Source organism: Microcoleus sp. CAWBG58 (assembly GCF_020883045.1).
Lineage (GTDB): Bacteria > Cyanobacteriota > Cyanobacteriia > Cyanobacteriales > Microcoleaceae > Microcoleus.
The window spans coordinates 1-45,182 of sequence record NZ_JAHRFA010000053.1 but is presented as its reverse complement, the minus strand read 5'-3'; the positions used below and the strand labels follow the sequence as shown (position 1 = coordinate 45,182).

48 protein-coding genes, 33 tRNA genes and 1 other annotated feature are annotated in these 45,182 nt (G+C 43.9%); of the genes, 18 read left to right on the top strand and 63 right to left on the bottom strand.

Going from position 1 to position 45,182, the window contains the following annotated elements:
* Positions 1 to 517 precede the first annotated feature (517 nt).
* Entirely contained in the window at positions 518 to 859 is a 342-nt protein-coding gene (locus QZ918_RS21880; protein WP_293150273.1) for a hypothetical protein, read from the bottom strand.
* Positions 860 to 1,188: 329 nt separating this feature from the next.
* Here QZ918_RS21880 and QZ918_RS21875 point away from each other — a divergent pair, with 329 nt between their 5' ends.
* Positions 1,189 to 1,485 carry a DUF433 domain-containing protein gene (locus QZ918_RS21875; protein ID WP_293338316.1) on the top strand — a complete coding sequence of 99 codons (297 nt, stop codon included), beginning with the start codon at positions 1,189 to 1,191 and terminating at the stop codon, positions 1,483 to 1,485.
* Positions 1,486 to 1,533: 48 nt separating this feature from the next.
* Here the strand turns inward: QZ918_RS21875 and QZ918_RS21870 are convergent, their stop codons facing one another.
* The 10 genes from QZ918_RS21870 to QZ918_RS21825 all read right to left on the bottom strand — a co-directional run bounded on the left by QZ918_RS21870 (position 1,534) and on the right by QZ918_RS21825 (position 9,338).
* Positions 1,534 to 2,184 (bottom strand): DUF1287 domain-containing protein, encoded by a 651-nt coding sequence (locus QZ918_RS21870; protein ID WP_293338314.1) that lies wholly within the window; start codon positions 2,182 to 2,184, stop codon positions 1,534 to 1,536.
* A 209-nt stretch (positions 2,185 to 2,393) separates the two neighbouring features.
* Entirely contained in the window at positions 2,394 to 2,711 is a 318-nt protein-coding gene (locus tag QZ918_RS21865) for a type II toxin-antitoxin system Phd/YefM family antitoxin (RefSeq protein WP_293338312.1), read from the bottom strand.
* A 441-nt stretch (positions 2,712 to 3,152) separates the two neighbouring features.
* Entirely contained in the window at positions 3,153 to 4,604 is a 1,452-nt protein-coding gene (locus QZ918_RS21860; RefSeq protein ID WP_293338310.1) for a vWA domain-containing protein, read from the bottom strand.
* Between the two features lie 357 nt (positions 4,605 to 4,961).
* Complete coding sequence (locus QZ918_RS21855; protein WP_293338308.1) at positions 4,962 to 5,426, bottom strand: hypothetical protein; 465 nt, start codon at positions 5,424 to 5,426, stop codon at positions 4,962 to 4,964.
* Positions 5,427 to 5,481: 55 nt separating this feature from the next.
* Positions 5,482 to 6,153 carry a hypothetical protein gene (locus tag QZ918_RS21850; protein WP_293338306.1) on the bottom strand — a complete coding sequence of 224 codons (672 nt, stop codon included), beginning with the start codon at positions 6,151 to 6,153 and terminating at the stop codon, positions 5,482 to 5,484.
* A gap of 681 nt (positions 6,154 to 6,834) precedes the next feature.
* Positions 6,835 to 6,902: transfer RNA gene (locus QZ918_RS21845), tRNA-Lys, on the bottom strand.
* Between the two features lie 499 nt (positions 6,903 to 7,401).
* Entirely contained in the window at positions 7,402 to 7,602 is a 201-nt protein-coding gene (locus QZ918_RS21840; RefSeq protein ID WP_293150288.1) for a hypothetical protein, read from the bottom strand.
* Positions 7,603 to 7,739: 137 nt separating this feature from the next.
* Positions 7,740 to 7,940 carry a radical SAM protein gene (locus tag QZ918_RS21835; protein ID WP_293338304.1) on the bottom strand — a complete coding sequence of 67 codons (201 nt, stop codon included), beginning with the start codon at positions 7,938 to 7,940 and terminating at the stop codon, positions 7,740 to 7,742.
* Between the two features lie 325 nt (positions 7,941 to 8,265).
* A complete protein-coding gene (locus tag QZ918_RS21830) occupies positions 8,266 to 9,228 on the bottom strand; it encodes a GNAT family N-acetyltransferase (RefSeq protein ID WP_293338302.1) in 963 nt (320 codons plus the stop codon).
* On the bottom strand, positions 9,180 to 9,338 hold the full coding sequence (locus QZ918_RS21825; RefSeq protein ID WP_293338300.1) for a hypothetical protein: 159 nt from the start codon (positions 9,336 to 9,338) through the stop codon (positions 9,180 to 9,182). The genes QZ918_RS21830 and QZ918_RS21825 overlap by 49 nt, the downstream gene beginning before the upstream one ends.
* Before the next feature lie 239 nt (positions 9,339 to 9,577).
* Between QZ918_RS21825 and cpeB the strand changes: the two genes are divergently transcribed.
* The 9 genes from cpeB to QZ918_RS21780 all read left to right on the top strand — a co-directional run bounded on the left by cpeB (position 9,578) and on the right by QZ918_RS21780 (position 15,955).
* Entirely contained in the window at positions 9,578 to 10,132 is a 555-nt protein-coding gene (gene cpeB / locus QZ918_RS21820) for a phycoerythrin subunit beta (protein ID WP_293150294.1), read from the top strand.
* 76 nt (positions 10,133 to 10,208) lie between these two features.
* Positions 10,209 to 10,703, top strand: a complete 495-nt coding sequence (cpeA, locus tag QZ918_RS21815; protein ID WP_293150296.1) for a C-phycoerythrin subunit alpha — start codon at positions 10,209 to 10,211, stop codon at positions 10,701 to 10,703.
* 191 nt (positions 10,704 to 10,894) lie between these two features.
* A complete protein-coding gene (locus tag QZ918_RS21810; protein WP_293338298.1) occupies positions 10,895 to 11,074 on the top strand; it encodes a hypothetical protein in 180 nt (59 codons plus the stop codon).
* A gap of 64 nt (positions 11,075 to 11,138) precedes the next feature.
* Positions 11,139 to 12,413: a C-phycoerythrin alpha-cysteine-82 phycoerythrobilin lyase CpeY gene (gene cpeY, locus QZ918_RS21805; RefSeq protein WP_293338296.1), complete on the top strand. Its 1,275-nt coding sequence runs from the start codon at positions 11,139 to 11,141 to the stop codon at positions 12,411 to 12,413.
* 94 nt (positions 12,414 to 12,507) lie between these two features.
* Positions 12,508 to 13,119 (top strand): HEAT repeat domain-containing protein, encoded by a 612-nt coding sequence (locus tag QZ918_RS21800; protein WP_293338294.1) that lies wholly within the window; start codon positions 12,508 to 12,510, stop codon positions 13,117 to 13,119.
* Positions 13,120 to 13,180: 61 nt separating this feature from the next.
* Entirely contained in the window at positions 13,181 to 14,551 is a 1,371-nt protein-coding gene (locus QZ918_RS21795; RefSeq protein WP_293338292.1) for an AAA family ATPase, read from the top strand.
* A complete protein-coding gene (locus QZ918_RS21790; RefSeq protein ID WP_293338291.1) occupies positions 14,551 to 15,132 on the top strand; it encodes a hypothetical protein in 582 nt (193 codons plus the stop codon). Before QZ918_RS21795 ends, QZ918_RS21790 begins: the two co-directional genes overlap by 1 nt.
* Positions 15,133 to 15,320: 188 nt before the next feature.
* A complete protein-coding gene (locus QZ918_RS21785) occupies positions 15,321 to 15,596 on the top strand; it encodes a ribbon-helix-helix domain-containing protein (protein ID WP_293150304.1) in 276 nt (91 codons plus the stop codon).
* On the top strand, positions 15,593 to 15,955 hold the full coding sequence (locus QZ918_RS21780) for a type II toxin-antitoxin system PemK/MazF family toxin (RefSeq protein ID WP_293338289.1): 363 nt from the start codon (positions 15,593 to 15,595) through the stop codon (positions 15,953 to 15,955). Before QZ918_RS21785 ends, QZ918_RS21780 begins: the two co-directional genes overlap by 4 nt.
* Before the next feature lie 96 nt (positions 15,956 to 16,051).
* Here the strand turns inward: QZ918_RS21780 and QZ918_RS21775 are convergent, their stop codons facing one another.
* The 4 genes from QZ918_RS21775 to QZ918_RS21760 all read right to left on the bottom strand — a co-directional run bounded on the left by QZ918_RS21775 (position 16,052) and on the right by QZ918_RS21760 (position 18,545).
* Positions 16,052 to 16,525, bottom strand: a complete 474-nt coding sequence (locus tag QZ918_RS21775; RefSeq protein ID WP_293338287.1) for a DUF2656 domain-containing protein — start codon at positions 16,523 to 16,525, stop codon at positions 16,052 to 16,054.
* Positions 16,526 to 16,533: 8 nt separating this feature from the next.
* The gene (locus tag QZ918_RS21770) at positions 16,534 to 17,418 is read right to left on the bottom strand and encodes a HEAT repeat domain-containing protein (RefSeq protein WP_293338285.1); all 885 of its coding nucleotides are present in this window, start codon (positions 17,416 to 17,418) and stop codon (positions 16,534 to 16,536) included.
* Between the two features lie 5 nt (positions 17,419 to 17,423).
* Positions 17,424 to 17,702, bottom strand: coding sequence for a DUF8630 family protein (locus tag QZ918_RS21765; protein WP_293338283.1), 279 nt, complete (start codon positions 17,700 to 17,702; stop codon positions 17,424 to 17,426).
* 234 nt (positions 17,703 to 17,936) lie between these two features.
* Complete coding sequence (locus QZ918_RS21760; RefSeq protein ID WP_293338281.1) at positions 17,937 to 18,545, bottom strand: phycobiliprotein lyase; 609 nt, start codon at positions 18,543 to 18,545, stop codon at positions 17,937 to 17,939.
* Between the two features lie 181 nt (positions 18,546 to 18,726).
* Here QZ918_RS21760 and QZ918_RS21755 point away from each other — a divergent pair, with 181 nt between their 5' ends.
* Entirely contained in the window at positions 18,727 to 19,548 is an 822-nt protein-coding gene (locus QZ918_RS21755) for a pentapeptide repeat-containing protein (RefSeq protein WP_293338279.1), read from the top strand.
* A gap of 108 nt (positions 19,549 to 19,656) precedes the next feature.
* Here QZ918_RS21755 and QZ918_RS21750 read toward each other — a convergent pair whose 3' ends face one another.
* Both QZ918_RS21750 and QZ918_RS21745 read right to left on the bottom strand, forming a co-directional pair.
* Positions 19,657 to 20,388: a phycoerythrobilin:ferredoxin oxidoreductase gene (locus tag QZ918_RS21750; RefSeq protein WP_293338277.1), complete on the bottom strand. Its 732-nt coding sequence runs from the start codon at positions 20,386 to 20,388 to the stop codon at positions 19,657 to 19,659.
* 7 nt (positions 20,389 to 20,395) lie between these two features.
* Positions 20,396 to 21,130 (bottom strand): 15,16-dihydrobiliverdin:ferredoxin oxidoreductase, encoded by a 735-nt coding sequence (locus QZ918_RS21745; RefSeq protein WP_293338275.1) that lies wholly within the window; start codon positions 21,128 to 21,130, stop codon positions 20,396 to 20,398.
* Between the two features lie 259 nt (positions 21,131 to 21,389).
* Here QZ918_RS21745 and QZ918_RS21740 point away from each other — a divergent pair, with 259 nt between their 5' ends.
* Positions 21,390 to 21,968: a bilin-binding protein gene (locus tag QZ918_RS21740; protein ID WP_293338273.1), complete on the top strand. Its 579-nt coding sequence runs from the start codon at positions 21,390 to 21,392 to the stop codon at positions 21,966 to 21,968.
* Positions 21,969 to 22,209: 241 nt separating this feature from the next.
* On the opposite strand, the gene QZ918_RS21735 is transcribed toward QZ918_RS21740, so the two are convergent.
* The 12 genes from QZ918_RS21735 to QZ918_RS21680 all read right to left on the bottom strand — a co-directional run bounded on the left by QZ918_RS21735 (position 22,210) and on the right by QZ918_RS21680 (position 34,378).
* Positions 22,210 to 22,875: a HEAT repeat domain-containing protein gene (locus QZ918_RS21735; RefSeq protein WP_293338271.1), complete on the bottom strand. Its 666-nt coding sequence runs from the start codon at positions 22,873 to 22,875 to the stop codon at positions 22,210 to 22,212.
* 821 nt (positions 22,876 to 23,696) lie between these two features.
* Entirely contained in the window at positions 23,697 to 24,464 is a 768-nt protein-coding gene (locus QZ918_RS21730; protein WP_293150326.1) for a phycobilisome rod-core linker polypeptide, read from the bottom strand.
* Between the two features lie 112 nt (positions 24,465 to 24,576).
* Positions 24,577 to 25,452 carry a phycobilisome linker polypeptide gene (locus tag QZ918_RS21725; RefSeq protein ID WP_293338269.1) on the bottom strand — a complete coding sequence of 292 codons (876 nt, stop codon included), beginning with the start codon at positions 25,450 to 25,452 and terminating at the stop codon, positions 24,577 to 24,579.
* 203 nt (positions 25,453 to 25,655) lie between these two features.
* Positions 25,656 to 26,261 (bottom strand): chromophore lyase CpcT/CpeT, encoded by a 606-nt coding sequence (locus tag QZ918_RS21720; protein WP_293338267.1) that lies wholly within the window; start codon positions 26,259 to 26,261, stop codon positions 25,656 to 25,658.
* Between the two features lie 350 nt (positions 26,262 to 26,611).
* Positions 26,612 to 27,145, bottom strand: coding sequence for a phycobiliprotein lyase (locus QZ918_RS21715; RefSeq protein WP_293183817.1), 534 nt, complete (start codon positions 27,143 to 27,145; stop codon positions 26,612 to 26,614).
* Between the two features lie 341 nt (positions 27,146 to 27,486).
* Positions 27,487 to 27,560, bottom strand: a tRNA-Lys gene (locus QZ918_RS21710).
* 359 nt (positions 27,561 to 27,919) lie between these two features.
* Positions 27,920 to 29,944, bottom strand: a complete 2,025-nt coding sequence (locus QZ918_RS21705) for a CHAT domain-containing protein (RefSeq protein ID WP_293338265.1) — start codon at positions 29,942 to 29,944, stop codon at positions 27,920 to 27,922.
* A 221-nt stretch (positions 29,945 to 30,165) separates the two neighbouring features.
* Positions 30,166 to 31,395, bottom strand: a complete 1,230-nt coding sequence (gene tuf, locus QZ918_RS21700; RefSeq protein WP_293338263.1) for an elongation factor Tu — start codon at positions 31,393 to 31,395, stop codon at positions 30,166 to 30,168.
* 563 nt (positions 31,396 to 31,958) lie between these two features.
* Complete coding sequence (locus QZ918_RS21695; protein WP_293338261.1) at positions 31,959 to 32,528, bottom strand: 3'-5' exonuclease; 570 nt, start codon at positions 32,526 to 32,528, stop codon at positions 31,959 to 31,961.
* A gap of 274 nt (positions 32,529 to 32,802) precedes the next feature.
* Entirely contained in the window at positions 32,803 to 33,378 is a 576-nt protein-coding gene (locus QZ918_RS21690) for a 3'-5' exonuclease (protein WP_293150364.1), read from the bottom strand.
* A 118-nt stretch (positions 33,379 to 33,496) separates the two neighbouring features.
* Positions 33,497 to 33,703, bottom strand: a complete 207-nt coding sequence (locus tag QZ918_RS21685) for a hypothetical protein (protein ID WP_293338259.1) — start codon at positions 33,701 to 33,703, stop codon at positions 33,497 to 33,499.
* A gap of 99 nt (positions 33,704 to 33,802) precedes the next feature.
* On the bottom strand, positions 33,803 to 34,378 hold the full coding sequence (locus QZ918_RS21680; RefSeq protein WP_293338257.1) for a dihydrofolate reductase family protein: 576 nt from the start codon (positions 34,376 to 34,378) through the stop codon (positions 33,803 to 33,805).
* Positions 34,379 to 34,548: 170 nt separating this feature from the next.
* Here QZ918_RS21680 and QZ918_RS21675 point away from each other — a divergent pair, with 170 nt between their 5' ends.
* The 3 genes from QZ918_RS21675 (at position 34,549) to QZ918_RS21665 (ending at position 35,531) form a co-directional block, all read left to right on the top strand.
* Positions 34,549 to 34,713, top strand: a complete 165-nt coding sequence (locus QZ918_RS21675) for a ribbon-helix-helix domain-containing protein (protein ID WP_293338255.1) — start codon at positions 34,549 to 34,551, stop codon at positions 34,711 to 34,713.
* Positions 34,714 to 34,791: 78 nt separating this feature from the next.
* Positions 34,792 to 35,022 carry a hypothetical protein gene (locus tag QZ918_RS21670; protein WP_293150372.1) on the top strand — a complete coding sequence of 77 codons (231 nt, stop codon included), beginning with the start codon at positions 34,792 to 34,794 and terminating at the stop codon, positions 35,020 to 35,022.
* 167 nt (positions 35,023 to 35,189) lie between these two features.
* Positions 35,190 to 35,531 (top strand): hypothetical protein, encoded by a 342-nt coding sequence (locus tag QZ918_RS21665; RefSeq protein WP_293150374.1) that lies wholly within the window; start codon positions 35,190 to 35,192, stop codon positions 35,529 to 35,531.
* A 395-nt stretch (positions 35,532 to 35,926) separates the two neighbouring features.
* Here the strand turns inward: QZ918_RS21665 and QZ918_RS21660 are convergent.
* The 7 genes from QZ918_RS21660 to QZ918_RS21630 all read right to left on the bottom strand — a co-directional run bounded on the left by QZ918_RS21660 (position 35,927) and on the right by QZ918_RS21630 (position 36,731).
* Positions 35,927 to 36,012 (bottom strand) — tRNA-Ser (locus QZ918_RS21660).
* Between the two features lie 215 nt (positions 36,013 to 36,227).
* Positions 36,228 to 36,310, bottom strand: a tRNA-OTHER gene (locus QZ918_RS21655).
* 4 nt (positions 36,311 to 36,314) lie between these two features.
* A tRNA-His gene (locus QZ918_RS21650) sits at positions 36,315 to 36,389 on the bottom strand.
* Between the two features lie 4 nt (positions 36,390 to 36,393).
* Positions 36,394 to 36,488: transfer RNA gene (locus QZ918_RS21645), tRNA-Ala, on the bottom strand.
* Between the two features lie 4 nt (positions 36,489 to 36,492).
* Positions 36,493 to 36,569: transfer RNA gene (locus tag QZ918_RS21640), tRNA-Ala, on the bottom strand.
* A gap of 5 nt (positions 36,570 to 36,574) precedes the next feature.
* A tRNA-Ala gene (locus QZ918_RS21635) sits at positions 36,575 to 36,651 on the bottom strand.
* A gap of 6 nt (positions 36,652 to 36,657) precedes the next feature.
* Positions 36,658 to 36,731 (bottom strand) — tRNA-Arg (locus tag QZ918_RS21630).
* Between the two features lie 234 nt (positions 36,732 to 36,965).
* Here QZ918_RS21630 and QZ918_RS21625 point away from each other — a divergent pair.
* Complete coding sequence (locus QZ918_RS21625) at positions 36,966 to 37,235, top strand: hypothetical protein (protein ID WP_293338253.1); 270 nt, start codon at positions 36,966 to 36,968, stop codon at positions 37,233 to 37,235.
* 67 nt (positions 37,236 to 37,302) lie between these two features.
* On the opposite strand, the gene QZ918_RS21620 is transcribed toward QZ918_RS21625, so the two are convergent.
* From QZ918_RS21620 to QZ918_RS21600, 5 genes are all read right to left on the bottom strand, one after another.
* Entirely contained in the window at positions 37,303 to 38,589 is a 1,287-nt protein-coding gene (locus QZ918_RS21620; protein WP_293338251.1) for an RNA ligase family protein, read from the bottom strand.
* Between the two features lie 133 nt (positions 38,590 to 38,722).
* Positions 38,723 to 38,778 (bottom strand) — a sequence feature (23S ribosomal RNA rRNA prediction is too short).
* Between the two features lie 196 nt (positions 38,779 to 38,974).
* A tRNA-Arg gene (locus tag QZ918_RS21615) sits at positions 38,975 to 39,047 on the bottom strand.
* Between the two features lie 5 nt (positions 39,048 to 39,052).
* Positions 39,053 to 39,127: transfer RNA gene (locus QZ918_RS21610), tRNA-Val, on the bottom strand.
* Positions 39,128 to 39,387: 260 nt separating this feature from the next.
* A tRNA-Gly gene (locus QZ918_RS21605) sits at positions 39,388 to 39,458 on the bottom strand.
* Between the two features lie 56 nt (positions 39,459 to 39,514).
* Complete coding sequence (locus tag QZ918_RS21600; RefSeq protein ID WP_293338249.1) at positions 39,515 to 40,357, bottom strand: TIGR02452 family protein; 843 nt, start codon at positions 40,355 to 40,357, stop codon at positions 39,515 to 39,517.
* Positions 40,358 to 40,465: 108 nt separating this feature from the next.
* Between QZ918_RS21600 and QZ918_RS21595 the strand changes: the two genes are divergently transcribed.
* Positions 40,466 to 40,624: a hypothetical protein gene (locus QZ918_RS21595; protein ID WP_293338247.1), complete on the top strand. Its 159-nt coding sequence runs from the start codon at positions 40,466 to 40,468 to the stop codon at positions 40,622 to 40,624.
* A gap of 40 nt (positions 40,625 to 40,664) precedes the next feature.
* On the opposite strand, the gene QZ918_RS21590 is transcribed toward QZ918_RS21595, so the two are convergent.
* From QZ918_RS21590 to QZ918_RS21485, 22 genes are all read right to left on the bottom strand, one after another.
* Positions 40,665 to 40,742 (bottom strand) — tRNA-Met (locus QZ918_RS21590).
* Between the two features lie 11 nt (positions 40,743 to 40,753).
* Positions 40,754 to 40,827, bottom strand: a tRNA-Leu gene (locus QZ918_RS21585).
* Between the two features lie 208 nt (positions 40,828 to 41,035).
* Positions 41,036 to 41,109: transfer RNA gene (locus tag QZ918_RS21580), tRNA-Leu, on the bottom strand.
* A 28-nt stretch (positions 41,110 to 41,137) separates the two neighbouring features.
* Positions 41,138 to 41,212: transfer RNA gene (locus QZ918_RS21575), tRNA-Leu, on the bottom strand.
* A 4-nt stretch (positions 41,213 to 41,216) separates the two neighbouring features.
* Positions 41,217 to 41,290, bottom strand: a tRNA-Pro gene (locus QZ918_RS21570).
* 4 nt (positions 41,291 to 41,294) lie between these two features.
* Positions 41,295 to 41,375 (bottom strand) — tRNA-Leu (locus QZ918_RS21565).
* Between the two features lie 22 nt (positions 41,376 to 41,397).
* Positions 41,398 to 41,474, bottom strand: a tRNA-Leu gene (locus tag QZ918_RS21560).
* 25 nt (positions 41,475 to 41,499) lie between these two features.
* Positions 41,500 to 41,573: transfer RNA gene (locus QZ918_RS21555), tRNA-Gln, on the bottom strand.
* A 94-nt stretch (positions 41,574 to 41,667) separates the two neighbouring features.
* Positions 41,668 to 41,742: transfer RNA gene (locus QZ918_RS21550), tRNA-Asn, on the bottom strand.
* Positions 41,743 to 41,748: 6 nt separating this feature from the next.
* A tRNA-Phe gene (locus QZ918_RS21545) sits at positions 41,749 to 41,821 on the bottom strand.
* Between the two features lie 4 nt (positions 41,822 to 41,825).
* Positions 41,826 to 41,912: transfer RNA gene (locus QZ918_RS21540), tRNA-Ser, on the bottom strand.
* Positions 41,913 to 41,920: 8 nt separating this feature from the next.
* A tRNA-Arg gene (locus QZ918_RS21535) sits at positions 41,921 to 41,995 on the bottom strand.
* Between the two features lie 140 nt (positions 41,996 to 42,135).
* A tRNA-Tyr gene (locus QZ918_RS21530) sits at positions 42,136 to 42,217 on the bottom strand.
* Positions 42,218 to 42,230: 13 nt separating this feature from the next.
* Positions 42,231 to 42,305: transfer RNA gene (locus QZ918_RS21525), tRNA-Lys, on the bottom strand.
* Positions 42,306 to 42,310: 5 nt separating this feature from the next.
* A tRNA-Glu gene (locus QZ918_RS21520) sits at positions 42,311 to 42,385 on the bottom strand.
* A 7-nt stretch (positions 42,386 to 42,392) separates the two neighbouring features.
* Positions 42,393 to 42,467: transfer RNA gene (locus tag QZ918_RS21515), tRNA-Trp, on the bottom strand.
* Between the two features lie 3 nt (positions 42,468 to 42,470).
* Positions 42,471 to 42,566, bottom strand: a tRNA-Met gene (locus QZ918_RS21510).
* 18 nt (positions 42,567 to 42,584) lie between these two features.
* Positions 42,585 to 42,656 (bottom strand) — tRNA-Met (locus QZ918_RS21505).
* A 59-nt stretch (positions 42,657 to 42,715) separates the two neighbouring features.
* A tRNA-Cys gene (locus tag QZ918_RS21500) sits at positions 42,716 to 42,789 on the bottom strand.
* A tRNA-Glu gene (locus QZ918_RS21495) sits at positions 42,790 to 42,864 on the bottom strand.
* Between the two features lie 276 nt (positions 42,865 to 43,140).
* A tRNA-Asp gene (locus QZ918_RS21490) sits at positions 43,141 to 43,213 on the bottom strand.
* Positions 43,214 to 43,717: 504 nt separating this feature from the next.
* Positions 43,718 to 43,876 (bottom strand): hypothetical protein, encoded by a 159-nt coding sequence (locus QZ918_RS21485; protein ID WP_293338245.1) that lies wholly within the window; start codon positions 43,874 to 43,876, stop codon positions 43,718 to 43,720.
* A gap of 37 nt (positions 43,877 to 43,913) precedes the next feature.
* Between QZ918_RS21485 and QZ918_RS21480 the strand changes: the two genes are divergently transcribed.
* On the top strand, positions 43,914 to 44,843 hold the full coding sequence (locus tag QZ918_RS21480) for a polysaccharide deacetylase family protein (RefSeq protein ID WP_293338243.1): 930 nt from the start codon (positions 43,914 to 43,916) through the stop codon (positions 44,841 to 44,843).
* Positions 44,844 to 45,182 lie beyond the last annotated feature (339 nt).

Sequence of the window (45,182 nt, the reverse complement as noted above, 5' to 3'; positions counted from 1 at the left end):
CTACAAACCTATTTTCTTATACGGTTTGTAGTGAGGACTTTAGTCCGCAGAAAAAGAAGGACTGAAGTCCTCACTACAAACCTATTTTCTTATACGGTTTGTAGTGAGGACTTTAGTCCGCAGAAAAGAAGGACTGAAGTCCTCACTACAAACCTATTTTCTTATACGGTTTGTAGTGAGGACTTTAGTCCGCAGAAAAAGAAGGACTGAAGTCCTCACTACAAACCTATTTTCTTATACGGTTTGTAGTGAGGACTTTAGTCCGCAGAAAAAGAAGGACTGAAGTCCTCACTACAAACCTATTTTCTTATGCGCTCGTTTTGTGGGGATATGATATCAATGCTTCTGCCCAAAATAGACTATTTTATATGCGGCGTCACTGCGAAAACCACAGTAAAACTATGGTATATCCTAAGCACCGGAGAAAACAAAAGTAAAATTAGGGTGCGCCACAAGCACCGCAAACACCCGAGTACAAGTAGTAAAAGTAGGGTGCGCCGCAGCGCACCTTACCAAATTAATCTCCTACTTCAGAGGTAACTGCATCCGGCGGCAGCAAACTTTCTAATCTATCTTTAGACCAGTATTCAGTAGGATAGGCGAGTGCAATAATATCAGAAAGTCGAATTAACCACGTAACTTGTCCGTAAGCATCGGTATTTTCCCCGTGTTCGTTAGGGGGAACTATCACCAAAAGTTCAGCAAACTCCCCGAACAAATTAATCGGGATGCCGCCGAAACTACTATTATTTGTTTTAATCCAAACTTTACTGCCTCGATCGAGGGCTTCTTGGAGTCGCTGGGACAGCAAAGTGGATTTTTTGACCTGGGATTTTTTGGCTTTCGACTTTTTTCCCATAGTTTTAAGAAGTTAAAGTAGTTGTACTGTGAGTTGCACGGTGGGTTACACAGTGGGTGGAGATCGAAGTGCGATCGCCTTCTAGGGCTTCGCTAACGCGATTTGCTATTGAAACTGACAAAATGAAAAAAGACGATCGCCCGATCGGCACCCTACCAGTCTAGTCTATAAGAAAGTGCCGCACTGCGATCGTCATAACAATTTAATTACAAAATTGGGAAATCACCTGCGATATCAATTTACAGAGAGAGTTAACAGTCCCAGTATTTATACTGGGTCTGAATGCAGTATAATCAGCGAAGTCTTCCCAAATCGTTTAACTTAAAATAATGGACTGGCGAAAGCTCATTCATCCCAACCCGAAAACTTCAACAATTCAACCACCAGCGGCAGAAACTCGATTGTCTGTAGAATTCCTGTTGGGGCTGTTTGCGGCGGGATGGACTGAAGAGCAAGTTTTAGAGAAATATCCTACACTCACTTCTCCCAAGCTGCGCGCTGCTTTGGCTGCTGCGGATTCGCAGTTAGTTTCATCCATCGCGAATCCTGAGTTACTGGAAATTATCGAGAAAATTAGAGAAGAGTTGATAATCGGGAAAAAGTTGCCACTTGAGAAGATTGATTGAGGGAGATGTTTGGGAGTGGAGTAAAGTGCGATCGACTTTCGATGCAATTCAAAAATATCGATAATGGCCGATAATCTTCCAATTGAAGAGCACATCTTCCAATTTAGTCCCTGCACCGATATTGTGAACGATCGCAAATCTTCCCGAGGGCGATCGCACGTTGCTAACTATCCCGATATGAGACTCGCCTCCGCCTAGATTCCATGTTACTACATCCCCCGGTTGATAATTAGCTGCATTGTCAGTAATCGGTAACGATTTACCTTTTCTTTCAAAAAATACCATCAAATTAGGCACTCGGCGATGATCGATATTCGGATCTGTGGCGGTCAAATTCCAATCTTTTGGATAGGCGGCAAAGTTCTGTCGCATATCTTGATGTACCTCTTGTTGCAAATCCACTTTTGCTTGGCGAAATGCGCGAATTATGACATCCGTGCAAACACCTGTAGTCATCGGTACATCGCCACCAGGGTAGGGAATCGCTACATAAGCAGGATCGTAGGAATTGGTGATTTTAGTTTGGGCGATCGCATTATCGAGCACTTGACGAACTATCGGCGAAGTCACCGGAACTGTTTCGGGATTTAACTGGACAGTTGGAACAGAAATTGGCTGGAGGCTTTTTAGCGATTGACACGCAACACAGAGATAACTAATAATTAGAATAAACCAAAGAGTTTGCAAGCGACAGTACATTATTCAATCTCAATTTTTGCCTAAATTTTCTCTAACTCGTTCCCGAAACTCCAACACCGCCTTCAGGGGATTGGGGCGTTGAGGTATGTTGTTGGGCTTGGGCCCTAAGAGTTTAGTAGTTATATAAGCTGTCAGTTATACCTCATCTTTTTGAAAAAGGCTATACATAGTCTGCCAGCGTTGAAGATTGCGATTTGGTCATCAATGGTTTAACTGGCGATCGCTACCTCATTTTCAGTATCGTCATCTTCATCAAGTCCAAATCTTTTGCAAATTTCATCGAGTGTTTGAGGTTGAATGACTCTTGATTTAGCTCGCTTCAGTGCCGTTAACAAGCGAGTTGCATTGGCAGGCGATCGCAGCAAATAAAGCGTTTCTAGCAAGCTTTCTAATTCTGCCTCAGAAATTAAAACCGCATTTTTGCCGTTAGATCTAGTAATAACTATTACTTCCCCAGTTTCAACAGCGCGATCGCAGAGATTTTCTAAATTTGCTTGAGCTTCAATGTATGCAATCTCAGTTGACATAAAATTCTAACTCCCACTCAATTTGCGAGCAGGCCCCGCCAGCTTTACTGACGAGCCATACTCGATTATATCATTTATCAGAATTCATGAGTTTTAAACCCCCGCAGGTTGGTCTATATGGAGAGCATCTCAGCTTTGTATTTATAGTGCCAGCACCTCAAGAGTTCGCGTATTGTACAATACGCGAGTTTTTCAGCTCGCACTCAAAGAAAAAAAGCTTTTTACAAAACTGAGATACTCCCGGTGTAATGTTTTTAGAGTGGGGTGTAATATCATATCCGGTCAATTACCATAACAATCAAAGTTTGTAGTGCGGACTTCAGTCCGCATTATACGGACTGAAGTCCGCACTACGAACCTATTTTATTGCGGTCAACCGACAAAATATGATATAAATCCCCATAGAAAAAACCTCCTACGACCTCTGTCAACTGTCAACTGTCAACTGTCAACTGTCAACTGTTTATCATCCCTGACTGGCAAAGCCACATCCAGAATTTCCATCAACAATTCCAGCCGCGAAGGACGAGACAACATTGGCACTAAGTTGGGCAGCGAGTAATAATCACCCGCAAACGTAAACGTTTCTACCGAAACTTGCTTCTCCTTCAATTGTTTTTCAACATATTCGCAGTAAGCGCCAACTCGCACAATCACCACATCAGGAATTACGCCCAAAGTCTGGCAGTATTTCTGATAAGCATCTGCAAAATAAGGTGAAGCGTTTTCGCCTTCATCTGTTACCATAATGAATTGCTCAACTACCTGCTTCTTAATCCGCATTGCTTCGATCGCGCAACCGCAACTTGTGCCGCCGCCTGCGCGAATGTGCTTGAATGCGCGCTCCCAATCGGTCAATTCGCTGCCGTTTGCTTGCACTGGATACGGCATCGTGTCAAAGGCGTAGACGTACAGCGCAGCCTCGGAAATGCCCGAAATCATGGCAGCGAGACGCTTGCCAACTTCGATCGCACTTTCCATACTTCCCGACTTGTCAACCAACAAACCGGTGGCTTTAACAATCTTGCCGCGCTTCTTCACCTGTTCGTTAGTCACCGCTTCCAGCTTCGCCGCCGTGGCTGCGTCGAACTTCGCGCCCGCACCGGCAACACTCGCTTTGTATGCAGAAACTCGATCGCACTTGGCGGCTTCATCTAACTTCGAGTCAATCAACAGCTTGACATCCGGGTGATCCATCGCACCGCGAGACTGAATCGATTTCAGGTTGTTGATTACTTCCTGCGGCGACATCGAGTTAATCAGGGCTGCTAATACCGTTGGCGTCAGCATTTTGATCGCACCAATCGCGATCGTATAGGGAATCTTGTACTCAACAATCAAATTCGCCTGTTCCGCAGGAGTCGCAGCCTTTGCTAACTGCTTCAAAACAAATGCCAGCGAGTCTTCCGGTGGATTGTCTTTAAACAGAATAGCATTAGCTCGATCGCTCGGCTTGACGTGCAGAGTCGCGTATAAGTGCTTCATCGCCTTGCGGTTGCGGATGGCGGCGCGATCGAAAAACTGGGGATTCTTTTCGCGCGATCGCAGATAGCGAGTGACAGCAGTGCGCGCGCTGCGAGGCAGCTTATTCTGGTGCTGCTTCATAAAGTCCACAATCCTCGAAACCTCGTAGGGTGGGAACTCTTGTAACATCATAAATCCGGCATCTCGGTGCTCTGTGAGCGCCGAAGTCAGCAAGTTTCCGGCAAAAACTTCCTTGTGGTCGCGCACGTCGCCGTGACGTTGATACCACACGGCTAAATGACCGTAAAAAATCGGATCTAATTCGATAATTAACTTGTGAATTTCTGTCACCTTTTCCAGTTGGCGGTGAGGTGTGGTGAGCAGACTGTTAAGCATTTCTAAACGTAAATCGCGCTCTGCTGTATTCATTGGTGCTGCCTCCAGTTGTGGTTTTGGATTGGCGATTTTGGATTTTCAATGATTAGGAATATCCAAAAATCAGCGGTGGCAGTTGTTGCACGCTTGGCAATGAATATCGGAGTCACCGCGCAAGTTTGAGGAGCTTTATTTTTTTAACCTTAATAGGGTTGGTATGTAATACCATTTTTCTGTGAAGCGGCATAGAATCTGATCCCCCCTAACCCCCCTTAATAAGGGGGGGACAAGAGTTACTCAAAGTCCCCCTTCTTAAGGGGGATTTAGGGGGATCCGGATATGTGCAACTTCATATTAAATTGGTATGTAAGCTCTTCGGATTGGGGCGCGGCAACAACTGCTATTTTAAAACTATTTCAGGCAAAATTCTGGGATTTGGATCGCCATTAAATCCGGTTCAACCCAATTATTCCGGGCTTCCCAAGACATCAGGTGTTCGCGGGTGTAGTGGTGAAAGGGTAAAGTGCGATCGCTATATTCTGCAATCAAACCGTTAGCTAAATGTACGATCGAGCGATTCCGGCCTCTATCTGCCAGATACTCGCGCACATTTTGCGCCCAAAACAGGGTTAGCGTTTCGTGATATCCGCTGTTTGGCGTGCTTTCAATGCCATGCACAGAGTTATAACGTTTGATGCCATTGCGAATCGCAGCGATCGCCTCTGAGTCCGATTCGCCCAGCAGAAAATACCATAAAGCAACGGTTAAATGTGCTTCGTGCGTCCACTCGCTGCGCGGGAGGGTGCATTCTTGGAAGCCGTGGAGGAGGGTATCTATCTCGTAGGGCGATCTGTAAATTGGAACTTTTTTGTTCATGGCTAATACCACAGTTCTTTTTGAGGACTAAAGTCCTCACTACAAACCAAGTCTTCTAACTTTTACTGAGTTGTTCGGTGATGAACTTAATTTGCTTCTTGTTGCATTGACGTTTGCTCGTCGTGTACTTCCATGTTTTGACACGGGAGTAATATTTAGTTACCTCCAATTCTTCCATATCTGCCAGCTCAAAAAGATACCAAATGCCATCTATCTTTCGATAATGATGGTAATCATCGATTTTGAGAAAATCATCAGGCTTTTTTGGAGGCAACTTTCGTACCTTATTTGCCAAGCAGAGTATCTGCGTCTCAGGGTGAACGTAAAGTTCCTCCCTCCAAGAACCAAGTTGGCGCCCATATCGGCGATCGTAAACAATTCCATCAATCAACACAGCATCTCTTTCAACATAACCCCAAACATGGGAGAGAATATGTTTTCCAGACAGCGTAGTTATATCAAGAATTTGACACAATTCGTGGTAGACATCATCCCAATCTTGTCCTACTTTGCTCCGCAGCCAGCGAGATAAAGGCCCCAGACAATCAGAAAAATATTTGCTTTTTCTTTTCAGCTTGAGTAGATAAGGGTTAAAGATTCCATCTGTGCAAGCTGCCTCAGTGATTTCTTTCAGATGTCTCCGGTTTCCTGGAACTTTTTTTAAGCTAGATCTCCAGCCACCGCGAGGCCGTTCGATGACGATTCTATCTAATCGATGTTCGCTCATAGCAATTGAAAATTGTAAGTTAAATTATTCTACTCATGGATGAACTTTTGAAAAAAAACAGATTTGTTTACCTAATCTACGGACTATCCCGAATAAAAAGCGTAATAAACCTGGTTTCTAGCCACCCACGAGCAATTCATGTAAAACTTGATAAGATTTAAAACACTTCGCGCAAGTCAAAAAAGCTTTAAACACAGCCGTCATTACCAGTTTTAGCTAGCAGTGGACACGCAAACCTAATCTAGAACGAGAGACTCGGAATGCTTCGCTAATTCGATCGCTCGAATGTCGCTACCTTAGGGCCGTTATATTTACGAAAGTGTGTAAGCTTCATCAGTTAGGGCGCGAAATGTTTCGTTTGTAACAAGGAATTTAGTTATTGAAAAATTGGAAGTTCCGCGCAAGTTTGAAAAAGCGGTTTAACATACCGATTGCTCTACCCCTGAGCTACAGCCTCTTAAACGAGACTGACAGGATTTGAACCTGCGACCAATTGGTTGAATTGTGTGTATGCGCTTCCTATGTTAGGGCGCGGAACTGAAAATACAGGCTTGTAGTGAGGACTTCAGTCCTTCTTCTTCTGCGGACTAAAGTCCTCACTACAAACCTTTTTTACGAAGAAAATGAATCAAAATGTTTTGAGAAAAAAGTCACTTCGCGCAAGTCAAGAAAGCCGTTGTTCATACGCAGGAGTTGAACCCGCAACCTTTTCTTTAAGAGAGAAATGCTCTACCAAGAGCTAGTATGTAAGCTTCCTTTGTGAGGGCGCGAAGTGGAACTTTTAACCGCGTGATAGCATATATGGTAGGGTGCGTCAGATCCGAAATATTCGATAATTGCTTGAGAACTTTGTCTGACGCACCCTACAAATCAACGATTGTGTAACTTCAAGTATGAGAGGTGGCGCACGAGTCAGAGAAGCTTTGTTTTTTAAGCCTCGCGGCAAAGTAAAATTGATTGCTCCAATCCTCTTTCTTCTATATAGAGGTCGGTCTCAAACTGTCAACTGTCAACTGTCAACTGTCAACTGTCAAACAGTTTGTAAGCTTCTTTAGTTGGGGTGCGCCTGACAATTGATGATTTTTTATACCGCGCAAGTTTGAAAAGCTTTTGACAACTTCTAGCGTGTTTACCATTTCACCATAAAAGCCGAAGCCTTCAGCGGGACTTGAACCCGCAATCTTTTCAGAACTAGAACCCTAATGTGTGTATGCTTCTCGAATTAGGGCGCGGAATAAAAGCAAATTCCTAGCCGTAAACTGCCTCTGGGCGAACAATTAAATCACCGCTGGGACGGCGATCGAGGACGTAAGACTCGAAGCGATCGCTCTTGACATCAAAATGATTGGCTAGACGTTCCTGAATTGTTTTGTCGCTCATTCCTGCCGTGATACCCAGTTGGTTTTCTGCCACATCATAGGAACGTCCTTCAAAACGAATGTGAACCATAACTGTTACCTCCTTAAGCGATTTTAGATTTTAGATTTTAGATTTTAGATTTTGAATTAGTAGCTTTCCTACTCTTTAGTTGTGGCGTTAGTCGGTAAAATTTGCCAGCATTCGCATCTGCGCCCGCACGACAGTTTTTACACAAACAAACGCCGCTCTAAATGGTAAGCTTGTTTGAGATGGCGGATTTCTTCAGTCTTTTGGGCCGATCGCACTCGATCGCAACTGTGCTGTTCTGAATCCGCCCCAGATTCGTTGAAATTCGGCTGTTTTGGTACAATATCTGACTCAGGTGGAGTCAGTCTGTAACTGAACAGTCCCGTGAAAAGTAACAACATGACAATTAAGTCTCTATTGCAAGACTTTCAAATTGATGTTCCTTGAAATCTCGAACGCTATTTAGTTGTCAAGGTTCAGATTTGGTACGGAAAATACAGGTTTTTGGCTCTCCTGCCCTTTCCATATGTTTATACTACACGCATACTACAGAAGTGTCAAGGGGGTAGGAAAAGTTTTTTGATTTTGGCTAAAACCCTCTAGAAAAGCACAAATCCGAGGGACACAGGGTACGCAGCCTGTTCCGGAGTAGCTACTAGGTATTAGGTGTGAAGTTTAGGTTTTAGGTGGGGAACTGTCAACTATCAACTGTCAACTGTCAACTGTTTAAACATCCTTAATATAAGAAATGCTATTGCGAATATTGTGGAACCCCGCAGACTCGTAAAGTCTTAATGCACCGGAAGGATTTGCAGCATCCACGCCGAGAATCGCAGTTTCGACACCGGCAGCTTTTAGTCGTTGCAAACCAGCCAGCAACATCGCCCGTCCCAATCCAAGTTTGCGGAAACCGCGCCGCGTACCGAGAACAGCAATCCAGCCTTCATTTCGTCCAGTGCGATCGTTCTCTTCGGGATTAATTTCACAGTAGCAAAAAGCGGCAAAAGTGCCGTCAGCAGCAACTGCGATCAAGTCTAAATCATTTCTGTAATCAGGTTGGGCAAAATGGTATTTGAATTTTTCAACCGTTAAATCGTGGTGATTCCAGTGATCGATAAACGACTGGTTGAACATTTCAACCCAAGCTTCCGCATCCTCTTCGCCGGGGAATTGACGCAACACAAAACCTTCGGGGAATTGCGGTTCTGGAATCGGTTCCGCAAGCGATCGCGCCATGCGGAAAAAATAGCGATCGGCCTTAAAACCGCAACTCGTTAGCAAAGAAATGCGATCGCACTCATCAGCCCGAGTCGAGGATCGAAGCTTTACGGGTGAACCGCGCACAGCAGATACTTCGCGCATCCGCACTTCACCCCAGGCGATCGCACTTGCTTCCACATCACCTCCCCGCATCTGGGGGTGAACGCGAAACCACAGCCAACCGTCTGTTACTTCCGCTGGTTCAGAAATCGACAACTGAGCGAAACCGATTAATTTGCCACTTGCATCTTCCCAAAGGCAGATATCGCGCGCTAAATCTAGGGACGGTTGGTTAAATTCTTGTTGCAATTCCGAGATAGAAATGCCTTCCTCAAGCCGATCGACTGCTTCGCAAGTATTGATTAAATCGGCGATCGCACTTAAATCGCGATCGCCCGCGTAAGAGCGTACCGACAGATTTGTCGCCATAACCTTACCTCTTCCGGATTATTGATAATTTTACGAATAGCTTGGGCGATCGTACTTCCACCGATCGGATCGCCCGAAAGGTCGATCGGTCTTAAACGTCCTCTAACCACGGAAACTCATATTTTTGTCTGTCCTCTGCTTGCCGATCTTATACTACACGTATAATACAAGCCTGTCAAGAGAACCGCAGAAATGTGCTTTTAGCAACCAAAGTAACAAATTGTTACTTTGTTTCTCAGGAATGAGACCTCTGTCTCAGTCCTTAGATATATTCAAGACCATCAAGTTCGTCACCAAGTTGACCAACTGAGATAAAAAATAATTTTTCGTCTAAGTTAAGGAGAACTCAATGCTTGACGCTTTTTCAAGAGCTGTAGTTTCAGCCGATGCCAGCACCTCCACCGTTGGTGATATTGCTGCCCTTAGAGCTTTCGTTGCCAGCGGCAACCGACGCTTGGATGCTGTAAACGCGATCGCCAGCAACGCTAGCTGCATGGTTTCTGACGCTGTTGCCGGTATGATCTGCGAAAACCAAGGCTTGATCCAAGCCGGTGGTAACTGCTACCCTAACCGTCGCATGGCTGCTTGCTTGCGCGATGCAGAAATCATCCTCCGTTATGTCACCTACGCTTTGTTGGCTGGTGATGCTTCAGTTCTTGATGACCGTTGCTTGAATGGTTTGAAAGAAACCTATGCAGCTTTGGGCGTACCCACCACCTCCACCGTGCGTGCAGTTCAAATCATGAAGGCTCAAGCCGCTGCTCACATCCAAGACAACCCCAGCGAAAAATTTGCTGGTGCTAAGTTGCGGAAAATGGGAACAATCGTAGTTGAAGATCGTTGCGCTAGCTTGGTTGCTGAATCTTCCAGCTACTTCGATCGCATCATTTCTGCCCTGAGCTAGTTTATTGCTAATCGCAATTCGCTCAGCAAAATAGAAACTACGCTCACAATCAAAATCAGTTTAGGAGATTTAGGAAATGAAATCAGTTCTCACCACCGCGATTGCTTCTGCTGATGCAGCAGGACGCTTCCCTAGCACCTCAGATTTAGAATCAGTACAAGGTTCTATCCAACGCTCTGCTGCTCGTTTAGAAGCTGCTGAAAAATTGGGCGCCAACCTGGATGCAGTTGCTAAAGAAGCTTATGATGCTTGCATCAAAAAGTATCCTTACTTGAACGAAGCCGGTCAAGCTAACTCCACCGATACTTTCAAAGCAAAATGCCACCGCGACATCAAGCACTACCTGCGCTTGGTTCAATACTGCTTGGTAGTTGGCGGCACAGGCCCTCTTGATGAATGGGGTATTGCTGGTCAACGCGAAGTCTATCGCGCTTTGAGCTTGCCTACTGCTCCTTACGTTGAAGCATTGAGCTTTGCTCGTAACCGCGGTTGCACTCCTCGCGATATGTCTGCTCAAGCTTTGACTGAGTACAATGCTCTTCTTGACTACGCCATCAACTCCCTGTCCTAATTAATTTAGACAGGTTTGTAATGTCGTGACCGGGTAATTTTTACCCCGACAAGTCTAGGAAATCTTGGCTCGTTGCTCTACCGATTTCGGTAAAGTAAGGGTAAAGAATTCCTGGGCTTGTTATTTTGTTTAAATAGAGATATGCTGTTAGATCGAGTCCGATCGATTACCAATAAGAAAAACGGTTTGTAGTGCGGACTTTAGTCCGCAAGATGGAGCGGACTCAAGTCCGCACTACGAACGCTAAGCCGGTTTGTAGTGCGGACTTCAGTCCGCAAGATGGAGCCCGCACTACGAACGCTAAGCCGGTTTGTAGTGCGGACTTCAGTCCGCAAGATGGAGCGGACTCAAGTCCGCACTACGAACGCTAGGAACTTATTATTGCGGTCATTCAAGCGGAATTGATATTACAATTAATCCCAGACGGCTAATTTTATGGATAAAAGATTTCTTAGTTTTTTTAATTTAACAGAAGACCAGGCGATCGCCCTTTTAGATACGCCACAAGACCAAATCGGCGAAGAAGATTCTCGCTACATAGCAGCTTCCCATTTGATAAACTTTCCCACAGAGCGATCGATCGCAGCACTGATGCGAGCAGTAGAGCAAACCGATCCATCCCTAGACAACCGGATTGTGCGCCGCAAGTCAGTGGAAACCTTGGGAAGACTCGAAGCTGTTCAAGCATTACCGGTGATTCGCACCTGTTTGAGCGATGATGATTGTTATACCGTCGAAAATGCCGTTTGGGCGATCGGCGAAATTGGCACTCAAGACAGCGATATTTTAGAAGAAGTAGCTCAATTGCTCGAAAAACCAGGACAAACCTACCGAGTAATCATCCACACCCTGACTAAATTAGATTATCAACCAGCCGAGACCAGAATTCGCAAATTTGTTAACGATCTCGATCCACCGACTGCTAGTGCTGCGATCGCCGCAATTTGCCGCCTCACCAGAGACTTTTCTAAAATGGGACAAGTTGTCGCCATGCTGCAACACAAAAACGTCCTAGGGCGCAGACTATCAATTCAGGATTTGATTGACGCCCACCACTACGAGGCCATTCCCAACATTGCCAAATGCCCCGTATCTTTAGTCTTTCGCCTCAGGGGAATTCGGATGCTAGCAGCAGCCGGAATCGCCGACAAATCCCTTACCTTTGGTACCATTCAACCCTATTTAGAACAAACCTTACGGGATGAACCAAGGGATTTAGATTTAGTCCACAGTTATGAAGAATTACCAGAATTACCTTTTCTGATTAACCAATTATACGAAACAGATTTTGGTCGTTGTTATCTAGCAACTAAAACAATTTTAGAACATTATTCAGAGGAGGCACCCGCTGCACTTTTTGCCACCTTTGCAGAAGAAGCAAACAATGACTATGGAGCGCATTTTCATGTAATAAAATTGTTTGGTTGGCTCAAACACTCTCCCGCCTACGATTTGTTACTGGAAGCTTTGAATAACCCCCAACCCCAGTTTCAGAAATCCCGTGCCGCCGCTGCGATCGCCCTAGGGGAGCTCGGAGAAAAACGTGCTATTCCAGAATTGCAAGCCTGTTTGGCAACAAAAATCTGGGATTTGCAGTATGCTGCCTTAATTGCCCTCGAAAAACTAGGCGATCTCAGCGCTTATCAAACCGATGCGACCAATCTCGATTGGTTAGTGCAAGCTAAAATAGAAGCTCATACTCGACTTTAAACCAAGATAACCTTCCTTCTATCCGTTACATCCGTTACATCCGTTACATCCGTTACAAAATCCGTTGCCGAACTTCCTTCTTCCTTCATAAATCATGACAACAGACGCTTTGTTTGAACAACTAAAACACCCGAATCCTCATATGCGCGATCGGGCGATGTATGAAATAGCCGATTCTCGCGATGAAAATACAATTCCTCGACTGGTGGCCATCTTAGATGACGAAGATGTGGTTTATCGTCGGGCGGCGGTGAAGGTGTTGGGTGCGATCGGCGAAGATGCCGTACCAGCGGTAGTTGACGCCTTATTAAACAGTGAAAACGTGACAGTGCGAGGAAGTGCAGCGAAAGCACTAGCACAAGTTGCGATTAACTATCCAGAGTTGTCTTTCCCGGAAGTCGGTTTGCAGGGATTGAAAAAGGCGATCGATGACGCTAATCCTGTGGTGCATATTGCAGCAGTGATGGCCTTGGGGCAGATGGGTTCGTCTGCCTTTGAGATTTTGGTTGAATCGCTGAATACAACGGATAATGTGGCGGTACAGGTGGCGATCGTGAGTGCGCTGGCTTCTGTGGGCGATCGGCGTTGTGTAGAAGTTCTCACCACATTTGCGAATGATGAAACCGTGGATTCCTACGTGCGGGAATCGGCGACAAGTTCCTTATCGCGGTTGGATTTGGTGATGAATTATAAGCGTGCGGAATAGTTAGGTTTATGGCTGCAAAAAGACTAAACTGAGACACATTGCAAATCTAAGGAAGACACCAATGAAAATCAAAGTCAAAAATCTTGGTGCTCTCAAGCAAGCCGAGTTCACCCTGGGTGAGTTGACAATTATTTGTGGTCGCAACAATACCGGGAAAACCTACGCTACCTATGCACTGTTTGGCTTTTTGTTTACTTGGCGGCAGATTTTGGCGATCGAAATCAACGACAACAAAATCCAGCAACTCCTTGCTGACGGCGTAATCCATCTAGACATACAAGAATATGTCAAACAGGCAGAGCAAATTGTTTTTAAAGCTTGTCAAGTTTATACACAGCAATTGCCTCAGATTTTTGCAGCACAGGCTAAACGATTTAAAAAAACAGAGTTTCAGGTAAACCTAGACATCAAAAATATTACCTTGGCAAGCCAATTTCAGTCAACACTAGGCTCTGCAAATGTCGAACTATTCTCGATGACCAAAAGAGAAGATAGTAGAGAATTAGTTGTCACCTTGCTAGTTGAAAAAGAAAAGGCAAAAATCCCCAATGAAATACTTAAAAAAACCATTGCCGATGCACTAAAACATATTATTTTTGCCGAAATTATTCCTCGTTCTTTTATCGCTAGTGCAGAAAGAACTGGTGCAGCTATTTTTCGCAAAGAGTTGAATTTTGCCCGTAATAGATTGCTTGAACAAATGGGTAAAGGCAACAATAATATCCATCCCATTGAACTCTTATTTAAGGCTTATCAGGACTATGCTTTGCCAATCAAAACAAACGTTGACTTTACGAGGGAACTGGAAACGATTGTCAAAAAAAGCAGTTTTCTTGCCGAGAAACATCCTGATATACTGGCAGATTTTGCTGACATAATCGGTGGTCAATACACTGTTACTCGTAATGATGAACTTTATTATGAGCCGAATGGTAAAAGGCTCAAGCTTTCTATGGATGAAAGTTCTAGTGCTGTGCGTTCTCTATTAGACATCGGTTTTTACCTAAAACATGAGGCTCAAATTGGCGATTTACTGATGATAGATGAACCCGAATTGAATCTACATCCTGAAAACCAGCGCCGCGTCGCACGGCTATTTGCCCGCTTGGTAAATCTGGGTATTAAGGTTTTTATCACTACCCACAGCGATTACATTATTAAAGAATTGAATACATTGATTATGCTTAACCACGACAAACCTCATCTGAAGCGAATTGCTGAAGAAGAAGGTTATCGAGAAGTAGAGCTAATTTCGGCTAACAAAATCAAAGTTTATATTGCGGAAGAGGTAGGGAAGACAACAACAAATAAATTTCAAACCCTGACACCAGCAGATATTGACCCTGAAATGGGTATTGAAGCCCGGAGTTTTGATACAACGATTGAAACAATGAACCGGATTCAGGAAGCGATTGTTTGGGGTGAGGATTGATGTCTGATATTGCGATCCTCAAAGAGATGATTCAAGAAACTGCTACAGTGCCATTGGAAGAACACAAAGGTAAAAAGCAAGTTACACTCAAAGAGCCTCTGCCTGCTGACTATTCTGTCACAATTGATGGAATGCCTGATGATGCTCAAGTTATTGTCATTAAAGCCGATGCTTTCCCAGCACCAAGCAAGATTTTTACCAGCTCAAAAGGTCAGTGCAAACGCGCAGATTTTGTCATCATTGCTGATACTCCCACAGAAAAAATCATCTTTTGTATTGAGATGAAGAAAAAGAAAGACCAGAATGCAAAAATTATCCAGCAACTAACGGGCGCAAAATGCTTTGTTGACTATTGTAAGGAAATCGGCAAAGCATTTTGGCATCAACAAAACTTCCTTGATGCTTATGAATATCGTTTTGTCAGTATCGGTCATATTAGCATTCCCAAAGGAAAAACACGCAATAATCGCTCAACTGAGACTAATGACCGTTTAACTGAGATTCACGATCGTCCGGATAGGATGCTCAAAATTAGTAGACCCAATAAACTTCAGTTCAATCATTTAATCGAGGGGAGATAGATAGTTTGGTAAACTTCAAAATCAGCGCTTCGGGACTGAGCTTTTACTTTCCAAACAACTTTTACCTTTTACCCTTTTCTCCTTTCAACCTTAAAACATCCTCGATCGCCTAATCCATCACTATTTTGAAAAAAAGAGTTAAGATAGATATCTAGAGAACATTCAGGTTTCATTTAGGAGTGATTTTCATGTCTAATCCTACAATTGAAGCAAAAATCAGTCTCCCTGCTAATTTACTAGAAGCGACTGATAAAGCAGTAAACCAGGGAAAAGCCAAGAGTCGTGATGAATTTATTATGCGGGCTATTTGTCGAGAATTAGCAGCGCTGAAACGAGCTGAAATTGATGAAGCACTAGCAGAAATGACAAGCGATCCAGAATATCAAGCTGAAGTTTTACAGATGGAGGCTGAATTTGCTACAGCTTCTTGGGAGGCTTTTAAATTAGCGGAGTCTCAAGAATGAAAAGAGGAGAGGTTTATTTAGCTCGTCTCGATCCTGTGGAAGGTTCTGAACAAGGGGGAAATCGTCCGGTGATTATAGTCAGTCGCGACGTAATTAATGCTAGTAGTCCAGTCGTTTTGGCAGTTCCCTGTACCACTTATCAACAAAACAAGCGCATTTTTCCATCTCAGGTTTTGATTAAAGCTCCTGATGGAGGATTAGAAAGGGATTCAATTGTTAAAGCGGATCAAGTGCGGGTATTGGCAAAAACTAGACTTTTGCAAATGCTGGGAAAGCTTTCAGAGGCAAAAATTGCCGAACTTAATCGCGCTTTAATGATTGCTTTAGATTTACCAGGACAAGATGATGAGGAAAGTTGAAAAATGGCAGACTAAGTATCGAGTGACGTTTGGTTGTTGTTTCAACAGTATCAATCAAAAAGATATCACGGCTGGTTAACTCAGCCTTTTATCCTTTTACCCTTTTCTCCTTTCAACCTTAAAAACATCCTCAATACTTTTCCCAGCCGTTTTGTCCTCCCAGCCGATCGCCATCAAGAAACTCTCAGCCGACTGAGTTTCCACCACATCAACTCCCCATTCTCCGGTTTGCAGCGCTTCAGGATCGTCACTCAATGGCGGAGTCTTCTTAAACCCCGCTAAAATCAAAATATCAGGAAAAGAATCATCAGCTTTCCCTTGACTCATCCGCTTGTTCACCAAAGCTTCAGCGCAAAATTCCCCAACTTTAGGCGGAGAAAAATCAGCAGGAAATAGAACTTCTACCATCCAATGAGCATGATTTAATTGACGACACTTAATCTCAGGATATTGACTTAAACCCTCAAAAAATACCAGAGTTAAATCTTCTCGACTCAAGGCCGGAAAAACATCTTCTGGCATATCAAAGTTATGAGAAAGCAACATCCGCCCGGTTTCAGATTCAGTCATGTTTTTAATTACTTAATTTGAGAAATTGCTAACTTAATTACGCCTTGAATCGCCGCTTCCGATTCCTTCGCTAAGGCTGTTTGTAGCGGCTCGATCGCACTTCGATCGCCCACTTTCATCAAAGACAAAGCCGCCGCCCTGCGAGTTTCGCCATCGCCATCATGCAGCAACTCAATCAGGTTGGGGATTGCAGGCTTGTAGGCGAGATTTCCCAAAGCAGCCGCCGCCTCGCAACGCACGTCAACATCCACATCCGTCAGAGACTTCACCAAAATCTCGAATAAGTCCGGTTTGGGCTCTTCCTGGGCGACTTTGGCGATCGCACCAACCACCGCACCCCTCACCACAGGCGAATCTGAAGCTATTGCCCGATACAAATACTCCTTCGCACCCGCCCCAATAAACGCCAACGCCCAAGCCGCATGACCGATCGTACTTTCCGGCACATCCTTCGATGCTAAAATATCCAACAAAGGCTGCACAGAAGGTTCACCAATCCTGGCCAAAGCCCCAATCGACGAACCCTTAACCACCGTATCCTCATCATTCAATAAAGCATGAATTAAATTAGGAACCGCAGTCGGATCGCCAATCAAAGTTAGAGTTTTACCCGCAGCACGCCGCACAACCGGATTAACATGATTTCCCAAAGCATCCAACAAAAAAGGAGTCGCAACTTCACCAATTTCCGCCAGAGTTTCCGCACAACGCAGTCGAGTCATCCCCCGCGTATCGCCCAAACATTCCACCAGACTCTTCAAAAGCTCAGCATCATTAACATCAAAAGTATCTAAATCTATTTGTTCAGTAACTTTTTGCAGCAAAGCATCTGTTTCTGCATGAGCTAACACAATTGAAGCATCAGGAGATTGAGTATTAGAATTGACCATCATTGCACCTAATTATTAGTAGTTATAGCCGCCAATTGAGCGCGCATACTGTCTAGCCCAGCATCAATTTTAGCAAGTTCCGGCTCAATTTTAGCCATAGCTGCTTTCTGTGGCAGCTTAGCCTTTTGTGCCGCCGCCATCGTTTCACTCACCAAACGTTCCCGATACCGCTCAAATTCCGCAATCACTTCCACCAATTCCTCAGCGTCTATCTGTGTTGAATCTTCAGTTGAACCTGCGGCAGATTCATCACTTTGGGATGTTGTTAAGTCTTCGTTTTCAGACATAGTTTTGATAGTTTAATAACAGTTGAAAAAAATTAGGCGATCGAGTTTAACTAAACTCGCATAATACAGCATTCTTAGGAACTGGCAAGATGCCAGTTCCACAAAAGATTGAGTTTCCTGTGGGGTGGGCATCCTGCCCGCCCAGTTTCCTGTGGGGTGGGCATCCTGCCCGCCCTAAAAAAATATTGACAATAGTTGAATTTGACAAATCAAAAAGCATTTTTTCTAGAGACTTTAACGGGACACCGCACCAGCCTCAGAAACTCTCAAGCGGTTGTGTTCCAACAACTCTTCTAAAACAGACGGAGAAATACAACGACGCTCAGAACAGTATGCCATTTGTTTCACCCCATTACTCATTTGAACGGTCATCACTCGCACTCGAAAATGATCGTTAATAAACCAACAGCGTTCCTGTCCTTGATTTGTCTCATATTCCGTCTCAATAGTCAATACCCCATCATCAGCAAAATTGTAAATACCAATTACCGGAATACCTTCAACGTAGCCTCTATTTCTGAGAAACTTACCCTTTTTGGGGTTATTGGGATTCGGCAAATCAATCAGAATTGCAGCATAATTTTGGTTCGGGATGGCATCGTCCAAATTATCTTGCCACATAAAACTGCATCCCCCACTAACCAAAGCAGGATCAACATTTTGCTGTTGACAAACCTCTAAAACTCTGGGATCATCCATTGATAAGACATCAATAGTGACATTAGATTCTCCCGACTCATCGGCAGCAGCAGCATCAAAATTATGCACTGTTCGCTGAGTGAACCAAATGCCCTCACTCTTGCGAAAGAAATCCATCATAGTCATCGGTGGTGTTAGCAGCATTTTTATGTCTATTTAGGGAGAGGAACCAAGCAAGTCCCCTTGTCTGGGGGAATGGGCGGGAAATTCGATCGCACTTTGGTTAAGAAAATTAACTTTCTGGCGATCGCACAACAGTCAAATCCTAGGATAAATGACACCGGACAACTTTGAGCAATTCCATCAATAAATCTTCAAAAATATAATGGTACTTCGTCAACACTCATTTTTCCTCTCTGAACCCCTTACTCTCACAGAAGTTTTACAAGCTATCGAGGAAAGCAAAAGTCTAGCTCAAACCAACCTCCAGGGAATCAACCTCAGCCAAATGGATTTATCCGGGATTGATTTGAGCGGAGCAAACTTGATTGGTGCCAACCTCAGCAAAACTAATTTCCAAGGTGCAAATCTCCAGGGAGTAGATTTTCGGCGGGCTAATCTGCGAGACGCCAATTTGAGTGGAGCAAATTTACAAGAAAGTTATTTTTTTCGAGCTAATTTACAAGGCTGCAATCTAGTTGATGCCAACCTAGAAGCAGCTAAATTAAAATTAGCCTTATACGATAGCAAGACTGTGTGGCCAGAAGGATTTAATTACCAAAAATCCGAAGCTATTGGCCCGAAAGCTAGTCTGAGTGGAGCTTTTTTGAATGCAGCGAATCTCCGAGGAGCGGATTTAAGTTATTGCAATCTGCGAGGTGCTTATCTCAGCGGAGCAGATTTAACGGGAGCAAATTTAGAAGGAGCGGCCTTAAGTGGGGCTAATCTTCAGAATGCTTTTTTGACTGGTGCTTATTTGCGAAATGCCATGTTAATTGGAGCTGAATTGCAAGGTGCAGATTTACGGGCTGCTGATTTGACTGGAGCAAATTTAGATCAATTGCAAAGTATTGCTGGTGCTGATTTCAGCTTAGTACAAGGATTGAACCCGGAAACGAGAGCGATGCTTTGCAGTCGCAGTTCCAAAGAGTTAGGTACTTGGAACCCTTATACTCGGAATAATACAGCTCAAAGTCTTGCAAGTTAGATATCGTTTGTAGTGCGGACTTTAGTCCGCAAATTCCGTTTGTAGTGCGGACTTTAGTCCGCAAATTCAGAGGACTAAAGTCCTCACTACAAACAAATTTTAATTTTCCTATAAATGGCGTTCCAAATCGAATAGAAAACCGTGAATGTACTCCTCAGTCCACTCCTCACCATAGAAGCGCAGAAACATTCCCCTCGCAGGATCTTTCGCAGCACGATAGTTGATATAGTTGCGTTGAGCCTGAAGAATCTCGGCCAATCTCTGACTGTCCGTGACTGGTTGCGCGCGATCGACCAAATCGAGATAAGCTTGTAGATAATCCTTAAAAGCATCAAACACAAGAGTTTGCACCGCCTCAGTTTCCTTAGGACGAGTCCACAGAAAAGCAGGAGAAAAGAAAGGTTTTGCCTCTTCAGGAAAATCTCCCCCCCAGGGCAAATCTTTTTGATACTTGTTAAAAATCGGTAAAATCGGCTCTGAGTATTGCTTCTGATAAGCCGCATCATGAAAAAGCGGCTGCATATCCAAAGCAATCAAATGTCCCCCCGGTAAAGTCACCAAATCCGCCCCAAAAAAAGGCAAATCATAATTAATTTGGGGGAAAATTACAAAATTTAAAACCTGAAGAGCATCACCGCCCTCAACGTGAGCCGCCCGAATTTGTCGCAGTTTGGGAGATTGAAAAGCATAGCTGCTAGTGACAACCAACTGCTCTTTTTTTCCTTTCCCAGTAATACATTCTTTTTTTTCAAAACCTGCTGGAATCGGATAGGGAGCTAAGTCAAGCCGCTCCCCGAGCAGGGGGACGGCGTAATCTAAAAAAGGCTGATAGAGAGTCATTTTTAATTTATTTTGTCCCGGCGGGAACCGCTAAGGGAACAGCATCTTCAAACAAAAACTCGTACAAAAAGCGCTCTGACCATTCATGACCAAAATAGCTGCCGAACAGCCCGGATGCGGGGTCTCTTTCTGCACTGTACTGATCGTATTCTTTTTGTGCTTTCACAATCCGCTGAATTTCTTCGGGAGATGACAGGGGTGTAGCTTGGTGTAGCATTTGCCAGTACAACTGGACGTATTCTTGATAGGCGGGAAACAATTGGTTCACTACTGTTTCGGCGTCGGTTTTGGCAAAGAGCAAATTCTTGGAAAAATACTGGTTGGCATCATAAAACTTCATTTCTAAGTCTTGTACCAACGAGCTGTATTTAGCTCGAATTTCGGTCAATGGTTCGATATACTTGTCTGTGTAAGGGCGATCGCGAAATAACGGCTGAAAATCAATCACCACCAAGATTTTCTTTTGTCCAAACGCTAAAAAATCAATCCCTAGCAACGGCACATCGTAATTGTGGCTTGGATAAATGACACTGTTAAAAATTTGTGCCGTTTCCCCAGCATCGATGTAGGTGTAGCGAATTTTTCTCAATTCTGGGCATTCATAGCACCAACTTTGAATTGTGGCGGGATTTTTACCTCTTTCACTCACCACAGATTCCAATCCAGAGGGAATGGGACGGCTCTCTAGTGCAAAGTTCTCAAACAGTTCTTTTTCTAGAAATTGCTGAAATGGCTTAAACATAGATTATAATTTAGCTCCTTCAATCTCTCCCTGAACACAGGATAATAGGCGATCGCCCTAAGCCTCGTCTCTTTTATGGATAACAAAGTAATATTTCGTTATGAAACCAAAGGTGCGATCGCACTTAAATCTAATAAAGAGTTTTTACCACACTCTCATCTTTGACTCTCTCAAACGTAACAAATCTTAATAAAACTTCTCATAATTCTAGTCTATAACTTGAATTGTACTCAATGACCTCGGAAAAATTTTAATAGCTATGCAATTAAGTGAAAGAGCAAAACAATTAATTCCCAAAGCCAGAATAGTCAGCTTTGCTACTTGGAAAAATATCTATCCAGATGAAGTAATTGCCATTTTTCAAAAGGCTGACGATGAAGGTCGATATCTCACAGATGAAGATTTAGAAAATATCAAAAATTTGGTTCCCGATATCTCTTTAATGTTAGAACAAGCAAGATTGCTGCGAGAGCAAGCTCCTAATCTTGTATCGAATGCCAGGGAAAAAGTGTTAGCCGACTTTCCAAATATCACCGAACCAGACAATGACCTCTATCCTCCTGAACGCGCCGAAGCCTGTTGGCGAGATTTTTGGCATTTCTTGCGCTCCGTCTCCTATAGTATAGCAGGGAAAAACCCGGAATTCACCAGTCAAGCAGGACTAGAAAACATGGAACTACTTTATCAAGAATTGCGAGTTCCCGTGGCGGCGATGCTCTGTGGATTAGAACAATTAAAAACAGTTAGCTTACAGCAATTGTGTTCTGAGGAACAGGATTTATCTGCTCTTGCTTTTGACAATTTAATCGCTGGCTTAAAAAAGTTCAGTCAAGCTTGATTGTTTAACAATCGCAGGAATTAACCACAGAAATTCAAGAAACCGGGTTGTTTGCCCACATTCCTCGCACTTCAAGTCATAATTTCCAGAAAAAACCCGGTTTCTGGCTCTAGAAGTTGATATAGCGGTTCTCAATGGTAGTCAGGTACAGGGGCTCCAATCCTATGCCCAATGCCCAATGCCCAATGCCCAATGCCCATAAGGTCGCCTCATGTTACATCAGAAAGATTATAAAATATTCTTAGTTGCGATCGAGCAAATTTTCTAAAGCAGCACCAACCACTCGATGGTGGGAGTCTTGCCGCAGTTGACTCAACACCTGCTTCGCTTCTGGAGCATCAAAATGCTTCAAAGCAGATGCAGTGTGCTGGCGAATCCCTTCATACTCAGAACCAGCCAGCGCCAACAACCGAGCCAAGGCTGCTGCTTCCTGACTGCTTCCGGCTAAAGCACCGAGCGCGTCCACAGCAGCTTCCTGGGTAGTCATATCTTCCCCAGCCAAGGCTTCAACGCACACCTCAAAAACTTCGTTGTAGCATTCCATATCCACCAGCGCCGCCAGAATGCTGCGACGCACCAGCCAGTGGTCATCTTGAACAAAAGTCAGCACTAAATGAGATGCAGCGCACCTACCGAAGAGCGACAGAGAATTTGCCGCTTCGGCGCGCACATTGGGAGTGTTATCAAGTTTCATGATTTGCAGCAAGGCTGCGAAAGATTCGGCGCTTTGCTGTTGTCCAAATCCCCTGCTGACAAAGGTACGGACTAAAAATTCTGGGTCGTTGAGTCGAGCTTTTAGCAAAGGAACGGCAATCTCTGGTGTATAATCTTTCAGAGCTGCGATCGCCTTGAGTCGATATTGAAAATCAGAATTATCTAGAAACGCTTCAATTTCGTGAATATCCATAACCGCAACAGAGCAGGACTTTTCCTTACTTTAAACAACAGAGTTCACTTTGTGCAACTTACCAAAATTATCTTAACACCGAAATCTTTTTTTGACCGCGAACCTAGTTTATGTAAAATATCCGATCAAATCTAGTCTGAAAACTTCCGTATTTAAACCAATATTGTCGCAGTTCGTGATGAAGTGTCTGCCAACTTTCTTTCGCTTGATAGAGCATAACTTGTCGGTGATTTCCCATCCAAAGTCGTCTGAGTGCTTCCACAGAAATTAAGCATCCTTCTAGACTGGTGATACATTAGACTTGAATTGCTCTCATTAGGGAAACAGTAGTAGGGTGCGTCAGCTCTTTCTCGATACCCGCCTAAAAATTATGCTACGACCCGGTGCACCCTACAATCTCTAACTATTTTTGCAATAAATCTATTGCTCAAATCTCTCAACGGCTTGGTAGTCTAAAGTTTCAAACATCAAAAATTTATCTGAAAAAATTAGGTAACGACTTTGTATGCAAGCCTGCATTTTTTAATCGGCTATTCGGGGTAATATCATTTTAGAATTTACATTTTAGAAACAGTCTTGGACGCGCTCTGACCAAATATTTTTTCCTTCTCCCCTAGATAACTAACGTTTTCTTATATCAATCAATTTTTTGGCTTTTTCAAACTAAAAAAGAGCGAATAATAAACTCGCTCTAGAGAAAGTATAAGATAGGAAACCTACATCAAAAAAAACGATATAAGAATCTAGCTCAGCTTAGGCAGGGGAACCCAAGAAAGTTTCTGGTTATGCCTGACTTCAGCCTCATGTCATCAGTCTATGAGTTAAGCAACTTCGGTGATGCTGACAATTTTTCCGCCAGCGCGATGGATGCGCTGAATTTGGGGGGTCATCTTCCCACCAGAGACAAGATATTCAGTGTTGCTCACTCGGCGAGGGCTATCAAATTTAGCTCCCTTGACTACAATCTTGAACATTTTTTCGGTGGCATCTTTTGCTGCACTAATGCGACCGCCTGTGCTTGGTAAAGTAATTTTGTTACCACTATTACCAGCTACGAACTCAACTAAGCGAGAAGCGGTAAAAGCACTGTCAACTCCTGCATAACCTTGATACAGGGAAAGAGTGCGATTGTAGCCAACTTGCTTTTGTCCGAGTTGACTCTTGGCTCCTTGATAATAAGGAACTGTATTCTCGCCAAATTTGTCCTCATATTCTTGACTGTCTAGGTAGGAGTCAATTTCTGCATCGTAACCTTTTTCGATACAGATGCGAATATGCTCGGAAAGTTCTGCTTGGTCTAAGGGAGCGCGACCTAACAAATGTTTAAAGTTTAGCTCGACAAAGCGGTAGGGAGCGCAGGATTCAAAATACCGACTGCGATAGAAATCAGATTTTGCCACAGCGCGGACAAATTCCCGTACAGTCGTCGCACCATCGCACAACTGGGATTCTGGCACAGTCAGGCGTTCGCTTTCCATCACGTGGGGATTACCCAGCACTTGCTTGTAAACTGCCCGAATTACGGCCTGTGTATCATCGGAACTGCTAGCAGACCAAAGTTCTACTGGTGCATCTAAAACCACACTCATTGAGTTTCTCCTAAGACTAAATAACGTTTCAAAACAGGGAATTAAGGATTGAAGAAAAACACGCTCAGGGAGGTAATTCCCCAAGTCGTGAAGCTATAAGTTTAAACGGTTTCTAGTTGACAGCAGTGATGCTGGCAATTACGCCGCCTTGTTTGTGGATGCGTTGATATTCTTGGGAAAGTCTGGAAAACGGCACTACATAAACTTGGTTGCTCTGCCGAATTTTTTGAACCCGATTTTTTGCAGAAGTGCGATAGCCAGTTACTTCGATACGGAAAACCTTACCTTCGTCACCAGAAGCAACGTTGTAAACACTTTTAGCACCGCGCTGTCTATCGGGAAATGACCAACCATCCCCAACTGAACCGCCGGAAGGAGGAATGACTGCTACAGGGGTTTCCTGAATCACGTATTTGTTCAAAACTGGGGATTTTCCAGAAAGACTTCCTTTGAAATCGCTGCTGGAAGCACCGCGCAAGAGAGCAAACATATGAGTAAACCCAACCATATTTTGTCCTGGTTGGGTTTTGTAGCCTCGGTAGTAGGGAACGATATTTTCGCCGTAGGCGTTTTGGTATTCATCGCTGTCGAGGTAAGAATCAATTTCTGCCTCGTAACCTTCAGTATCTAAGATAGTGCTATGAACTCTCATTTCTTCTAGGCCATCGGGAGTGCGACCGAGAAGATGTTTGAAATTCAGTTCAAGAAACCGATAGCGAGGACAAGTATCGAAAAAGCGAGAACGGTAAGCGTCGGATTTGGCAAGAGCGCGGACAAATTCGCGTACACTCAATGCACCACTTTTGAATTGCGATTCAGGAATTGTCGCCCGTTCGCTTTCCATGACGTAAGCATTACCCAAAACTTGCCGGTAGACGGCACGAATAATGGTTTCTACTTCTTCTTGTGAACGTCCTGGAATCAGTTCTAAACAGGGTGTTTCTTCAAATAAACTGACTCCAAGTCGAGATGCAGGTCCAAAAACCATTTAAAAAATCTCCACTATTGTGTTATGTGAAAATTTACCATAATTGGATGTTATATTAGAAAACTTTACATAATGTAACATTGCAGGCGAGGTTGCTGTTTCACGTACTACAGGAGTTTTTTAGGGTGCAGGAGTCTTTTAGGGTATATAGGTGTGGCTGTAGTATGTGCTGCGATCGCCAGTAAATTCGTCGGTGGTAAAATTTAGATAGGTGGTAGCTCTGCGGCAAAACTTTGGCGCTTTTCAAAGGACAAAGAGCCGAAGTCCGATCCCCAAATCTGTTGGTGAGTGTTTACGTCCATACCGCGATCGAGACTTTTCCAGGTTGTTTCGGTAATTTCCACGTCGCTGATGAGATAGGTTGAACAACCTTTTTTTTCGATAAGACACTGGTTGCCTGGTTCTACACTACCACGAAACATTTCTCCTTCTCGTTTGAAAACCATGGAGCAATTGTAGCGCCGTTGAATGCAATCTGGTTTAATTGTTTTGAGAATGCTTAATTCCCGTGCTGCTCCGGCGTACTGTACTGGATCGTTGAGACTATAATTTTCAATATAAATTTGTTCTCCTTGGTCGATTAATTTGTGGACTCCTTGACGGTAGGGAGTCCAGAGGTCATGGTCATAAACCTGCTCGGAGTAAAATCCAATGGCATTAAAAAAAAACCAGGGTAAGGGCCGGAAGAAGATATGAATGTGGGCAAATTGTTGGGGCTTTTCAAAGGATTGTTTGTAGTTGCTGAAGTCCCCTGCCATCCACTGAGCCAGAACGATTAAATCATTATTGATTTTAACTGAATTTATCATTTTTTTACTTTGTTATATAGCAATTATCAAGTGAGATACGGATTCGTAATTGGTAATTGGCGGTGAGTACATCACTTGATTGAGAAGCGCTCTACCATTTATCAAAACTCTGGGTACAAAACAATTTTTCTGTTTGTTTCATCATATCGTTTCTGGTTGCATCGGAATGATTTAACCGCAGAGAGCGCAGAGGACACAGAGAGAGAATAGAGAGATTAATACAGGATGATGAAGAGTGGATTTGATATCAACTCTTTAGGTAAGGTGCGTCGCTGCGATATTGTAAAGTTAGGGATTTTTTGTGGCGGCGCACCGTACAAATATTGTTGCATGATTTTGGATAATTGGTATTATTTGCCGGAGAGCGATCGAATTTCTGAAGAAAATGATGCGGTGACAACTCCACTTCCTTTACTGGTTTTGATCAGGGAAACGCGAAAGCGCAGGTTGGGATTGGCGAACCAAATTTTTTCTTCGGCGGCGGCGTTATCGTAGCTTGTCAGGAGCACAAAGGTTCCATCGTCTGTGATGTGATAGTCTGCGGCGGCGGGAATGGTTTCGGCATATCCTTGGTCTCGCAGTAGTTTACCGCGATTGGGGACTGTCGGATCTGGGATGGGTACGAGGATGCAACTGCCTTTCATTTCAGCGTTTTCATCCCAATCTGACTGGCCTTCCCATGCCATGTGAAAGGGGTTTACTGCTTGGGCTGGGTCGATGTTGTAGGATTTGCAGAGGTCGATTACGGCAGCATCATCGGGTGAGAGTGCAACGATATCAATGACTGACTCGATCGCTTCAAAGTGTCGGAAAGTCAAGTGATGGGCGCTGCGCTGCGATCGCCATTGTCCGAGAGAGTTGTCAACAAATTGCTGGATGTTCATGAAAATTATTTTACAAGCTCATTGACTCAAATATTCTTTTCAATTTTTTAAGATTGACTAGAACACTACAGCTTGCGGGTAATGAGATTCTACTATGTTGTTTGAGGATGGGAGTAGAACTTGAATTATACCGTATCACTTAATTAACGATTTTACGTTGTTTCAGTCATTTTAAATTCATCTCGAAATAACCCGTTTTCCTGTCTGGGGGAAAAATAGTAAGCTGTACACAATAAGCAGACTCAAAAATCCAAGCAAATCTAGCGAAAAATGAGTGGAAACGGTCAACCAGAGATTGAGTCAGATTCCTAAATCGCCTAGCCATAAGGTTTAGGGGTTGATGGGAGTAGAAGGACTTGAACCTTCGACCTTGAGATTAAGAGTCACCTGCTCTAACCAACTGAGCTATACTCCCGCATCTAGACTACTTTAACATAACTATTCTAAAAATGCAAGTGTTTTAGTAAATAATTTTTGTGGCGATCGCCTGCTTGCCAGTTTTTGTGTAAGGGCGATCGAGTTGATGGTGGCGGGAATTCCTGAAGAAGCAGATATTGTTTTGGCTTTCAAATTGCCGGAATTGCAAAAAGTGCGATCGCTGGCAATTTCGTGATCGTAAATTATTGATATGGAGGGGCAGGTTTCAGAGATAAGCCAGGAGTTGGAAATAGAATAAACTAGCGATGTATGATTTTGATCGCTCTTATTGAATACCTAATGTAAGTTCGATCGCTTCTGTAATAGATTATGCACCCCAGCAACTCTCTTACCCACTTATGGAGCAGTTGTACTGACAGACAGAGAGTAAGGTGTATCTCCTCCTTGCCTCGATACTAAGATGATATAATTACCACTGGTTAGTTTTGCCTCTCTGTTCCCTGCTTTAGAGCTAGTAGCAGTAAAGTCAGTTATTGTATAACTTGTAGGTAACCCTCTCCCATCATCATTATAAAGCCCTATCCAGGTTTCATTCTGTACTCCTTTGAGTTCCAAGTTCACAGTACCAGGATTACCTAGATTGAAGCGATAAAACTGCTGACGGTTTTCTCTATCTAAAGAAGATTTATGCTCGCTCGGAGTCCCAGTCTTTAAGGAACCCAGGTCTTTGCTTCTTGCTGTATAGTTAATGCCCTGAAGTTTATAACTTGTGTCTCCGCCTTTGCGTCGAATAGAAACAAAGTATTTGCCACTCTCTAAAGACACATTGATTTTTCCCGACTTCGATTGAGTGGCAGTATTTTCCCTTATTGTATAGTTTTGAGGTGAACCATTTCCATCTTCTCCGTACAAACCGATCCAAGTTTCATTATCCACATCCTCTAAGTAGAGATTGACGATAGCTGGATTGCCTAGAGTAAACTCATATCGATCTTTATCTTTCAGAGAACTCAGACTACCTTTACGATTGAGTAAAACATCAGTGTTTTCCGTAGGTATAGGACTTTGAGTAGGTGTAGGACTTTGAGTAGGCGGAAAAGATGGAGTAGAAGTAGGAACCGATGGCTCGATTTTAACATCTGGTTGACCAGATGGATCAAGTGTAATAGTTCTGAGTGTGTTTTGCTCGTTTGCTAAATTGATGGTAAAATTTTGAACCGGATAGCCTTGCTTCTGTAGAAAGACACGCGCAGTTCCTTTGCTTGCAATTTTCACAGTGACATAACCATTACTATCGGTGCGTAATGGTGGTTCAGGTGGTCCTTGAGCAACTACCCGAACGCTTACTCCTTCCAAAGATTCTCCGTTATGTCCTAGCACAAGTAGCTCGACCTCTTTTTGTGGAACAACACCAACACATAATTCTGACTTCAAACCTATGAAACATCTAATATCTGGAACTACTGCTACAGCAGCGATAGCTGCCACACCAGCAATAATTAAGCTCCACAGAGCGTAGTTAAACTTTCTACTAGGTTGACTCATGATAATAGGCGTACTATTCTTCCTTGTACCTACGCTTATGAGTATATCATCATTCCTTAAATTCCTAGATAGAGTCTGAATACCCTCAATATGTAAACCAAGTATTTCAGTCATTTTACCATTTATAAACAGAGTTTTAAGTCTTTCTAATCCGGCTGTGGAACCTTCCAAAACAAGTCTGATACTTCCCCGCTCAATTCTGGATAGTGTCAAAGTCGCATCTTTGGATATCTTGCGTAAATGTGCAACAATAGCTTCTGCTAATGGTTGATTTACTTCGTCAATCGTTGCTGTCAATATCAGTACATATCTGGTTATTTCTGGCTTTGTCTCTACAGATTTTTTTTTTAGAATAACAGGAGTTAGATGTTCCGGAATATCTTCCATTCTTATTTCCACGCAACCAGCTTGGTAAGCTTGCTCTACATTACGATTCGCTCCTAATGCTTTGTAGAAACCAACAGCAAATGTGATTGCAGCCTTGTCTCCGATTTCCCGACTCATACCAATGACGTAAGGGATATGTTGAACAATAGCTTTTGCCTGGATTTCTGAGTAACAAGCATTCAATACCACACAGTCAACTCGCTCAACCTCCAGCTCAAAAAGAGAGGCTAGGGCTTCAGGCTTAATAGTCTGAACCATACCTAAGATATTCTCAACGCAAAGTTCGCCTGAACTTGTGCCATGTCCGGAAAAATGAACTATTTGTGGCTCAATATCGTAGATTGCCTGAGTAATATCTCCTGGACGAACCGCTTCACGGGATTCTAGAGTAAATTTTTCCCTATGCCTAGCCAATTGGAGCTTTTCACGAATTTCTCGAAGTTCACATCCCAAGCGCAGTCGGGCAGCATCACTAGGATCGGATGCCAAAAACAGAATCTTGATCGAGCCATCAATACTTATGCCAGGATTTACAGGAATTTAATTTAATAACCTACATAACTTTATATTACATCAACGCACCTTCTCTGGACAAGGACGATGCTGAGTTGGAAATATTTCTGACTTACCTGCCAGTATTTTGATCATTAAACAAATCAGTAAGGCAGGCAAAAGCCCGCCCTACTGATTTTAGCCGATCGCCCTTTCGCCTACTTCAGAATTCGGGAGACGACGCCCGCACCGACGGTACGATTGCCTTCACGGATGGCAAAACGCATATTTTGTTCAATTGCGATCGCCTGCATCAAATCTACAGTCATCTTAACGCGGTCTCCCGGCATTACCATCTCGATCGCCATTCCGTCATCGGCAGTAAAAGATGCGATCGCACCGGTAACATCCGTTGTTCGCACGTAAAACTGAGGGCGATATCCAGCAAAGAAAGGAGTTCGGCGGCCGCCTTCTTTTTCCGATAGCACGTAAACCTCTGATTCAAACAAAGTATGAGGCTTAATTGAACCGGGTTTGACGATCGCCATTCCCCGCTCAATTTCGTGCTTTTGGATGCCGCGCAGCAACAAGCCGGCATTATCGCCAGCAATGGCAGAATCAAGAATTTGCTGGAACATTTCGATGCTGACAACTTTGGCGGTGCGAGTGTTGTTGATTCCCACCAATTCCACAGTATCGCCGGCCTTGATTTGACCGCGTTCGATTTTTCCTGTCGCGACTGTTCCTTGTCCTTTGATGGAAAAAATATCTTCCACAGCCATTAGAAAAGGCTTGTCAATATCGCGCTCGGGCGTCGAAATGTAAGAATCAACCGCATCCATCAAATCGTAAATACCGTCAACCCAATCATCGTCGCCGCGCTGAATTTTGGGATTAGCAGTCATCTTTTCCAGCGCTTTGAGTGCCGAACCAGCAATTATTGGAATATCATCGCCGGGGAAACCGTAAGAACTTAGAAGTTCGCGAATTTCTAATTCTACTAACTCCACAATTTCTTCATCGTCTACCATATCTTTCTTATTCAAAAAGACAACCAGCTTGGGCACTCCAACTTGCCGCGCTAACAAGATATGTTCGCGAGTTTGAGGCATCGAACCATCTGTTGCAGCCACAACTAGAATCGCACCATCCATTTGAGCGGCACCCACAATCATATTTTTCACGTAATCAGCGTGACCCGGACAATCAACGTGTGCGTAATGGCGATCGCCCGTTTCATACTCAACGTGAGCCGTATTAATTGTGATTCCCCGCTGCTTTTCTTCAGGTGCAGCATCGATTTCGTCGTACTTTTTAGCCTTGGCCCGTCCTAATGCAGCTAGGGTCATCGTTATCGCTGCTGTGAGGGTTGTTTTGCCGTGGTCAACGTGACCGATTGTACCGACATTGACGTGGGGTTTAGTCCGTTCAAATTTGGTGCGTGACATTACATTTTACTTTCCTTTTAGGGTGAACAAGCAATGGAATATCTCTGTTTTGCATTTGTAGTGCTGTCGGAACTTACGTGCTTTATCAAGCACGCGAGCGGAGACAGCACTGAAAGAAAAAATGCTTTTTACAAAAATGAGATGCTTCCACAAGCAATGACTTAAATTAGAGGATTGAGATTGAATAAAAATCCCAATAACTCAATTTAAATCAAACGGAAAGTGGAGGAGTCGAACCTCTACAGCTTATTGCTGCACTCTGGTTTTCTTGCGCCAGTTGCCGTCCGCACAGCAGCACTTTCCAGGGTTTTTGCAACCGCAGATTAGGGCGGATTAACGCTTCGGAACGCAGATACAATTCGCAAGCACGACTTTCTACGTTTTTGCAACCGCAGATTAGGGCGGATTAACGCCGATGAACGCAGATATAGCCTTTCTCAAAAAGATGAGGTATAACTGACGGCTTCTATAACCACACAAACTCAGAGGGCTGAAGCCCAACAACGTACCTCATCTTTCTGATAACCGCTATAAAATGTGTAATTTGTGAAAAGTATGAAAATTTATTTCAGCTTTTTTTGACCTAGAATATAGGGCAACAATTTAGCGATGTTCCTAGCATCGTCAATGCCTCGGTGATGAGTTCCTGTTAGGGGTAAAGCTGCAAGTTCTAAGGCTGTTTCCATGCCGTATTTTTTGGGCAAACCTTGGGTTTCTGAAAACATTTTTTTGAGATTGATGTGAGGATAAGCAATGGGTGAAGGAAGTTGATGAAAGTTGCTATCCTTGTTGAATTGTTGGCGATCGTATTCTCCCCAGGAACCAAATACACCATTTGGGTAGCCAGACAGCCAGTTTTTTAGCATTACGCTTGCTTCGGGGTAGCTTGGAGCCCGATCGACTTCCGTTTGGGCGATGGACGTTAGCGACGTGCAGAATTCGGTGAGAATGGGATAACGCACGGGTTTGACGAATGTTTGAAATTCATCGACGATGGTTAGGGTTGTGGGCTCTACCATCACGGCGCCGATCTCGATAATTTCCATCTGATTTCGGGCGATCGATCCTTTGTCACAGCAGGTTGCTTCCAAATCTAGCACTAGATAATAGTCGAATTGTTTTAGATTCTTCATAAGTTTTACCTAAATATTTTTTATTTTTAACGGCATATAAAAGCAAATAAATACAAATATTTTTGCTTTGATTAACTTTGGTTTTTTGCAATTATAGCCTTTATCAAAAAGATGAGGTATGACTGATAGCTTATATGACCACTGAATTAAGAGGGCTTAAGCCCAACAACGTACCTGACTTGTTTGAGAAAGGCTATATCTGCGTTAATTTGTGTTTATCTGCTTTGTATCTCCGATTGAATTATCAATCGCCAGATTGTGAAATTAAAAAATGTTACTTCTTAACTAAGCTTTTTTTGCCTAAAATATAAGGCAACAATCTAGCGATATTTTTGGCATCATCAATTCCTCGGTAAGGAGTTCCTTTCAGCCGGAATCTCGCAAGTTTTAAAGCTTGTGCCATACCGTATCGTTTTGGCAAACCTTGCGTTTTTGTAAATATTTTTTTGAGATTGACGTGAGGATAAGCAATGGGAAACGGGACTTGATGCAAATTGCTATCCTTTTTAAATTGTTTGCGATCGAACTCGCCCCAGGAACCAAATACGCCATTTGAGTAGCCAGAAAGCCAGTTTTCCAGCAGGGCACTAGCTTCGGGGTATGTTGGGGCGCCATCGATTTCGGTTTGGGCGATCGATGTTAAGGACGTGCAGAATTCAGTTAAGATCGGATTGCGAATGGGTTTGACAAAGGTTTGAAATTCATCAACGATTTTTAGCTTTTTGGAATCTACCATCACTGCTCCTATCTCGATGATTTCCATCTGATTTCGTGGGATAGTTCCTCGATCGCAGCAGGTTGCTGCCAGATCGATGACTAAGTAATAGTTAAACTGTTTTAAATCGATCATAACTTGAACCTAAAATTTTGCCTTCGTCGTGCTTCACTCGATAATACAGCAACATGAAGCTGTTGCTGTAGATTGAGATTACCACAATTTGAGATTATAACAATTTTACATGGTACTGTTATTCTTGAAAACCAGCAGGTGTTTCATCAAAATCATCCGCAACGTGAGTAAAAATTCCTTTGCCGCAGCCAAATTGACGAGGTTTTAGGACAGCACTCTTTTCGGGTGACTTTTCTTTTAGTTTTTCGATTTCGTTTAAAAGTTCGATATCCTTTAATAGCAAAATCCATTGAATCAATTCTAACTTGAGAACTTGAATGCTCATGGTTTCTATGTCTAATGATTGGCAAATTTAGACTTATTGTAAACCAATCAATTCCTGAATGTACGATCTGATGCTATTCGATCCGATCGCCCAAACACCTCATTTTTGCAATCGATAGTGCAGCAGCATGAAGCCGTTACTGTAGATTTTGCGATCGACCAATTCCAGATTAGTAGGCGCGATCGCCCTGGCAAACATCGGAATGCCCGCCCCAATGACTACCGGATTCAACTTGACAATCATCTCATCAATCTCTGAAACCACCGTTGCCGCTAACTCACCGCCACCGCACAGCCAGATATCTTTACCTGTTTCCTGCTTCAATTCCTGAACCAATTCAACAGCATTGTCCGACACCAGTGCAACATTCCCATCTGGGCTGGCTGGCATACTGCGCGAAAAGACATACTGTTTCAAGCTGGGATAAGGATTAGTCAAACCGACATTTAGCCCGACTTCATAGGTTTTGCGCCCCATCAAAACAGCATCAAATTGCTTGTTTCCTGAAAAATTAATTCCCACCGCTTCGTGAAGGTGCGCCGGAATGGTTTCGGGAAAGCGATCGAACAAATCGGCGAAATGCTCTCCTGCCATCGGAAAACAATCAAAGGAGCCATCTTCGCGAGCAATAAACCCGTCAACGGTGGAAGCGACGTAATATATGAGTTTTCTCATGTTTAAAATTGTTTGTTAAGAAGTTTTGGGAATCACCAAGGCTGAAACCATGGTAGCAGTAGTGCTTTTCAACTGTGCGATCGCCCGTATGGCTAGAGGCAATTGGAGGAAAGGGCGATCGATACTCCGAAAGAAGATAAGCTGATGTCAACTAAATATGACTGCTTGCAATGGCTGACAAAGAAGAGACGGGTGTGATTAAAGTCACAGTTCCCAAGAGTTTGCACGAAAAACTGAGAAAAATCTCCCAGCAGACTGGAGTTCCTATGTCCACTCTGCTAGTCATGGCGGCCGTCAAGGAATACAACCTCGTGGACGAACAAGAGTCTAAGTAACTATCAATATACTTGTAGTACCCTTAAAGGGTACTCTATGGTATACTTCAGGAAATAGTCAACCCTGGAGGTGTACTTGTGACCCAACATGAACTCGAAGCCCTTGTCGATGAACTCGGCTTAGTGGCTGTCGTTAGCCTGCTGGCAACTATCTGCCACAACAAAGCCCGACAAACCTTGTCCCTCAAAGGACAAGGGGCCAGTCCTTATACCGCTTGGAACAGCAATGGCTTTTTGTTGAAGCAGTTGATGACCCGACTGCGGCCAACGTGCAGCTATGACCCGGATCTAGACCCGCACGGTAACTGAGGTTCAACCAGTGCAAGTGCTTGACACTCCCCGCCCCATAACTGCGGGGATTCTTTTTTATTAAAAACTTCATATCCTGTAAGCTTTCGGACAAGTCCTGATTTACACTCAAGTGCTAAAATTTTGAATGTGTATTTTAGTTGACTAATGTAAATTACTAAGAAGCCATGTTCTCATTAAAAATAGACTTTGGTCAAACGCTACTTGCCCAAACTTCGTTTTGCCCTCATCCCAATTTGATACGAATTATTGCATCGATTTGTTTGCTATTATTTTTAGGTTTTATCCTTTTTACGATGAGCGGTTTAATTATCGCAACGATCGGAGCCACAAGTGTTCCAGTGGTCGGAGGATTTTTCTTGTTCAAAATAATTGCTAGTCTTGCTGTTAGTCTTGGTTTGATTGGGCAAATTCCACTAATTCTCACAAATGTGACGATATTAGGGGTTTTAACGGTAATTTCTGGAGCTGTAATATGGGGGATCAAATTTATTACAGGATGTGGGTAATCTTTAGGTTAACAGCCGAGTATGTATGCTTTGAGAGTCAGGGCACGGGTTGAAATTCCTCGGTTTTGAACCAAGAATGGAGAGGACGGGACTCGAACCCGCATCGATCGACGGCAACTTTCAGGAAACGCGCTTCCTTACTGCCCGCAAGCAGACGGGAACTGCCCCCATCTCGGACTGTTAATTCCTTTCAGTGCATCTGCAACCCGCTGCTAGTTTGTGTTTTCAGGGAACGTCGCGAAGCAACTTTTTACCCTACTCAACAAACGCGATCGTCCTTTTGAGAGCCGCTTTGCCTAGTTTTTGCGGTGCCATTCCAAATTAGGCGACCTCCCCACAATTTCTATGGCTACAGGATAGCAAATCTATTTGCCAATTCCCAGAATATTTCAATAAGGAAGATGAAGGAATCGAACCCTTACAGGTGTTACCTGTACCCTTGTTTTCAAGACAAGTTGCTGACCATTTAGCGGCATCTTCCATGATGCAAAATATCCATGATTCCTATGGCTCAAACATAGGAAATCCACCAGGGAGGTACTGCCCCTCCTATCGCCGCGTTATCAGCACGGAGTCTCGCTTTTCGACTTCTGGTGGTGACATCAAATCCTTGCCAAATCGCACCGCATCGGTAAGAACACAGCAGTGCTTTGCCCCTACAATACATCGGTATAATTAACTAGATTTGATATTAAAAGGAAGATGAAGGAATCGAACCTTTACAGTTGCCTGTACCCTGGTTTTCGAGACCAGTTGCCAACTGTTTAGCGGCATCTTCCAAGGGGTATCCGACGGGACTTGAACCCGCTAATAACTAGCTTCACAGGCTAGCGTCTCGACCGCTTCGACTTCAGATACCGCATGGAATCAAGGAGAATCGTAGGCGAAGCCTTCCCGAAGGGTACTCCTAACCTCTTGCGTGCAAGGCAAGCGCTCTACCAATTGAGCTATGACCCCTTTTTGGTGGATACTGGTCGGACTCGAACCGACATTTTCCTAGTTGCGAACTAAGCGCTTTTCCGATTAAGCTACAGACCCAAAGTTGGTGGATTGCGATCGGATTTGAACCGATATCTTTCTAGCGGCCAGCTAGATGCTTTTCCAGTTAAGCTACGAACCCATTTAACAGGAGCGGTAGGACTCGAACCTACAACATTCGAGGTAGAAGCTCGACACTCTATCCAGTTGAGTTACACTCCCGTATTGTTTGTTAATAAGGCTGGCGTGCGGGTGGCCAGAAACCGGGTTTTTTGCGAAAATACTTCGCTGTAGTTCGCAGATTGTATGAAAAACCCGGTTTCTTTGATTTATGGGCAATCTTTAATTAACATCATGTTCATTCAATTAATTGGGATTTGTCGTTGGGTGGGGGCGGGTTTATGAGATTGTTAGTTGTAGGCAGTTATTGTTGGCGAACCCGCCCCTACATTAATTATGGCAAATCCAACACCTACAAAGCTTTCAACAATTAACATCATGTTCATTCAATTAATTGGGATTTGTCGTTCAATACTCCGGACAGTTTTAGATCTAATCGAGTATCTCAAACCCTTGATGGCTATAGGTATGAGTATTTTTTCAATCTTTAACTCTAGCCCGGAGTTTCAAAAAACCATTAAAAATGCCAGGGCTTACGCTGTAACGCTTACAGAGTCGTTAAAAAACTGTCCGAAGTATTGTCGTTGGGTGGGGGCGGGTTTATGAGATTGTTAGTTGTAGGCAGTTATTGTTGGCGAACCCGCCCCTACATTAATTATGGCAAATCCAACACCTACAAAGTTTTAGATTTATCCTGATACCATTTTTTAGCGGCATTCATTACTGCTTTATTAACCTCTTTCCAGGTTAAGCCAGCAGCCTCTAATTCAACAGCACTTTCTTTTTGCACGTCAGCCATAAACCACTGCAAAAATGCTCCAATTTTTGCCATGTCAAATTGACCAGAACAAACTTCTGTCACTCCTTGTTCTAATCGAGCAGGCGTTACAAACAGATTCACAAAGTCATCAATGCTTTGAGCAACTTCTGGGTCGATTTGAACAGGTTGTTTGGTTTTTACAGCTTGGTGTTTTTCGCCTTTAGCTTTGAACAGCAGTTCCGCATAAGACAGCCTTTCGGCAAGTTCGCCGCTTTCGGGAAACATTACCAAGCCTTCGCCAATTCCTGCGATGCCGAAAGTTTCTTTGACCCAAGGATCTAGTTTTTCTACAGTATCAACCGCTTGATTGAGAGTGTCAACAGCCGATTCTAGTTGAGTGCGATCGCCAAAATCCAAAACAATCGGTTCTCCATAAAAAGGCAAGACAAAAATATCGGGATGCTTTGGCAAAAAATCGCCGATTTTGTCCGGGCGGGTTTCTAGTTTTGCAACTTTGCCATCTATGCCGCCGAATTGAATCGCAAATACTGCAAAGATTTTGCGATCGCACTCAGATACAGCCGTCCGTTTCTGAATGCCTTTACCGCACCATTCCCCAAAAATAGTTACGTGTTCGGAACTCGCCAGTTGAGCGAAAAAATCGATGTTTTGATTTACCCAACGAGCAAAGCCGAGATTGTCGTTTTCTGGGGTAATGATTTGCGATCGACTTTGGACAGCAACTTTACCATCAGTAAAGATTTGAATGCCACCATTAGTACCGTCGAGTTTAATTTTAGCTCGATAAGTTATCTTCGGAGCTTCCCCAACCAATTCTAAACTGCGGCGGAGATTGTACAGCAGTTCGATGCTCGGCCATGTTTGCATTACGGTTGATTGAGCAACCGTTTCTTGACAGTAAATTGCCGACAAATCAGTGCCAATAGCTGCCTCAACTTTGCCCAAAGCCATGCCAAAGGAATAAACACCTCGCAGCTTTGACGGTTTGATTTTAGTGCCATCTTTCAGCACGGAATCAGTTAAGGCTATGGCAACGATATCGCCAACATCATAAATGTTTTCTGAGTTGGCAACAATTTGCACTGCATCATGCCCTGAAGCTTCAAAACTATAGAGATATAGCGCATCAGCATTAGGATGATTTTGCGCGGTTTTTACTTCCATAGCAATTACAGGCATCGGGAAACTCCTTTGGTTATAACTTTATTAAAAGGTGAAATAGTGCAATTCCCTAAGGATGGCTGTGCCGTGCGTACTATTGGCGTGCGAGTTATCGGAGCATTGCGTTTTCTGAGTTACTAGAGGGACTCCGCCGATGAGTTATTACACACTCTTTAAAGGATGGCTACTTCTAAGCCTACCTATCGGGTTCATTGCACTCCTCGTTCGCAAACGCGCGCCGTTTTTGACAGCGTTACCTTTCCTCTCGTACTAAAGTATGTAGGCTCCAAAGATTGGGACACGCAAAGTGCGCGCGTGCGAAGCTATCCCGTAGGGAATCGCTCTTAATATAAAAAATTAATCATTCAATGGAATCAACCTCCTTAAAATCAGGCAAAAACAACGAGAGTGGTAGGACTCGAACCCACAACATCCGCGTCCGAAGCGCGGCGCTCTATCCTTTGAGCTACACTCCCTAAATTGGTAGTCCTGACAGGAATTGAACCCGCAACATCTTGCTTGTAAGGCAAACGCTCTACCATTGAGCTACAGGACTACAAAAGCGGATGATGGGAATCCAACCCATGCGCTGAGAATGGCACGCTCAGATGCTAGCTTTTACATCACACCCGCAAACAAATTTGATATTTCAGTTGGGTAGATCTGGTTTTTGAAGAGGGCGAAGCATCACCGCATATAAGTGATTAGTTATAATCTCATATTGACTGCGGTGATGCTTCGCCCCTACAGATATATGTTCGTGTACAAGCCGCTGCACACTTGTTACCTGTCATCTATAAACTGTTTAATTTGCCAAGCGGATAACGAGGCTCGAACTCGTGCCTAGAGTTTGGAAGACTCGAATGCTACCGTTACACCATATCCGCATGATTGAAAATTTAAAATTGCGTTGACACAGGAAAAATTGCGATCGCGATTTCGACTAATCTGAGGAAAATCGATTGTCAAATTCTGCAAATATCCTTCCTTCTTCGCTAGAGTCTAGTACAGAAAATAGTACGCTTTTGAATCTGCCAGCAAATTGACCGTTTGGCAATAAAAAGTCTGCAAACATCTGAGCTACCATAAATGGATCGTTCCTGAAGACACCACATCCCCAAGCTCCTAAAATTAACGCATCGCAACCTTTGTCAACAGCTAAAGCCAACAATTTTGCACCGCGTCCGTACAGAGTTTCGCGGATTTTTCCCGCACTTTCTGACTCTTTTCGGGAAATCTCACCAGCATTCGGAGCGCAACTCGTGATAAAATCAACAAGATAAGGTTCCTCAAGCAAAGTTCCATCATCTTTTCGGAATACTGAACAGCCGGGAGAGTAGATGAGTCGATCCGAGTAAAGCAGGGATTTATGAGAGCGATGATACTCGTAGTATTTAGGACATTTTAAAAGGCTTTTGTACAGTGCAGAACTGCGTGCTAAGCTCTCTTCTTGCGCTTGAGCGCCTCTGATGAATCCACCACCCGGATTTTTGGCAGAAGCGAAATTTAGGACTCCAATTTTTGCAAATTTGTGCGATCGCCCTTGACGCTCTGCACCCACCAGCGTTGTCTCATTTCTCACCATAAATTCCGTGTTCGACAATTGGTGAGTACCTGAGAGAACCTTTTCCTGAATCGCTGACAGGGCATCGGGTTCGTAGTATGCCGTCCCCGCAATACAGGATGCTAATTGGCGATCGATCTTAACCTGCTTCCCTTTTGGGGACAAGTAGCCACCATCTTCGAGAATTTTTAGCGTGTTTTGGGCGATCGCAATTCTTTTCATGTTTTTTACTAGGATTTGCTACAAAAAATTCGGGCTGTAACTTCTATTGAAAAGCTAGCACAATTAGATAGACTCCTTCTGAGCTTTAGGACAAGCAAGTGGCGAGATTTGAACTCGCAAGAAAGCTTTACCAGAAAGAATTGGTTGATAGCCTCTCCGTTTGAGGGAGAAATTAAAATTAGACTATTAATTACTCCAATCCTTTGCCTTCTAGGTAGAGATTGCTCTCAAACTGTCAACTGTCAACTGTCAACTGTCAACTGTTGAAAAGAGCCTCATGTTGCCAATTACATCACACCTGCATTTTTGGTAACGGGGGCAAGAATTGAACTTGCTGATTTGCAGCTTATGAGACTGCCGAGCCAACCATTGCTCCATCCCCGCGATGTCACCAAATACCCCTGGCTGGCCTCGAACCAGCAACCTCCTCGTTCTAAGCGAGGCACCTCTTCCAATTGGGCTACAAGGGCAATTTTGTTTAATCAACAGTCCTGGATACACTCCGACTAAAGAAACCGGGTTTTTTACCTAATTTGTGGGTGAGTGCGAAGGATTATGGCACAATTCACAGATTAACTTTGGTTGCTCAAAAGCACCGCGATTGCTCCAGAGGCATTTTCGATAAACTAACTTTTTTCCTAGACACTGTAAGTTCCTCCGATATTTATCAAAAATTCATGCTCCCGACAGGATTTGAACCTGTAGAAAACTAGCTTCTCGAACTAGCGCGTCTGCCGTTCCGCCACGAGAGCAAATAGCAAAAATTGGCGGTTAGCCAAGTACCCCTGACAGGAGTTGAACCTGCAAAAACACCGATTCTGATTCGATGATGTTTTCCAATTACATCACAGGGGTAAAGTCGGGATAGCAGGATTTGAACCTGCAACCTTCGGCTCCCAAAGCCGCCGCGCTACCAAGTTGCGCCACATCCCGTTCATGCTCAAGGTGAGACTCGAACTCACAATCAAAATAGAACAGATTTTAAGTCTGCCGCGTCTGCCAATTCCGCCACAAGAGCAAGTGAAACTTAGTTGAAAATTTGGTACTCCTGACTGGATTTGAACCAGTAACACACAATTTTTGAAATTGCAGCCTCTGCCAGTTGGGCTACAGGAGCATAATCTGCTTTTGTAATAGCAGAACTGGGAAGGCAGGGATCGAACCTGCATTTGTCCGCTTTCAAAGAGCGGTGCCATACCGATTAGGCGACTCCCCAATAGTTGAATAGTTGGGTAGACTGCCAACATAGATAAAAGCCTGTTTCAAATATAGGCGAATTTACCAATTTGTCTACCCAGTAATTTAAAAAATGGCTGCCTCAGTAGGACTCGAACCTACAACCATCACGTTAACAGCGTGCAGCTCTACCATTGAGCTATGAGGCAACGCAATCCCCCAAGTCAGTATCGAACTGACGGCCTCTTGTTCTTCACACAAGCACTCTACCAACTGAGCTATCGGGGGAAAACGGAGAAGGAGGGATTTGAACCCTCGACGGGTGTTAAGCCGCTCTTTCTTAGCAGGAAAGCGCCATAAGCCTCTCGGCCACCTCTCCTCAATGAGCGAGAATGGAGGGATTTGAACCCCCAAATCTTCAGCCGCGCAAACTGAGTTGTTGTCCGATTACAACACATTCTCTCGATCGCAACTGCATATTAAATACACAGGACTTACCGACGGGGGTCAAAAACCCGGTTTCTATCTCAATATCTCTCGTAAAGATGCAAGATTTTTCTCAGAAACCGGGTTTTTTGTGTAAGTCACTATACAGTTGCGAATGGGTCGGGCTGGAATTGAACCAGCAACGCTTTAAGCTACTGTTTTACAGACAGCTACCCACACCAATAGGAGGGCCAACCCAAGATTGAAAATTTGGTAGGTCGCCGAGGAATTGAACCTCGATCCATCCGCTTAAAAGGCGGCTGCAAAACCATTCTGCCAACGACCCACACATAGTGCTGACGGGAGTTGAACCCGCAAATCACTTGGGTGAAAACCAAGCGGCTTGTACCATTTGCCTACAGCACTAAAGATTTGGCACAGGAACTGAGATTTGAACTCAGAAAATCAGTTTTGGAGACTGATATGTTGCCAGTTACATCATCCCTGTATTTGGTAGCAGTGGCGGGATTTGTAGCTTGCTTCCGCGAAGCGGTACCCGCAATTACCAAGGCATGAACTTGGGGCTTTCCCGTTAAGCTACACTGCAATGTTATCTGATTTGAAATTGCAGTGGCGGGATTTGAACCCGCAATTACCAAGGCATGAACTTGGGGCTTTCCCGTTAAGCTACACTGCAATGTTATCTGATTTGAAATTTCAGATTTTGAAATTGCTCCTATTTATTAATAGGAACAGAGGTTAGGGCGGGATTTGAACCCGCGAAATTCGGTTTTGCAGACCGACGCTTTGAGCCACTCAGCCACCTAACCTGGGAGTCCCGACGAGGTTTGCACTCGCAATCTTCTGCTTGAGGGGCAGACGGCTTGACTTTTGCCTACGGGACTATTGATTTTAGATTTTAGATTTGAGATTGCTCCTGCAAGTAAAGCTATTATTGTCAACTTAAGAGTTTCAACTTAAAATTGTTAACTTAAGAGTTTCAACTTAAGAATCTCAACTTAAGAATCTCAACTTAAGAATCTCAACTTAAGAATCTCAACTTAAGAATCTCAACTTAAGATTGTTAACTTAAGATTGTTAACTTAAGAATCTCAACTTAAAATTGAAAATCTCACAATCTAAAATCCAAAGTCCACAATCTAAAATCTAAAATTGCTTGACGGGGCTGACGGGTTTCGATCCCGCTACCTTCGCTGTGACAGAGCGACGCTCTCCCAATTGAGCTACAGCCCCACAAGGTTTGTGTTTGGACGGGGTGGCGGTTGATTCCGCGTACTACAACCCTAGGGAGTTATCGTTGCCGGAGTCTACACCGCCAAATGTCCAAAAGTATGTGACATTGTTAATTTCCTATTCAGTTTTCAAGGTTCGTATTGCTTGGGAGATAAAGCTTTGAAGCTCTTTCCCCTTCGCGATACATTTATACTACATTGCGTACTACGGGAGTGTCAAGGGGGTAATACAACTTTTTTTGAAATCTTTTTTTGAGATGGGGTGTCGATCGCCCTTTTCACCTCTTCCAATCCGCGCAAACCAAGATAAATCAAGACATTTGGCTGCTAAACTGGTGTTGTAGCCCGTGGTAAATCCGATACTAAAGCTGTACTACAACCGATTCTCTCTGAATTCTCGTCGCGTGTGGGTGGCACTTCTGGAGAAACAAGTTGCGTTTGAGGCGACTAGGGGCGATTGAAATCGCTCGCTTCCCATCGCCCGCTATTTACTGGTGGCAAGGCTTTAACCCTTCAACCCGCCTCCGCTGCTTTCGTCTGTCTGGGCGCGATTTCGATCGCCCGCTCCCGATCGCCCAGATTCGATCGCCCCACCGAAACCGCTGTCAATCACCGGTAAGACATATTTATAAAAAATTAGGTTTCTTTTCCCTGAAATTCCCATTATCATTATCCCCAGTGTGGAGTGAAAGGAATCCCAAGTGACCGGAAATCATCTGTTTCAAAGACTGCGAAATAAATGGCGTTTTGTGGCGATCGCCCTGGCAGCGGCTGCAATGAGCTTTATCATCGGTACGCTGCTGCCAGGAAACCAACAGGGAAGCGACAAGCCTGCAACCGCCGCCGTGCAGAACCTCAAGCAATCCTTAACGGTAAATCCGCTCACCAATGAGGTTGGGGACGATCGCACAGGCTTTAATCTCGATCGCACAGTTAAGGAACTTCTCACCGTATTGGAATCCAAAGAAAAACGCTTGACTTTTGTACCGCCAGAGCAGTTTCAGGGAACAACTGTTTTTGAAGGGAAAATCAAAGATTCTCAGAAAGTTATTGCTTTAACAGTTGATGACGGGCCTTGGCCAGAAACGACTGAACAAATGCTGGATATTTTTAAGCAAAATGACATTAAAGCAACATTTTTTTGGATAGGTAAATCTATCGAAACTTCTCCTGACATTGCTCGTCGAGTTGTGGCAGAAGGTCACGCGATCGGCAATCATACGTGGAATCACCCTTACGATCCGATGGATCGGGCGACGGCTGCTGAGGAAATCGATCGCACGGCAAAACTTATTTACGAAACAACGGGAGTTAAAACTACTTATTTCCGCCCGCCGGGGGGAGTTTTGAATAATGGTTTGGTCAAGTATGCCCAGGAGCAGAATTATTCTGTGGTAATGTGGTCTGTAACTTCTGCGGATACAGATCCGCGTGCTCAACCTTCCGCTTTTGTTGAGAATGTGTTGAAAGGCGCGAAACCGGGAGCGATTGTGTTGATGCACGACGGCGGGGGCGATCGATCGCGCACTGTTAAGGCTTTACCGGACATGATTGCTGGTTTGAAAAAAGAGGGATATCGGTTTGTGACGATTCCTGAGTTGATGGAAATGCAAGGCAAATCAGCAGCGTAAATTGTGCGGGCGATTAATCTTAATGTAAACAGTGCCTGTAGGGGCGGGTTCACCAACAATATATAACGATGAGCGACAATATATATAAACCCGCCCCCGCCCCACCAATAACCCACATCAACCTGACATTTACATTGAATGTCAAAATGTAGATTTAGATTGTTGGTTGGGTGGGGGCGGGTTTTCGAGATTGTTTGTTTGGGGCAATTATAATTGGTGAACCCGCCCCTTGTATCTTAAAAGAGTCAGTGAGTCGATCGCCACGTCATTGATTCAATCATACCGACAAGTGGGCGATCGAGCCGACAAACAGGCGATCGAGCCGACAATCAGGCGATT

What these genes read in the sequence shown, in the direction of transcription:
- QZ918_RS21880 (WP_293150273.1), bottom strand. Translation starts at nt 859, where the DNA reads ATGGGAAAAAAGTCGAAAGCCAAAAAATCCCAGGTCAAAAAATCCACT.
- QZ918_RS21875 (WP_293338316.1), top strand. Translation starts at nt 1,189, where the DNA reads ATGGACTGGCGAAAGCTCATTCATCCCAACCCGAAAACTTCAACAATT.
- QZ918_RS21870 (WP_293338314.1), bottom strand. Translation starts at nt 2,184, where the DNA reads ATGTACTGTCGCTTGCAAACTCTTTGGTTTATTCTAATTATTAGTTAT.
- QZ918_RS21865 (WP_293338312.1), bottom strand. Translation starts at nt 2,711, where the DNA reads ATGTCAACTGAGATTGCATACATTGAAGCTCAAGCAAATTTAGAAAAT.
- QZ918_RS21860 (WP_293338310.1), bottom strand. Translation starts at nt 4,604, where the DNA reads ATGAATACAGCAGAGCGCGATTTACGTTTAGAAATGCTTAACAGTCTG.
- QZ918_RS21855 (WP_293338308.1), bottom strand. Translation starts at nt 5,426, where the DNA reads ATGAACAAAAAAGTTCCAATTTACAGATCGCCCTACGAGATAGATACC.
- QZ918_RS21850 (WP_293338306.1), bottom strand. Translation starts at nt 6,153, where the DNA reads ATGAGCGAACATCGATTAGATAGAATCGTCATCGAACGGCCTCGCGGT.
- QZ918_RS21840 (WP_293150288.1), bottom strand. Translation starts at nt 7,602, where the DNA reads ATGGTTCACATTCGTTTTGAAGGACGTTCCTATGATGTGGCAGAAAAC.
- QZ918_RS21835 (WP_293338304.1), bottom strand. Translation starts at nt 7,940, where the DNA reads ATGTTGTTACTTTTCACGGGACTGTTCAGTTACAGACTGACTCCACCT.
- QZ918_RS21830 (WP_293338302.1), bottom strand. Translation starts at nt 9,228, where the DNA reads ATGGCGACAAATCTGTCGGTACGCTCTTACGCGGGCGATCGCGATTTA.
- cpeB (WP_293150294.1), top strand. Translation starts at nt 9,578, where the DNA reads ATGCTTGACGCTTTTTCAAGAGCTGTAGTTTCAGCCGATGCCAGCACC.
- cpeA (WP_293150296.1), top strand. Translation starts at nt 10,209, where the DNA reads ATGAAATCAGTTCTCACCACCGCGATTGCTTCTGCTGATGCAGCAGGA.
- cpeY (WP_293338296.1), top strand. Translation starts at nt 11,139, where the DNA reads ATGGATAAAAGATTTCTTAGTTTTTTTAATTTAACAGAAGACCAGGCG.
- QZ918_RS21800 (WP_293338294.1), top strand. Translation starts at nt 12,508, where the DNA reads ATGACAACAGACGCTTTGTTTGAACAACTAAAACACCCGAATCCTCAT.
- QZ918_RS21795 (WP_293338292.1), top strand. Translation starts at nt 13,181, where the DNA reads ATGAAAATCAAAGTCAAAAATCTTGGTGCTCTCAAGCAAGCCGAGTTC.
- QZ918_RS21790 (WP_293338291.1), top strand. Translation starts at nt 14,551, where the DNA reads ATGTCTGATATTGCGATCCTCAAAGAGATGATTCAAGAAACTGCTACA.
- QZ918_RS21785 (WP_293150304.1), top strand. Translation starts at nt 15,321, where the DNA reads ATGTCTAATCCTACAATTGAAGCAAAAATCAGTCTCCCTGCTAATTTA.
- QZ918_RS21780 (WP_293338289.1), top strand. Translation starts at nt 15,593, where the DNA reads ATGAAAAGAGGAGAGGTTTATTTAGCTCGTCTCGATCCTGTGGAAGGT.
- QZ918_RS21775 (WP_293338287.1), bottom strand. Translation starts at nt 16,525, where the DNA reads ATGACTGAATCTGAAACCGGGCGGATGTTGCTTTCTCATAACTTTGAT.
- QZ918_RS21770 (WP_293338285.1), bottom strand. Translation starts at nt 17,418, where the DNA reads ATGATGGTCAATTCTAATACTCAATCTCCTGATGCTTCAATTGTGTTA.
- QZ918_RS21765 (WP_293338283.1), bottom strand. Translation starts at nt 17,702, where the DNA reads ATGTCTGAAAACGAAGACTTAACAACATCCCAAAGTGATGAATCTGCC.
- QZ918_RS21760 (WP_293338281.1), bottom strand. Translation starts at nt 18,545, where the DNA reads ATGCTGCTAACACCACCGATGACTATGATGGATTTCTTTCGCAAGAGT.
- QZ918_RS21755 (WP_293338279.1), top strand. Translation starts at nt 18,727, where the DNA reads ATGGTACTTCGTCAACACTCATTTTTCCTCTCTGAACCCCTTACTCTC.
- QZ918_RS21750 (WP_293338277.1), bottom strand. Translation starts at nt 20,388, where the DNA reads ATGACTCTCTATCAGCCTTTTTTAGATTACGCCGTCCCCCTGCTCGGG.
- QZ918_RS21745 (WP_293338275.1), bottom strand. Translation starts at nt 21,130, where the DNA reads ATGTTTAAGCCATTTCAGCAATTTCTAGAAAAAGAACTGTTTGAGAAC.
- QZ918_RS21740 (WP_293338273.1), top strand. Translation starts at nt 21,390, where the DNA reads ATGCAATTAAGTGAAAGAGCAAAACAATTAATTCCCAAAGCCAGAATA.
- QZ918_RS21735 (WP_293338271.1), bottom strand. Translation starts at nt 22,875, where the DNA reads ATGGATATTCACGAAATTGAAGCGTTTCTAGATAATTCTGATTTTCAA.
- QZ918_RS21730 (WP_293150326.1), bottom strand. Translation starts at nt 24,464, where the DNA reads ATGAGTGTGGTTTTAGATGCACCAGTAGAACTTTGGTCTGCTAGCAGT.
- QZ918_RS21725 (WP_293338269.1), bottom strand. Translation starts at nt 25,452, where the DNA reads ATGGTTTTTGGACCTGCATCTCGACTTGGAGTCAGTTTATTTGAAGAA.
- QZ918_RS21720 (WP_293338267.1), bottom strand. Translation starts at nt 26,261, where the DNA reads ATGATAAATTCAGTTAAAATCAATAATGATTTAATCGTTCTGGCTCAG.
- QZ918_RS21715 (WP_293183817.1), bottom strand. Translation starts at nt 27,145, where the DNA reads ATGAACATCCAGCAATTTGTTGACAACTCTCTCGGACAATGGCGATCG.
- tuf (WP_293338263.1), bottom strand. Translation starts at nt 31,395, where the DNA reads ATGTCACGCACCAAATTTGAACGGACTAAACCCCACGTCAATGTCGGT.
- QZ918_RS21695 (WP_293338261.1), bottom strand. Translation starts at nt 32,528, where the DNA reads ATGAAGAATCTAAAACAATTCGACTATTATCTAGTGCTAGATTTGGAA.
- QZ918_RS21690 (WP_293150364.1), bottom strand. Translation starts at nt 33,378, where the DNA reads ATGATCGATTTAAAACAGTTTAACTATTACTTAGTCATCGATCTGGCA.
- QZ918_RS21685 (WP_293338259.1), bottom strand. Translation starts at nt 33,703, where the DNA reads ATGAGCATTCAAGTTCTCAAGTTAGAATTGATTCAATGGATTTTGCTA.
- QZ918_RS21680 (WP_293338257.1), bottom strand. Translation starts at nt 34,378, where the DNA reads ATGAGAAAACTCATATATTACGTCGCTTCCACCGTTGACGGGTTTATT.
- QZ918_RS21675 (WP_293338255.1), top strand. Translation starts at nt 34,549, where the DNA reads ATGGCTGACAAAGAAGAGACGGGTGTGATTAAAGTCACAGTTCCCAAG.
- QZ918_RS21665 (WP_293150374.1), top strand. Translation starts at nt 35,190, where the DNA reads ATGTTCTCATTAAAAATAGACTTTGGTCAAACGCTACTTGCCCAAACT.
- QZ918_RS21625 (WP_293338253.1), top strand. Translation starts at nt 36,966, where the DNA reads ATGGCAAATCCAACACCTACAAAGCTTTCAACAATTAACATCATGTTC.
- QZ918_RS21620 (WP_293338251.1), bottom strand. Translation starts at nt 38,589, where the DNA reads ATGCCTGTAATTGCTATGGAAGTAAAAACCGCGCAAAATCATCCTAAT.
- QZ918_RS21600 (WP_293338249.1), bottom strand. Translation starts at nt 40,357, where the DNA reads ATGAAAAGAATTGCGATCGCCCAAAACACGCTAAAAATTCTCGAAGAT.
- QZ918_RS21485 (WP_293338245.1), bottom strand. Translation starts at nt 43,876, where the DNA reads ATGGGAATTTCAGGGAAAAGAAACCTAATTTTTTATAAATATGTCTTA.